This window comes from Prevotella sp. P3-122 (assembly GCF_002251365.1).
Taxonomy (GTDB): Bacteria; Bacteroidota; Bacteroidia; order Bacteroidales; family Bacteroidaceae; genus Prevotella.
In genome coordinates this window covers 57,672-115,342 of sequence record NZ_NPJH01000049.1, presented here as the reverse complement: position 1 = coordinate 115,342, position 57,671 = coordinate 57,672, and the positions used below count along the sequence as shown (strand labels likewise).

Sequence of the window (57,671 nt, the reverse complement as noted above, 5' to 3'; positions counted from 1 at the left end):
ATGAAGAAGAACATAGAGCAGTTCCAGGCACAGGCCGTGGAGCGTGCCAAGGATAGCCTCATCGAGAAGGCCCGCACCATCAACGGCACCACCGTTATAACCTCCGTTCTGCCCATTTCGGCACAGAGCGCAAAGGACCTCGTATTCAAAATCCGGCAGGCTGTAGGCAGCAACCTGCTCTGCGTCATCGGAAGCGTTGATAACGGCAAGCCCATGCTCAGCGTGATGCTCAGCGATGACATGGTTGCCGACCACGGGCTGAATGCCGGACAAATGGTCCGTGAGGCTGCCAAGCTCATTCAGGGCGGTGGTGGCGGCCAGCCACACTATGCCACTGCAGGAGGCAAGAACGCCGACGGCCTCAGCGCTGCCGTAGACAAGGTTGTGGAACTGGCTAAGCTCTAAGATACAGAAGGAACAGACGCAAGAGCTATTATTACAGAACAACCGCAAGCGATATTATATATGCAAGCCCTCCCGTAACCCGACGGGAGGGCTTGCTGTTTTTTTGAACAGATATTGAGATTGGGGCTGTAACATATTTACCCAACCAGTATTGTTGGAAGTGCGGGCTGAAAGCCCAAAAGCACATAGCCCAGGGTAGAGCGTAGCGACACCCTGGGTATAAGAGGAATATAATCAATGCGCGCTGTAAGCGCAAAAGCGTTATCTGCCCTGCTGTTATCTACGCTTTTGCGCTTACAGCGCGACCATCAACTACGCGAAATAACCCAGGGTGTTACCCTGGGCTATGCGCTTTTGCGCTTTGCCTTTCCTTTCAGCCGGCGACCTTTGGTTCAGCGCGACAATTACCGACATGAACTTCAGAATTAGAATATTCAATTCTTGCACATCAAATTGGACACCCTATCTATTTTGCCATAACAATAAAAATTCAGGATTAAAACATAGGAATTAAAGGATATTTTGTATATTTGCAAAGTAAATACCCATATTTCCACATATGCGCTGCCTGAATTGCCAAAACGAATTCCAGGGCGACTACTGCCCCCATTGCGGACAAAGTGCCGCAACCAGACGCTTCACGATAAAGAATGCATTCTCCTCGACCCTCGAGGTCTGGGGCATGGGCAACCGTAGTCTGCCGCGCACGCTGTGGCACCTGTTCCGCCGTCCAGGCATCATGATAGGTGAGTATATCGACGGCAAGCGCATACCGTTCTTTCCTCCCGTGAAGATGCTGTTTGTACTCTGCGTGTTCTATGCCCTGCTGCAGCCTGTCATGGAGCGTCGCAAGGATCCCGTGCAGAAAGACATACAGACAGAGATAAACGCACACGGGCAAAAGACACAGGCCATTGGGAAGGATGCCAGCGAGGAAGAGAGGGAGAAATTGCGCATGGAGAACACTGCCCTGACGGTAGTTGGCTTCGTCAAGGACAGCATGGAATGGCTGCAAGCCCACAAGGCCGTACAGCTGCTCTGCCTGCACAGCTTCTTCATGGTCTTTGCCTGCTGGCTGTTCCGTAAGTCGCCCCTTCGTCCATGCACCAACCTCGCCGAGAACTTCTATGCCCAGGTGTACATGAGCTGCCAGCTTACGGCCATGTCCATACCCTACGCACTGATATTCGCCCCCAAAGGCTCTACATTCGACTTCTATCCTCTACCCTCCGAGCTGATGCTCATAGTACTCGTATGGGACTTCAAACAGCTCTTCGGCTTCGGATGGCGTACCACAATAAAGAAAACCATTCTACTAACAATACTGTCCATGACCGCCCTGTGCGCCATCGTGGGTATAATAGTGGCTGTAGCCACCCTGCTTGCGGGGACAACGGGCGAATGACACGGACATAAAAACAAAAAAAACATGACTATTAGAAACATTCTCTTAGGAGCCGTCATGGCAGCATCGACAAGCGCCATGGCACAGCAGTCGTGGACGGCCGACAACGGCAACGGAACGTTCACCAACCCACTGTTCTATGATGAGTTCTCTGACCCCGACATCCTGCGTGTGGGTGACGATTACTACCTTGCCGGTACTACCATGCACACCGTGCCTGGAGTAAATATCCTACATTCCAAAGACCTCGTCAACTGGGAGCAGGTTAGCTACTGCTTCGACCGTTTTGACTTCGATGACCCAGCCTTCTCACTAACCGGAGGTAAGGAAATCTACGGCCAGGGCGTGTGGGCACCATGCATACGCTACAACAACGGCAAGTTCTACGTCTTCACCAATGTCAACGGAAAGGGACTACAGGCATTCATAGCCGAGGACATCCGTGGCCCATGGAAGCACGTGCGCGTGAAGGGCAACATCTATGACCTGTCGGTACTCTTCGATGACGACGGCAAGATATACGCCATACACGGCTACGGAAGCGTGCGCTGCTGCGAGCTGAAGCCTGACCTGAGCGAGCCTGTACCGGGTACCGACCGCGAGATAATACCCGAGGGAACGGCAGTGGGAGAGGGACACCACATGTACAAGATAGACGGCATGTACTACCTTATCTCTACCGACTACAAGCCCAACGGACGTACCCTGTGCTCACGCTCGAAGAGCATCTGGGGACCATACGAGACCATCACCATAACAGCCGACGAGACCTACGGCTACCATGCCGCCCCAATGACGCAGGTAAGGGGACGCATCGTCGACAATGGAACCCCGATAGCTATCAGCCAGCCAGACCGCGGAGCCACAGCATGCTCTAACGCACACCAGGGAGGCATCGTCTCTACTCCTGACGGACAATGGTGGGCGCTGCTCATGCAGGACTTCCACTCCATAGGCCGTACCGTCGACCTGATGCCCGTGACATGGAAGGACGGATGGCCAATGATAGGACTGGAGGGCAACCTCGGACGAGCTCCGCGCACATGGCTCAAGCCGTCGACGGGAGCCGACGTGCAGCCGCATGCGCCATACAAGCGGAGCGATGACTTCAACGGACGTCAGCTGGAGCGTATATGGCAATGGAACCATAATCCCGATGAGAAGGCATGGAGCCTCAAGGGAGGCCGCCTACGCATAGACGCCATGCCGGCGACACAACTGCTGTGGGCACGCAACACACTCACACAAAGAGCCATCGGACCGGTGTCGCAGGTGAGCGTAGAACTGGACACCCGGCACATGAAGGACGGTGATGTGGCAGGACTGGGCAACATCAACATGCCATGCTCGTGGGCAGGAATAGTGAAGGAAGGCAACAAACTGAAGCTGAGATGGTTCCAGCAGCTCGACAACGACACCATTGACGTAGACTTCACGCCACGCAAGGACGGCAGGATATGGCTGATGCTCGACGGCGACTACGACAACGACCGGGCGCAGTACCGCTACTCGCTCGACGGAGAGACCTACGAACCGCTCGGCAACATGATGACCCTGAGCTACCAGCTCATCACATTCCAAGGCTCTCGCCCGTCTCTATTTGCCTTCAACCACAAGGGACAGCGTGGTGGCTACGCCCTCTTCGACAATTTCAACGTCGTAGAGCCAAAGGCTGACCGCTCTGCAAACATTCCTTACGGCAAGACCATACACATCGTGAACCTTGCCACAGGCAAGCCCGCCGAGGCCACACCACATGGTGTTCTCTACGACGCTCCTAAGGGTACCGACAACCCCCGCACACGGTTCCGCCTCATAGACAAGGGTGAGGGCAAGGTAATAGTGCAATGTGAGGATGGACGCTACCTGATGGTGGCAGGCTACGGTATAGCGGGCGATGTACGCATGACCGCTGACGAGCAGCAGGCCGAGGTGTTCATGTATCAGGACTATCTGGACAACCAGTTCATGCTCATGTCCTTCAGCCGCCACACATACCTGTGCAAGAGTCCGACCACTGGCAGTCCCTACTCAGCCGACTGCAAGGGTCCTGACCCAGCACGCATGAACGGCTCAGTATTCAAATGGGAAGAATAAAGGGAGAGAATTAACAGAACTCACCTAAAGGAAACGCATCCGTCAAATCCTCAGCAGGTATTGACGGATGCGTCGTTTTATTGTGCGCTTGTTCTTATTTCTTGTCGGTATAGTTCCAGCTGCTACCGTCGAAGCAATGGGTGCAGACCTTGCACTTAGGCATGCCAATAGCCTCGATGAGCGTCTCTATCTTGTTGAAGCGCAACGAGGACAGGCCGAGCCTGCGTGCCATCTCGTCGACCATCCGCTGGTATTCAGGTGAGTCAGTCTTTGCATATTTGTCGAGCTTCGCACTGTCGTCGCCCTCGAAATCACGGATAATCTGGCGCGAGAGCAACTCAAGGTCGCTCTTTGAAGAGGTGAAGCCTATGAATGGGCATCCGTAGACAAGCGGCGGGCATGATATGCGCGCATGTACCTCCTTGGCGCCATACTGGAAGAATGTTGCCACGTTGTCACGCAGCTGTGTGCCCCTGACAATGGAGTCGTCGCAGAACACCACCCGCTGGTCCTTGAGTATGGCATGGTTGGGTATCAGCTTCATCTTTGCCACCAGGTTGCGTCTGTTCTGGTTTCCCGGTGTGAAGCTTCTGGGCCATGTGGGCGTATACTTGAGCACAGCCCTCTTATATGGTATCTGGTGTCCCTCGGCATATCCCAGTGCTGTTCCCACTCCCGAGTCGGGGATACCGCATACCAGGTCGGCCTCGGTATCATCCTCTTGTCCCATCTGCTTTCCGCATCGCTCCCTGACATCCTCAACGTTGATGCCCTCGTAGTCGCTTGCGGGAAAGCCATAGTAAACCCACAGGAAAGAACAAATCTGCTCTTTATGGTATGGTTCCTTTAGTACCTCGATGCCCTCTGTGGTAATCCTTACAATCTCGCCAGGCCCGAGGTCCCTTACGCGCTTGTAACCCAGATTGGGAAAGCTCGACGTCTCGCTCGAGAATGCGTATCCCTCTCCATCCTCACGCTCTCCTATGACTATAGGTGTACGTCCGAGCATGTCGCGTGCGGCAATGATGCCGTTCTCTGTAAGGATGAGCATCGAGCATGAGCCGCTGATGCGCTCGTAGACCTTTGTGATGCCGTCTACGAAATCCTCGCCCATGTTGATTGTCAAGGCCACCAACTCTGTCTGGTTGATGTTGTTTGCCGACATCTCGCTCAGATGCATCCTCTTGGCCAGCAGCTCGTCGGCTATGTCCCTGAGGTTGTTGATTTTCGCAACCGTGACCACGGCGTACCTTCCCAGATGCGAGTTGACAATTATCGGCTGCGGGTCGGTATCGGAGATTACTCCCAGTCCGGCGTTGCCGATAAAGCTGTCAAGCTCGTCCTCGAACTTCGACCGGAAATAGTTTCTCTCCAAGCTGTGAATAGACCTTGAGAATCCTCGCTCGGTGTCGAATGTCACCATTCCCGCGCGCTTGGTTCCCAGATGCGAGTTGTAGTCTGTGCCGTAAAACAGGTCGTTTACGCAACTCTTCTTGGTAATAGTGCCGAAAAAGCCTCCCATGTGTGTATGTTGAATGAATGTTATACGCTATTCTGTCAGCGATGACCAATAGTGTCCTGATGCAACTAACCATCGCTTGTAACGTAGCTTGCGGGTGCAAAAGTACAAAAAAGAAATGGAATATGAGCATGGTTGGGCGAAAATCTCGTCACGAAAGTTTTGCGGAACATCATGGTCTCAATCGTATATATTATTGTAAAAGGGCTGCAAGCCATACTTACAATCCACCAACAGGCATCATACAACACAACTGTAAAATAACAAAATAATCATGAAACGACTATTCTTACAAATTGCATCGTTCCTCGCCATAAGCACCGCGGCATCAGCGGCCGACAGCACCATGGTGAGGTTTGACTTCGCCTCGACTGCCGACCAGTCGGGAACCTACGAGACCACCCTCCAGCAGGGAGCGCAAATAATCGAGTATGCGGGACGAAACGTGCTGAGCCTCGGCAACAACGACGGCTACCTCGACTTCGGCACCAAGTTGGGCGAGCTGATAGGAAGCCTCGGAAAGTTCACCATAACAATGAACGTCTACATACCCGAGACTACCGACATCTCGGGCAACGGTAACTTCATCTGGTGCTTCGCCAACTCATCGTCAACCGGCTACATGTTCTTCAACGCCAAGGAGTCACGCTACGCCATCACCCAAACCAGCTATTCGGCCGAGCAGGGGTTCAGCATGGCCAAACCATTCGAGAAAGGACGATGGATGAACTTAGCGGTTGTACTGAGACAGAGGAGCACAGGCCAGTACTACTGCCAGATATTCCTCGACGGAAGCCTCAAGACGGCAAGCTCCATCAATTCGTCATTCGCCCTGTCACCAAAGGACATCGGCAATACCGTCATGAACTATCTTGGCAAGAGCTGCTACAACGGCGACGCATACCTCAAGGGCGCAATGTATGACGATGTGCGCATATACAACTACGACATAAGCGCAAGACAAATCCTGGACAGCATACGCAACGGAAACGCGGCAACCATACAAGCCCTCAACAGATATGCCGACTCCATCTCCATAGCTGAGAAGATAAAGGAGGCAAAGATAGACCTGGCCACTGAGAACCTGATAGCCGACATCGAGCTGCCCGATACATACGGCGACTTTGCCGACATAATATGGACAACATCCAACGCTAACGTCATAACAGACGAAGGACACATCACTCGCCCGGCATACGGAAAACCAGCTGCTACGGCAACCCTTACCGCAACCATCACGTCGAAGGCCACTGACTACCTGCCCGCAGGAGCCATCACGGAGACACGCACGTTCCAGGTAAGCGTGCTGCCCGACTTCTCCGATGCGGAGACCATAGCCTACGACCTCGAGCACCTTGTCATCGGCGGACACCCCAACAACCTCTACGACCAGCTCGTACTGCCTACCGTGGGCACACTCGGATCTGTCATAAAATGGACATCGTCAGACACGGAATGGCTCTCTAACACAGGCAAAGTCATCAGACAGCCGGAGGGACAGAAGAAGCAGGTAACCCTGACGGCAACCTTGCTCAGGGGTGAGGAACGTGTCACCAAGGAATTTCCCGTGACCATACACGAACGAGAGCCATACACCCACTATCTGTTTGTTTACTTCCCGTCAAACAGTAACGAGAACCTATACTACGCCATCTCGCAGGACGGCTACAACTACACACCACTCAACAACGGACAGCCATTCTTCACAGCCGAAGGCAATACCGTAATGGGAGGACTCCGCGACCCGCACATCCTGCGCGGAGAGGACGGGAAGTTCTACATGGCCGTTACGGACATGAAGTCGGCACTCGGATGGTCGAGCAACCGCGGACTCGTGCTTATGAAGTCTGACGACCTCATCAACTGGACATGCCACACCGTACACTTCCCGACAAAATACGCGGGCACCAATTTCGCCAACGTTACACGAGTATGGGCACCAGAGACTATCTACGACCACCAGGCAGGCAAGTACATGGTATACTTCTCGCTGCTCACCAACGACGGGACGATAGCCTACGACAAGGACTTCTATTGCTATGCCAACGACGACTTCTCCGACCTTGAGGGCATGCCTACATACCTCTATGACCGAGGCTCGGCAACCATCGACATGGATATCGTCTACAACGAGAGCGACTCGCTCTATCACGGCTTCTTCAAGAACGAGAGCCTCGGAGGTATATGCAAGGTGACGGCACGCACGCTGACAGCACCAGAGGGACAGCCGCTCGGATCGCAATGGTCCGCACCATCGCCAACCCTGCAGCAGACCAACGTGGCCGTTGAGGGTGCAGGAGTGTTCAAGTTCATCAATCAGGACAAGTGGTGTCTGATGTACGACTGCTACACAAGCGGTTATTACCAGTTCTGCTCATCGGACGACCTTACCAACTTCAACTGGGAGAAGAACACTACCACCTCAGGAGCATTCACCCCGCGCCACGGTACTGTGCTCCCCATCACAGCCGAAGAGGCCAAGGCGCTGCTCGAGGCTCTTCCCGTTGACGGGCTGACACCAACCATAACAGGAGCTGCCAATCCAAGCGTCAAGCAGGAGAACTTCTCCGTCAAATCCGACGGCACGATATTCATCCCGGTTGAGCGCGGAGCCGACGTCACAAGCCTCGACCCCATGTTCGTACCCTCGCCAGGTGCCATCATAACGCCACAGGGACCACAGGACTTCAGCAAGGGGCCGGTAGAGTATGCAGCCACTATGGGACATCAGACCAAGACCTACAGCGTGACCGTGGAGGAAAACGGAAACCCCATCATACCCGGATTTCATGCCGACCCCGAAGTACTGCTGTCACAGAAGACAGGCCGCTTCTACGTATACCCGACATCCGACGGATATAGCGGATGGGGAGGCTATACGTTCGACGTGTTCTCGTCACCCGACCTCGTACACTTCACCAACGAGGGCACTATCCTCAACCTCTCGGCAGGAGGCGACGCACCATGGGCAAGCGGCAACGCATGGGCACCATGTATAGAGGAGAAATGGATGGACGGCAAGTGGAAATACTATTTCTTCTTCAGCGCACACAACCCCACGCTGAACAAGAAAACTCTTGGCGTAGCAGTGGCAGAGAACCCCACAGGACCTTTCAAGGCATCAGCCAAACCGCTCTTCACCACCACGTCGGGCGGACAGATGATTGACTCCGACGTCTTCACCGACCCCGTGAGCGGACAGACATACCTATATTATGGCAACGGGCAACTTCACTACCGCCTGCTCTCCGACGACATGCTCTCTGTAGGTGCTACGGAATATACCATTACCCCAGAGGGAGGCACACTCAATGACTATGCCTTCCGCGAGGGAGTGTACGTGTTCTACCGCAACGGAAAGTACTATTTCCTCTGGAGCGTCGACGACACCGGCTCGCCAAATTATCACGTGGCCTACGGAACAAGCACCTCGCCAACTGGCCCCATCAGCGTGGCACAGCAGCCAATAGTAATAGCACAGGACCCTGACAACCAAATCTACGGCACAGCACACAACTCCATCGTCAACATCCCCGGTTCCGACGAGTGGTATATCGTTTACCACCGTATCAACAAGAAATACCTCAGCAACGGCCCCGGCTACCACCGCGAGGTCTGCGCCGACAAGCTCACGTTCAACGCCGACGGCACTATAGCACGCATTACCCCAACACGACGGGGTATAGACCCAGTGGACACATCGGAGCTTATCGACAGCACTACGTCCGTGAGAGGGATAACCGCACACGACGGCAAAGTGGCAAGAGTGAGATATTTCACACCAACGGGAGCGTCTGTCAACGGCAGCCAGCCCAAGACACCCGGCCTGTATATCCGACAGGAGATTATGGAAGACGGTAAGGCACGCAGCATGAAAATGCTCATGAAATAAACAACACTGAGCCTGGGGCAAGTAGGCGCACACGCACTTAGCCTCAGGCTCTGTTCATAAAGGTTAATCTCTGTTAACAGAAAACAAATAACACCTGCCCGCACTCGTTATTCCGAATAAAATGCTTAATTTTGCAGCCGCAAAAAAGGTTCCGTAGCTCAGTTGGATTAGAGCAACAGCCTTCTAAGCTGTGGGTCTTGGGTTCGAACCCCAACGGAATCACGTTGCTTTATCATAAATTGAAAAGGACTTCCTTTCCGGAGGTCCTTTTTTTGATGTCTGCATATTCACAAATATGTATAAAATGTTTTATTATCTTTGAAATCTTTTCGTAACACGAAATTATATTTGTACCTTTGCTATTGAAGTTTAGGCATTACGCCATATTATTTATCAAACTAAAAATACTTATAAACATTATGAAAAGACTATCTGTTTTATTATTTTGCCTGTTCGCCATGCTGGTGAACATTGCCTGTGCCGACAACAATAAGGTGATACAGGTGTCACAACTACCTAAGGATGCACAGAGTTTCATTACCACGAATCTCAGCTCGGCAAAGGTTGCGCTCGTGACATCAGAGACAGAAGGTGTGTCGAAATCATACAAAGTGATATTCGACAACGGCAACAGCGTCACCTTCAACAGCAAGGGACAATGGACTGACGTAGACTGCGAGGGCTCTGAGGTTCCCGTAGCTGTCGTACCCGCACAAATCATGAAATACGTAAAGGCCACCTATCCCAGCTGCCGTATTGAGGAAATAGAAAAAGACCGCAGGGGTTACGAGGTTAAACTTTCAAATAAGCTTGAACTCACGTTCGACAAGAAACTCAATATTGTGGATATAGACAAGTAATACAGAGCCTCACCCCTCTACAATTGAGAAAGGGGTGAGGCTATTTTTTCACAACTTCCCCTGTTCTCCGAGATAGCTGTCCTTAAAACCAAGGAAATAGAGGACGCCATCGAGTCCTATTGTGTTGATGCTCTGCTTAGCGTTGGCAACCACACGCGGCTTGGCATGGAAGGCAATGCCGAGTCCGGCCTCTCCGAGCATCTTCAGGTCGTTGGCGCCATCGCCCACGGCAATAGTCTGTGCGAGATGCACCCTTTCCACCTGTGCAATGAGCCTGAGCAGTTCCGCCTTTCTGTTGCCGTCGACAATCTCGCCTATGTATCGTCCCGTGAGCTTGCCGTCGTCTCCCACCTCCAATTCGTTGGCATACACATAGTCTATGCCGTACTTGCGTTGCAGGAACTCGCCAAAATAGGTAAATCCTCCGCTGAGTATAGCAATCTTATACCCGTATCTCTTCAGAACGGACATCAGCCTGTCCACACCCTCCGTGATAGGCATGGTGTTGGCGATATCCTCCATGACACTTGCGTCAAGTCCCTTCAGCAAAGCCACCCTGCGTGTGAAGCTCTCCTTGAAGTCTATCTCGCCCCGCATGGCGCTCTCCGTAATAGCCCTTACCTCAGCACCCACTCCGGCCCTTTCGGCAAGCTCGTCGATACATTCTGTCTGTATGAGCGTGGAATCCATATCGAAGCATATCAGTCGGCGCATGCGGCGGTACATGTCGTCTTTCTGGAACGAGAAGTCTATCTCCATCTCCGATGATATGTGCATAAGCTCCTTCTGCATAGCCTCGCGGTCCTCGGGTGTTCCTCGTAGCGAGAACTCTATACAGGCCCGCAGATTGCGCTCGGGGTGCATGATGCTCATACGTCCGGTGAGGCGGCGTATGGAGTCAATGTTCAGTCCCTGACGTGCAATAACCTTTGCCGCGGCCTCAATCTGCCGTGCTGACAGCGTCCGCCCGATAAGCGTAAGGATGTAGCGGTTCTTTCCCTGCAGGCTTACCCAGTTCTCGTATTCCTCATCGGGAACGGGCGAGAAGCCGATGTTGACACCCAGCTCCGTAGCCTTGAAGAGCAGTTCCTTCATGACCTGTCCTGATGCCTGCTCACTGATGCGGATAAGTATGCCGAGCGAGAGCGTGGAGTGGATGTCGGCCTGTCCGATGTCCAGTATCTTGGCATCCTTGCGCGCAAGTATCTCCATAACTGAGGCTGTAAGACCGGGACGGTCCTTGCCAGTAATTCTGATTAGTATCTGTTCCTCTTTATTGGTGTTGTTGTCCATGGGTGATGATTTTTTTGCAAAAGTACATCATTTTGCCTTATTGGGCAAATATATCTGTTGAAAGTTTCATTCATTCCGCTTTCTCGATTGACGGACCATGCGATGCCGACTAAATACCGCATCTACAAGAGCCAGGGCGTCGTAGGCATGAGTGGAAGTTCTACGCTCGTGCATACCACTGCGATACTATCGGACAGGAGGAGATGGTCTTGCACATAATGAATCCTCCTCGCACCGGGCACGAAGGCTGCGGGCACGAGGAGGTAGAAATGGAGAAAAAGATTTTGCAAACAAGGTGTTACCTTACGATTATCTTACTCCGGCTGTTGCCTGCGACAACAATGTAGATGCCAGGAGTAGACAACGTCGGCTGCTGGCCTTCGGCAACGAGGGTGCCGTCGGGAGCATATACGGAAAGCGTGCCTGCTGTGGCAACGAGAGTTCTGCCATTGAGACGGAAGGCTGCCTTGCCGGTGGCAGAGGCTGGATTGATGCCTACTATTTCTATCGGGCTGTAGATATAGTTTGTGGTAGAGCGTGAATACTGCACCAAGCCGTTTCCTGTCTCATCCATGTAGTCACAGTAATGGACACTGGTAAGGAGCTGCTCGCTGTTGTACTCATAGGAAAATTCCCTTTTGCTGGCATGATAACTTTTCTTCTCGCCTTCGGTCCCCACCGTTTCATAGTAACAGGTCTGAGACACGAGGTTGCGGTTGTTATCGCATGTCTCCACGATGATGTCGGTATATTTGTAGCTACTGCCGTATTTCGGATTGTTTTCGGTACGTGTGTAGGTTGATGTAAGCGTGTTGCCCTCAATAGCATAGGTAGTGTTATCGCCATACAGCAGGCTCCACGCATCGTTCAGCCATACGTATGTGTTATTATACATTCTATTCAGGCTATATTCATCATCGTCGTCCTCGGGGAAGAAATATTCGTCGTGACATTCGAGAGGGTCGGGAATAGGATTGACCGGGAAATAGGGCCTGTCGACTGCGAACTCCTCGCGCTTCTCTTTTCCAACCCATTTGCCGTCTTGCTTGTCATAGACTTCGTAGAGACTGTAGCCATCCGTACTCTTTCTTACCACCTTACTGGTCTCCACGATGTTGCCGTCGGCATCAAGCTCACGATAGATGGTGGTTACAGTGCCGTCGGGGGCCACGTTCTCGGAAGGATTAACGTTGGCACCGGAATAGACAAACTGTCCGGTTACGGTGTCATAATAATAATACACATGCTTGCCGTTGGCATAAATCTCATCCTTGTAGCCACTCATAGCGTCACCATAGATATTGTAATTGATATACCAGTCGGAGAGTGTGCCGTTGGCATCGATGCTTATGCCAGAGAATTGTGTCTTGTAGAGTTTGTCGTCGAGCAGCTCATATTCTGCTTCAGTATATCCGTTGTCAGTGTAGGTATAGAGCGTGCGTTCCGCAAGCTGGTTGTCGGCATTGTATTCATCGCTTCTGATGACCCGTCCCTTGTTGTCGAACTCAGCTTCGATGTGTCCAGCAGCGTCACCTATCTTTATCACTCCCGTGACAATAGTCCATGTGCCGTTCTTCAGTTCGTAGGTTGCGAGGTCACCCATTGTGGCAGAAGTCCTCTCGTCGTTGGCTACCACCTTCAGTTGGCGTGTCAGGTTGCCGTTCTTGTCGTAATAGGTATAGTAGAATGTCTCTGAATTATTATTTCCGTTCCACTCGTCTTGCTCCAATACATATCCTCCGTCTGCAAACTCATATACGTAGCCAACATTCTCACCGTTGCTGTCGTACATCCATGTCTCAACATCATAGTCAGGGTCGGAGCCTCCGTAATAATTGCAATATGTTTCTTTCATAAAACCCTGGGCTGTCCATTCCTTGCTGACAGATTTTTCAAGCGTCCATGACTGGGTGTCGGTATCGTATGAGTATTCCTTCTTATATCGGTTGCCGCTGCCAGGTATCAACGGTTCGTCGTAGTTGTTGGAATATTCTTCCTTGGTGGTGTACGTCCAGTTTTCGTAACCCCACGCAGTACCTATCTCCTGCGTTACTTTGGAGGTGTAGCCTGCCTGCGGGGCATTGTCGGTATAAAGGTATTTCACACCTTCCTGGCTGCTGAAGCTTCCGTCTTCATTGTATTCAGCAGCCCTGTACCAGCCTGCTTCTCTTCCGTCACTGGTAAAGTAGTATTCTTCGATGCTGGAGAGTTCGTCGTAGGCCTTTGTATCGTAGTTGTAGCTGTAGGTTTTGACGATGTATGTAGTCTCCTCAACAGTCAACTCAACGAAACTAGAATTATAATGATTCTCGTACTCCACGTAAGCCTGTAGCGGAGCGAACCACTTGCGGATAAGTATCTCTTCAACTCTTGTCGGTTCCCATGTGTCGTACTCGACATGCTTCACCAGCACGCCCTTAGGGTCGTGTGCATAGTCGTATTCTTTTTCTTCGGTGAGCACAAGGTTGTAGTTTTCTGTGTCATCGATACCCTCGTAGCATTTGATGGCGAGCACCCTGCCTTCGGCATCGAGGGTGCGCTCTTCCTTACTCTCTATTCGTGTCGATTCGTTCTCTACCCTGCTGACGGTCTTCTTCGTCCATCTGCCGCCAATGCCATACTCATAGTCATAGACCTCTTTGTAGGTGCCGTAGTCAACAGTCTGGAAATGCCCGTACTTGTCGTATGTCACCACGCCAGTCTGACGATTGGTGTAGACATCGGGATACAGGTTCTCGTAAACCTCTTCCCATCCGGTGAGCAAGGTTTTATTCACCATCTGCTCCGCCTTACGGGGTGCCGTGGTCTGCTGTCCTGGCTTGACAATCCTGATGTTGCAGCGATTGGGCATGGACTGACGCATCCTCAACGGTTTCTGCTTCGGCGCATGGAGCTGACGGCTATTGCCGTACATCTGTCTAATGCCGACGCCTGGCACAGGCATCTTGAGCCTGCGGTTACTCTGTTGTGCAGCAGCATCGATGATGCATAATGCGAACATCAAGGAAATGTAAAGTAGTCTTCTCATATAAAATAGAATTGGTTGGTAAATAATATCAAAGGACACTTTCTGGAAATACTAAAGAATACCCTGCCTATAGGCATTGCCTATAAGTTCGGCAATATTGCGCGACTCTGTCTTCTTGAGCAACTGCCTGCGGTGGAATTCTACTGTGTTAGGGGATATGAAGAGCTGTTCGGCGATAGCCTTGCTGTTATACCCTCTCGATAGCAGGTCGAGCACCTCAAGTTCACGCTCGGTGATGTTCTCCCATTTTGTATCTTTCTTCATTTAGACTGTTATATCTGTTATGCCCATCATGAAAGAGATGGTTACCTTACAAAGTTAGGGATAATAAGAAGATATAACAAATTATGATATATAAAAAGAAGATGCAGAAAGACAAAACTATTGTTTTCCGTAGGGGAGAACCTATGGTTTTGCGTAGTCCCATCCAAGCTCTTTTGCCCGCATCACCATCTCGGCCGCATTGGCAACGCCAAGCTTCAACATGATGCGGCGGCGATGGAACTCCACTGTATTGGCAGAGACCCCAAGCCGGCTGGCAGCAACTTTAGTAGACAAGCCGGCAGCCGTCATCTCCAGTACCTGCAGCTCACGGTCGCTAAGCCGTTCGGGCATGGTGTTTGCCACGGAGAGCATGGTACAGAAAGACGGACTGTAGAAACCTTTGCCTGAGGCAAGGGCTTTGACGGCCTTGACCAGTTCCTCTGGCGAGTCGCCCTTCATTACCACCGCATCAGGCTCGCAGTCGAGGATGTCGTGTACCGTCCAAGGCTCCTCGTGCATGGTATAGATGGCCACCCTTGCAGCGGGCTGCCGCTCATGCAGGTACTCAGCCAAGGCTAAGCCGCTGTCGCCACCAAGTTCCAGGTCGGCAATCATTATGTCAACCATGCTGCCATCAATAATCTCACGTGCCCTTGCCGCAGTTGTGGCTGAGGCAAAGGAAGTGTTTGGCAACGACGCCAGAAGGGTCCTCATTCCTTCCAGCACAATGGGATGGTCATCAACAAGAAGTATCGTCATATATATCAGATTTCATATCAGGGACGGAATTGTCCTGCCACGCATCTTAAAAGTCATTCTGACAACATACTCTCCATGTTCTGCAGACGTTGTCAGCTCTGCCCCTATGGTGTGTGCGCGCTTGCGCATCGTCTCAACACCAATGCCCGTTAGGGATTGCTTACCGGATGGTGCATCGGCTATTCTGTTGACAACAGAGACTGTGACCACACCGCAGTCACATGCGAGCGACACCTTGACTGAAGGTACGTCGCCACCATATCTGACAGCGTTGCCTACGGCTTCCTGGATGATACGGTAAGCCTCGTATGCCACCTGTTGGGGTAGGGCACGCCAGTCGCATGCCTCGTCGGCAGACAGTTCTATACTGCACCTGTCATCACTGGCTACCATCGCGACATACGACCTTACGGCATCAACAAGCGTGACATCAACAAACCGCGGAGGCATGAGGGCATGGGAAAGATGACGTGCGTCCTTCAGTATGTTCCCGAGAAGTTCTACACCCCGCTTGCTGTCTGTGGATAGCAACATAGTTGCAGCAAAGATGTCGTTGCAGACTCCGTCGTGCAGCTCACGGGCTATGCGCTCACGCTCGTTCTCCAGTCCCTGTATGTAGGTACGCCTCTCCTGCAATTCGGCCTTCTGAGCAGACATCTTCCTACGATAGAGCAGGATGCAGACCATGGCGACAAGGAGCATCACCATGGCTACAAGGCCGATTATCAGTTTGTCGGTCTCTGCCTTCTCACGCTTCATCTGCTCAAGAGCCACTTCCTTCTCCAGGGTCTTATATTTCATGCTGAACTCGCTCAGGCTCCTGTCTATGTCGCTCTGCTTGACAGAGTCGAGCATGGCATATGCCCCGCACATAAGGTCGAAGGCTTCTGCCTTGCGTCCCATGGCAGCCAGACATCTCGCCTTCTCGCTCATCAGCCTCTCCGCAGGCATCAGGTGGCTGGTTGCTGAAAGGCTGTCGAGCAAGGACAGCTGATCCTTGTACCGGCCTTCCTTGCCGAGCATATAGGCCTTGATCTCCAGTATTCCGAGTGTGCCTGCACTAAGAGAGCTGATGTCACGGATGGCCTTTTCTGCATATGGCATGAACTGTCGCAAGGCGTTCACATCGTCAAGCACGGCATACGATTTGAGCATGACGGAGAGATACTTCAACGTCAAAGGATTGTAGTCTTCTCTGATGACATCATTCCATAGCGGCAACATCACATCGAGAGCCTTTCTGTATTGCTTCTGCCTGAGATATACGCCACCGATGTTTGCCCTTGCCGACAGTCGCTCTATGGTGTCGTTGGTGGCAACAGCCGCTTGCTCTGCCTTACGGGCATACTCGAGAGCCTCAGCGAAATGGTTGTACTCACTATACAACACCGAGATGCAGTTGTTGAGGTATATCTCATATTCTGCATTGTGTTCTCTAACAGCCATCTCTAACCCCTTCTTGTATTCACAGACAGCAGAGTCGAGCTTTCCCTCACGCCGGTAAGCGATGCCCAACGTGCCATGCAGGTTCATTATGGCCTCGGTGTCACCAATCTTATCGGCAAGGCGCAATGCCTCAGTACCCGTTCTGACAGCATCTGCCGTGCGCCCCATGTCTTGAAGGGCAACAGCCTTCTCACACATAAGCCAGCAACGGGTGGTGTCTGCGCCTCCTATGGCAAGCGCACTGTCAGCAAGCAGCAGGGCCGTCTGCTTATCGCCGCTGGAATTATAGTTCCAAACCTCTTCGAGCAAAGCGTATGCTTTGTCTGCTCCAGTATTCCTTTTCTCCCCGCCGCAAGAAATCAATAGTGCGAGGAAGAGGATGAGAAATATCCGTATCATGTATGTGTCTTTATGTTTTTCAAAACATCACCTTACTTTCATTCTCACCCATAGGCAACGGGGAATGAGTTGCCAGAAGAAGACGAGAAGACGATAAAGCCAATTGACTGTTATCACGGAGCGTTTGCGCTCTACCGCTCTGACTATGCAGGCAGCCACCTCTGCGGCATCGAGCTGCATGGGGAAACGGCTGCCTTCTATCAGGGGTGTCTTGACAAAGCCGGGCCTGATGTCCGTGATGTGTATGTTGCGTATGCCCTTGATGGCGGTCAGCTGGCAGAGGCTCTCAAGATAATGACTTGTGAAGCGTTTCGATGCGGAATAGGCGGGTGCGGCACCAAGCCCTTTTGTACGTGCTATTGAGCTTATTACAGCTATTTGGCCATCTGTCTCAGGATGCGTCTCGAAATATCTGAAAGCCTCTCCCACCAACCGGGCCATACCGAGACAGTTGGTGCTTATGGTGCTAAGTTCCCGCTCCGCATCGAGCTGCGTATTCTGATATCCTATTCCCGAGCTGTGGAAATAGAGGCTTATGCCGCCCATCTTGTCAATAAGTCTGCGCAGAGACTCCGCGGCATGCGGAGCCGTGACATCTATCACCTCATAGGCCACTATACCATCCGTTTTTGCGGTCATGGCAGCCAGTATGCTCTCTCTTCTGCCTGCCACGGCCACTCTCCATCCATGCTGAGCCAGCACCTTGGCCACCTCGTAGCCTATGCCAGAGGTGGCGCCCATGACTATTGCCGACTTGTTGTTTCCCAAATCCATCTGTCAAAAGTTTCTGTCGTGGCAAAGATACACATTTTTTCGTGTTCCTGCAAAAGAAACTATGATACATCTTATTATAATACCGTGAGTTCGACGAATATACTTTAGAATAAAGTAAGCTGTCTGTCATTTGAAATATCAACGGTCTGTACTCGTATGGATGGTTTCTTTGGGAAGTAGCAGTATGCAGCTATACCTCCCAGAAGGTTGACTACAAAATTGTCAAAACTTCTATGTCTGGAATGCTCAACTTGAGCAATGTTCTTCAGTTCGTCATTCACTGTCTCTATTATAGCCCTCTTCCTGAGAAGCAGTTTGTCGGATACGGACATCAATGCTCCCTTCATGTTAGTCCTTCCGGGGGATATACTTGAAGGCGACGGTCTTGAGTTTGCCACTATAGGATTCGTACTGCAAGGTGATGGTGATGAGTTCATCGCTCTCGTTGAAGGCCTCGGGCAGACGGAACCCCACGAGTCCGTCGGCAACAATCTTGCCCTCGTCGCCCATGTTGTCGTGATAGAGCTGCAGCAGATAGGGCCGGTTGGCATCCGTACGATGGACGAGATTGATGGTATGGGCTTTTTTCAGGTCTCCCCAATAGCCGCGAAAGCGGAGGTTTATATAGCCGTCTTCGGCCACGGTCTCCCAGCTGTTCACCACCTCGATAGGCTCGTCGCCATAGGTTTCTTTGTTGGCCTCTTCTCCCAGATCTCGGGCCACAGGCTTGGTGAGGATGCTGTCCATCCAAAGCACCTTCACACGGGTCAGCTCTCCCTCAGTCTGCTGCCCATCAGCAGCCGTGAAGCCAATGAGGGCTCGCTTCTCTTTGGTGCCGAAGGGTGAGGTGACCATGTTGGAGGCCATGATCTGTACGGAGTCGTTGAGCTGCATCACGAAGGAGCTGTTGTCTGCATTGGGTTTCACGGTCACCACTGCATAGGTGGTGGGTACATAGTCATCGTTGTCGTCATCGCACGACTGGAGTGAGAAACTGGTCATCGCCAGAAGGGCGACAGTCATCAGTGCAAAAATCTTTTTCATTGTTCGTTGTTCTGATTAAAATAATTTGGTTTCACCCTTACAAACAACAAAGATAGCAAATCTTGCACATACAACCCGTTAAAAAAAGAAAAAACATATCACAAACTGCCTTTTCATGCCTCGCCCACCCATTTATTCATACCAGCCCATCGTATGACAACATTTTCTTATTATTCATACGAAAAAACTGGCAACGAAAGACGGATATACGAATTTTTACCCCATTGATACGAATTTTGCACCTCTTCTTCTCACAAAAAAGCACTATTTTTGCATCGTCAAACTTGACACTAACTAATTATATCAATAACTAACCTAATTTAGAGGACGAAAAATGAAAGAATTCTATCAACTACGAACAAAGCAGATTGTGCTTTCGTCGTTCGCCGCTTCTCTGATGGGATGGACTTGTCCAGTAATGGCTAATGCTGCCTATGCGGATGGCATAACCATGACCCAACAGAATGGTATTGTGAAGGGTGTCGTGAAAGATGCCAAAGGAGAACCAATCATTGGCGCCACCATCAAAGTGAAAAACGCTACTAACGCAACCGTGACCGACCTCAACGGCAACTTCACGCTCAGCAACGTCAGCCACGGCACATTACTCATTTCCTATGTGGGCTACCTTAATAAAGAGGTGGAATTCCGTAGCGGACAAACACTCAACATCACACTGGCCGAAGATACCAAAGCACTGGAAGAGGTGGTGGTGGTAGGTTACGGCACACAGAAGAAAGCCAACCTCACCGGATCGGTGGCTGCCGTCAACTTCAACGACGTGGCTAATATTCCGGTAGCCAATACATCGACCATGCTCCAAGGGCGGTTACCTGGCGTTGTATTGCAGACCAATGGTGCTCAGGCCGGACATGACGACCCGGAAATCCGTGTGCGTGGTGTAGGCACTCTCGGAAGCGGCTCGAAAAACAACCCGATGGTGCTCATCGATGGTATCGAGAGTAGTATCTCACAGATGTCGGAACTTGCCGCCGATGATATCGAGAGTGTATCCGTACTGAAGGATGCCGCATCGGCTGCCATCTATGGTGTGCGTGCTGCCAATGGTGTCATCCTGGTCACTACCAAGCGTGGAGCTGACCAGAAACCCTCCATCACTTATTCCGGAAGCGTCGCCATCCAAGAAGCTACCGTTCTGCCCGACTTCGTCAACTCATACGAGTGGGCCAAGATGTACAACGAATGCCAACCCGGCAAGGCTTATACTGACGACATGCTGCAGATAATCAAGGACGGCAGCGACCCTGACCATTTTGCCAACACCAACTGGGCCAAAGAGATGTTCCGCACTGCCATCATGCACCAGCATCATCTCTCGGTGAGTGGTGGCAATCAGACTACCCGATACATGATTTCCGCCCAGTTTATGGACCAAGACGGCATCCTGAAGAATACCGGAAACAGACGATATAACTTCCGCTCCAACATCGATACCAAACTGGGAATCGTGAAACTTGGACTGAATCTTGCCGGCAGCCGACAGGATGTGGAAGAGCCCGTAACCAGCGTCACTGGCGAAGGTCTGATGCGCTACCTCACCTGGTTCACACGCCCCACAGTACCCGTGACTTATGCCAACGGATATTACGGATGCGTGGACGGAAACAGCAATATCGGTGCCTCGGTGTTCAAAAACCCCATTGAGGATTTGAATTACGGACGCAAGACCAACCAGCACCACCGCTTCGATGGCAAGGTGTTTGCAGAGGTGGACATCATCAAGGGACTTACCTTCCGCAGTAGCCTTGCCTACAAGTATTATAATAATGAGGTGTCGACCTACAGCCCCCGCTCTGCTGCCAAATATAACGCTGAAGGCGAGATTCTTAACCCCGCAGGCACACAACACCCTCGCAGACTACAGTTGGATCGAGAAGAGTTACATCAACGAGAATATCCTCACCTATAACAACAAGTGGGGCGAGCACAATCTGAGCGTACTCGTTGGTCACTCTATCCAGGAAAACAGATGGGACATGACAAATATCAGCAAACAAGGTTTCCCAACTGACAATATTTACGAAATGGACGGCGGATCGCAAAACGACCAAGTGTCTGGTTCGGCTGAGGAGACCCGCCTACAGTCCTTCTTCGGACGCATCAACTACAACTATGGAGACCGCTATATGGCTGAGTTCAACATCCGTCGTGACGGCAGTTCCCGTCTGCCCAGCTCAAACCGTTATGCCACCTTCCCCTCCTTCTCGGCAGCATGGATCATCTCCAATGAGGCCTTTATGCAGAACATCAAGTGGCTCAGTTCCCTGAAACTGCGCGGCAGTTGGGGTAAGTTGGGAAACCAGGAAATAGGCAACTATGCATACACCGAAACACTCTCTGCACAAGGTAGTTACTTCTTTGGTGACAACAAGTATATCGGAATGAAAACATCAAAGATTGCCAACGGGAACATCAAGTGGGAGACAACTACCATCACCGACTTCGGATTTGATGCCTCCTTCTGGGGCGGACGTATCTCTGTGGTGTTCGACTGGTATAACAAGGAGACCAGCGACATCCTCCTGCAACTGCCCATGCCCAGCATCTTCCTCGGATCACTTGCCGCTCCTTACCAGAATGCAGGCAAGGTGAGAAACCGCGGTTGGGAACTGGCCGGCAACTACCAAGACCGACAGGGCGACTGGCAATGGCAGGCCGGATTCTCGCTGGCTGGTGTGAGCAACAAGATTATAGACATGAACGGACAGGAGAGCATCAGCGGATCGACCATCAACAGGGAAGGCTATGCCATCGGCTCCTACTATGCCCTGAAAGCTATAGGCCTCTACCGCACGGAGGACGACCTGAAACGCACCAACTCAGAGGGGAAGATCATCACACAGAACGGACAGGCTCCCGTACTCGGCGACATCATGTATGAGGACTTCAACGATGACGGCAACATCAACGACGAAGACCGCCAGATTATCGGTAACCCCTTCCCAAAACTGCAATATTCATTCACCCTCGGCGCTTCTTGGAAAGACTTCGACCTGACCACTTTCTGGCAGGGTGTATCTGGACTTGACCGCTTCAACTGGGATGAGACCACCATCTCTAACGGTGGTAACAAGACCAGCCGCTGGCTCGACCGCTACTCGGCAACCAACACCAATGCCTCTATGCCCCGCATGGGTGGCGAATATAACAATACCTACTCTTCATTCTGGCTCACCTCGGGAGACTACCTGCGTCTGAAGAGTCTGGAACTGGGCTACACCTTCCGCAACAATGCCACACTGGCCAAAATCGGCGTTCAGAGCCTGCGACTCTATCTGGCAGGATCTAACCTGCTCACCTTCACCTCACTCGATGATTACGACCCAGAGAAGAGCGGGACAGACACCCGAAACGATGTTCACCCGAACATCCGTTCCTACTCATTCGGTATCAATGTCAAATTCTAACTATTAACATCTTATACGATTATGAAACTATCCAACAAATATATCGGTATATTTCTCCTGTCAGGAGCCATGACCATGAGCAGTTGCTCCGACAGTTGGCTTCAGGAAGATTCACTCACAGAATCGTCTTCCGCTACATTCTGGCAGACTGCTGATGACGCCATGATGGGACTCGTGGCCTGCTATGACGGTCTGCAGACTGAACAACTCTACAACGGCGGACCTTGGAACATGGGTCCCATCAACTTCGACTGCATGTCGGACAATGGCGGACACTTTAACTGGAGCGGCTGGATGGAAGGCTATGACATCGCCAACGGTACCCACAACGCCTCATCGTGGGCGGTAGGCTCTTTCTGGAGCGACAACTACGAAGTCATCAAACGCTGCAACCTGCTGATCGCCAACATCGACCGCGTAAACATGAGCGATGCCATGAGAGCCCAATACAAAGCCGAGGCACTCACACTCAGAGCGCTCATGTACATCAATCTCACCATGACCTACAACGACGTACCTTATATCACCGAACCGCTCACTCTCGACAAGGCAGAGATGGGCAGCACCAAACGAGCCGACATCGTGGCCAGCGAGATGGAACTGCTGAAAGGATGTGTCAACGATCTGCCAGTCAAGGCTGACCTCGGCCGCGTCACCCGCGGAGCCTGTTATGCCGTGCTCGGACGAATGGCTCTTTACAATGAGAAATGGGACGAGGCCATCGCTGCCTACAAAGCCATTCTTGAACTGGGCTACTCGCTCGAAGGCGACTATGCCCGGCTGTTTACCCAGGCTGGACAGACCTCACCTGAGATTGTTTTCTCCGTTCGTTTTGAAGGTCCGGGACTAAGCGAGGGTGCCTGTTTCAACGCTCATTGGAACACTCCTCTGGAGGCCATGAACGGTACGCTCAATTTGGCCGATGAATACTATAACCTCGATGGATCCAAACCTGCCGACAAGAACTATGGCGTAATGAACGACGGAAAACTCGACCTCTGGCAGCCCAATGCCGACCACTGGACGGGTCGCGATCCTCGTCTCTATGCCACCCTCTTCGTACCAGGCATGACCTGGAACGGCAAAGGAGGTTCCACTGCCTGGTATGGCGGAGCCGCCGCCTCGATGTCGACGGTCTATGTGATGAAATACTTCGACCCCTCTGATACCGGCAACTCCTGGGATAATGGTCAGGACTTCTACGTAGTGCGCTATGCCGAGGTGCTGCTGTCACTCGCTGAGGCTCTTGTAGAGAAGGGCGGATATACAGAGAGCGAAGTGCTCGGGCTGGTCGACATGGTGCGTACGCGTGCCGGCATGCCTCGTGTAGAGGATGTGGAGGGAAGCGGTCTCTCCCAGTCCAGCCTGATGGACATCATCCGGCATGAACGTCGCGTGGAACTCGCCTTCGAGGGTCTGCGTCTGTTCGACCTCTACCGCTGGCGCATTCTCGACAAGGCCGTACAAGCCATTGAAAACGAACGCACCACCTATGGTCTGGCCTACGAGAAACGTATCTTCAACGGTGAGCGCGACTATGTATGGCCTATCCCGCTGGGCGAGCTTGACAGCAACAAGAAATTGGAGCAGAACGCACTTTGGAAATAAGCGACCAGTTGGGAACAATCAAGAGCATAGAAAGTTTTGAAATACCTGATGAGATGAAAAAATCCAATTTAATCATCATCACCTTATTCATTGCATCTTGTTCGCAGGCTCACGATGACAAGCTGTCGCCGGGGCCTGCGAACCCAGAGCAGGCTACGGCCCAACAGGCTGTTACCTATTATATAGACGCTCAGACAGGTAACGACAACAACAACGGAACATCCGATAAGACCCCCTGGCAGTCACTTGCACGAGCCAACCAACTGACACTGAAGGCCGGCGACCGGCTGCTGTTCAAGCGTGGATCCACCTTTCACGGGGTACTGGAAATATGTGGCCATGGCCAGAGCGGCAAACCGATAGAGGTGGGTGCCTATGGCAAGGGCGAAAGACCGAAGATTGTAGGCTACGACGAGTCGGATTATGCCGTGCGAATTCTCAACTCTGAGTATCTCACACTCCGCGACCTGGAGATTGTGAATACGGGCAAGGAACGCAAAGCCCGACGCACGGGACTGATGGTGGCCTGCTCCGACTACGGTCTCTCACGCTGCATCACCATCGACGGTCTGTTTATCCATGATGTCAACGGATCGCTCGTCAAAGAAGAGGGAGGAGGGTCGGCTCTGTTCATCGTCAACCGAGGCAAGACCATCGCCTCACGCTTCGACAGTCTTACCATCTCCAACTGCCACATCAAGGACTGCGCCCGCAACGCCATGATTTGGAGCGGCTACTACAACCGCCACGACTGGTTGCCAAACACGCACGTGGTTGTGAGGGGCAATCTGATTGAGGGTGTACCAGGAGACGGTATCGTGCCGATAGGCTGCGACGGAACGCTCATCGAGTATAACGTCATGCGCAACTGTCCCGACATGCTGCCCATGACCGAGGCAGCTGCCGGCATCTGGCCATGGAGCTGTGACAATACAATCATCCAGTTCAACGAAGTCTCTGACCACAAGGCTCCATGGGATGCCCAAGGATACGACTGCGACTACAACTGCCGCAATACGCTCATCCAGTACAACTACAGCCACGACAACTATGGCGGTATGGTGCTCATATGCGACTCAGGCAACGAACGCAACTACTCCATCGGCAACCAGGGAAGCCGCGTACGCTATAACATAAGCATCGGCGACGGCATGCGGTCCAAGGAGACCCGGCAGGGTATGTTCTCGCCCAATATCCATATAGCAGGACGAGTGGAAGACACCCAGGTAGACCACAACATCATCCACTCCAACCCCAAGACAGTAGGGAATGCCGACCGCACCATGGTTTGCAGTGACTCGTGGGACGGCTATGCTGACAACACATCGTTCACCGCCAACATCTTCTATACGGCCGAAACGAGCCGATTTGAAATGACCAGTTCCACGAATAATCTCTTCAGCGGCAACTGGTATCTCGGCAACTATTCCTCACTGCCTGGGGATAAGGCAGGCCGCACGGTAAGTCATTACTATCAGCAACAGGTGATAGACAAGGATGCCAAAGGCTATGCCGGACTATTACAACTCATGGACCGCAAAAACATTTGCGGACAGGATTGCCATTTCGTCAACAAGGAGAAAATAGAACGATTCTTCTCCCTGATGGACTGAAAAATGATACAAAAGGACTGAAATGCAAAAAAAATGATTACCTTCGCATCGCCAAATGCCACTAACCACAGTATATGCGTCTCTTCGTGACTTCTCTTCTGCGCTTGCAGGCAATCATACTCTTCTTTGTGCTGACATCGGCAACGGTGTCGGCACAAAAATATTTCCGCTCCTGGAACAAGGCCTCAGGACTCTGTGACAACAGCATCTGCTGTATCAAACAAGACAAGCACGGATTCCTCTGGATTGGATCCTTCAACGGCCTAAGCCGCTATGACGGCTACCAGTTTGAGTCGTTCTATCACGACGCAAACAACCCCCAATCAATCGCCAACCGGGTGGTGCGGACACTCTGCCCCACTGATGACGGTATCTGGATTGGTACCGACAGTGGTATCGACTTCTACTCCTTTGACGACGGTTTATTCCATCACATGCCAACAACAGACAGCCAGGGCAGAACTATCCCCTTCGTGAGGCGTGTCAACCATATCGTGGAGACACAACATGCCCTCTTCGTTGCCGATGACAATGGAACCCTCTACAAATACGACCGGGAGAAGGAACGCCTATGTACGGTCAAACAGCATAGCAAACGGTATGATGCCGTGACGGTCTATCGTGACAACCTTCTGGCCGTGGCCAGTGCTGACGGCATCCGGCTGCTCGACAGCGATGGAGAGACGCTCATTGACTTCCTGCCCCAAAAGCTTCGCACAACCTTGCTGGCCAACATCTACTACAGCAAAAACAAGAACACACTCTTCGTAGGCTATGGCATCGGATATAAAAGCCATGCCTTCAAAATAGAGAACAACCGCATCAAACCCTCCAACGAGTATTCGCCCGAAGGACTGATGGCTACCGTTGACTATGGATCCTACACCGTTTTTGGCATCGACGGAGGAGGGGTTGTGTTCGATAGCGGACAATCACGCATCGTCTTCAATCCCTACAACAGCAACATCTCTGGAGATGCGGTCTACGCGCTTTTTGTCGACCAGCAGCAGAACCTCTGGATAGGCACCTACCGCATGGGGATGAGCCTCTACAGCGAACAGTTCAGATGGTTCAGCATCCTGAGCCGCACTAACCACCAGCTATCCTACGACATCGTCACTGCTGTCATTCCCACGCAGGAGAAGCTTTATCTAGGACTCGACGGCGGAGGTTTTGAAATTCACGACCGCAAGACAGGACAGAAGACTACCTATACGACAGCCAACAGCCAATTGCCAGGAAACAACATCACGTCGATGACCGACGATGGCGACAACATCTGGATGACCGTCTACACCAAAGGACTCGTGAGATTCAACAAAGCCTCCCACTCCTTCACCACCTATCGCATGCCCCAACGGAGCCATGAGTCACAAAACCTATGGACCCTCAAGGACGACGGACAGGGGAACCTCTGGATAGGAAGCTCCGACCTCTTCGTCTTCAATAAACGCCATGAGACGATCAGCCAGTTCAATATCGACAACGCTTACTGCATGGGCATCGCCATGGACAGCCGGTATATCTGGCTGGCATGCCGCTTTCAGGGACTGATAAAGATTAATCGTAAGAACGGAAAGATTGAAAAGCGCTACAACACCCAATCAACGGATATCCGACTGCCCGACAACAACACCCGCTTCCTCTATCTGGGGCAAAACGGCAACATATGGTTCACCATCGAGCATGTAGGCTTCTTCCGCATGAACGAGAGACAGGGAACGCTGACCTCCTATGGTGCCGAACAGGGACTGAACGAAACAAACGTCACCTCTATGCGCGAAGATCAGCATGGGAATGTGGTCGCAGGAACATACGATGGTCTGTTTCTGATGACAGCAGGAACGGAAAAGTTCGTGCGTCTCAACGTGGATGAGGGGGCATCGGAATTTACCTACAACTGCAATGCTGAACTGGCTGGTACCACCTACTTCGGCACCACCAAGGGACTCGTCTACTTCGACATCTCCAAAATCAGGCTGCCACAAGGCACCAACGAGGTGTTCTTCCAGTCGCTCGAACTGCTCAACAGCAAAAAGACTTACAATCTCTATACCACCGGCAACCAGGAACAAAGGCTAAGCCACAACGAAAACTTCTTCACCATCAGGTTCTCCACGCCCGATTTCGTCAGTTCCAACCGTATCATCTACTCCTGTCTACTGGAAGGCTTCGACACCCATTGGCGTGAGGTGACCGTGGGCGCAATCCAATACACCAAGGTACCGCCCGGCCATTATACCCTCAAGGTGAAGTCGACAAGCGACGGTGTCAACTGGTCGAAAACACGCACGCTCCTGATTGTCATCACCCCACCCTGGTATCTCAGCTGGTGGGTCAAGCTGTGCTATCTGATCCTGGCTGTGACCATCTGTTGGATAGCCGTGAGGATATGGATGAACAACCTGGCCGTGAGACACCGGATGCAGATAGCCGAGGTGGAGAAACAATCGGAAAAGCGACTGAACGAGGCGAAGACCAACTTCTATACGAGCATCGTGCACGAACTGCGCACTCCCGTTTTCCTCATCATGGCACAGATAGAGGAGATTCTCGAAGGGGGAACCGACCCCGTGAAGGCTCCCCGAGTCTATATGAATGACATGCTGAGAAACGCCAAACGACTCAACTCTCTCGTAAGTCGCGTAGTGGACTTCAGGAAGGTGGGAGCAGAAAACCTCCGGCTGAGCCTCAAACGTCAGGATGTAGTGGAGTTTTGCAGGACGCTGAACGACAACTATACGGACATGTTCGGCCAAAAGAATATCGAGTACCGCTTCGAAGCCTCGCATGACGAGATTTTGCTCGACTTCGATAGCTTCAAACTTGAGCTCATCATCTCCAATCTGATTACCAACGCCTTCAAATATACCAAGAAAGGGGGAAAGGTGAGCTTCGGCATCGAAGAGAGCAACGACCGGGTCATCTTCCACATATCTGACACAGGCATCGGTATTGACGAGAAATTCCGCGACACCATCTTCGAAAGTTTCTTCCGTTCGGAACGGGGCAAGAAGCAAAGTGAGGGAGACGGACTTGGCCTTTCTTACGTCAAAAACCTGGTGGAGCTGCACGGCGGAAGAATCAGCGTGGAATCGGAGATGGGCAAGGGATCGACCTTCTCATTTTACATTCCGAGACACCAAGATTCGGAACGGATGGCTCCAGCCAAAACGATACTTGCCAATAAGACAACCAGAAACAACCCAACAGCCATACACTCGGTTCTGATTGTCGATGATGAACCCGAAACAGTGGAACTGCTGGAGCGAGGACTCTGCAGAGAATACCGCATCGAAAAGGCATACAATGGCGAGGAAGGCATCACCAAAGCGCTGGAGACCCTGCCCGACATCATCATCTGCGACCTGTCCATGCCTAAGATGGACGGGCAGCGGATGCTGGTTGGACTACGTACCCAAACATCACTGCAACGAACCAAGATTATCGTGTTCACGGCCAATACAGCCGAAGACGAGATGATGCAGGCCTTTGACAATGGTGCAGATGCCTATCTCACCAAACCTATCTCGCTACAACTGTTGCGCAAACGTATGGCCAAACTACTGCAGGTGCAGTCGGACACACCGGTACAACCCAAAACCTCTGCCGACTCCTCTCCTGCCCCCATCAAACAATACAGCAAGGAAGAGCAACTATTCATCCTCCGTTGCCGTACTGTCATCGATGAACACATCAAGAATCCTGACTTCAACGCCGAATTCTTTGCCGACCAGATGGCTATGAGCCACTCTTCCCTTTACAAGAAACTGAAACTTATCACCAACATGTCGCTCATCGAGTTTATCAACGACTACCGCATTTACAAGGCATCACAGATGTTCCGCAACGGGGAGACAAACGTGAAATCGGTGGCAGAGGAATGTGGCATCAGCGATGTAAAAAACTTTAGGAAACTATTCAAAAAGCATACCAATGTCACCCCCAAGGAGTATATCTCCAGCCTGTAACACCATGACCGATTAGCTCCAGTCAAGAATTATCGTTGTCGCAATTACATGCCGGAATCACGACCTTATCCTCGGTAAATCTCAAAAATATTGCTAAATATGGAATAATTGTCCCTTCATTTTCTTATTTCACTACATTTTACATCGTCCCCTATGCATGGCTGCAGATTGTCCGGACCATGAGCACGGCTGACTACCAGCGGATGAAGAAGTGTGCCACCGTCAGCATTTTCCGCCACAAAGACAGCAACTTCGCTCTCTCCGAAGCCGTCAACGCCCTCTGCAACAATGAGCTCTTCGACCATCTGCTCCCCCTTCTGAAATCACCGTCATCATATGGAATGACGGATATTTTCCCAAACAAACTTCTCCTTAGTCTGAGAAACGAGAGGGTGTTGATTTCACTGCTGAAAAATCTCAACGACTACTGGTTGGGCGAACTCGCCGAAAATTACAGCGTAGACCTGCACCTCTTCTGTCTGACAGAGCAAAACATCCAAGCCATATACGAGATTGTCATCGATACCCCCCGTGCGTCGACCCAGATAAAAAACTACATGAGAGAGAACATAGGCGTCTATCATGAGTTTATGGGCAAAGGCAACCTCAAGGAGGGCAAACGGCTGGCCCAGAGCAACAGCCAGCTCCTGCTTTGCTATGAAGCGGTGGAGCAATTACAGCAGGGCGCCCATGACTATTGCCGACTTGTTGTTTTCCAAATCCATCTGTCAAAAGTTTCTGTCGTGGCAAAGATACACATTTTTTCGTGTTCCTGCAAAAGAAACAATGATACATCTTATTTTAACATGTGTGCTTCGCATCATACTTCTTTGTCTCGCTGTACTGGTAGCCGAATAATCTGCACATCATGCCACAATTGTTTAGTTTAATATCTTGCATGCCTTGCACCAACTGTATCATTTTGTTTTTCCGTGGCTTATTGACTGAAGCGTTTCGTATCCAATTATCTTCGATAGCGCATAAAAATTATCCACGCAATATATATAAAATAGGTGATAACACGCAAGGCTGCATATCTTTAGGTGGCTATTTGTTAACTGCTGTTAAACTTTGGTTTTTGTCTACCAAAACGTATCTTTTCTTAAATATTTCGTGTATCTTTGTTGCCGAAATTAGATTTTAAACAAATTAATGTTTCATTAACTCAAATAAAGTAATAGTCTATGCGTGAGAAAAGACTTCTATCCCTGATTGCCGCTTCCGCATTCTGTGCTCTCACCATGAACGCCCAGACCAACCTGGCCGTTCAGTTGAAGAGTGGCACCACGCAGAAGTTTGACATCAGCAGCATCAACAAGATGCTGGTCAGTTCCCAGTCACTCGCTGTTTATACCACTGACGTGAAAGCCTTCGCCATTTCGGACATCCAGAGTCTGAAGTTTGTGCAAGTGGCTACCGGCATCAGTGCCGTGAACGGCAACGGACTGGCCGTGAACCGTCAAGGCGACCATCTGACCATTACGGGCGCCAAACCCGATGACCAAGTTTCCGTTTACAGCGTCAACGGACAGACAGTAGGCCACTTTCGGGCTACCGAAGAGGGCACACTCAACTTAAGCGGCCTCAGAAGAGGTGTGTATATCATGAAAATCAACAACAAAACCATCAAAATCTCCAAGTAATGAAAAAATTCTTTTTACTCATCGTATGCGCCCTCATGGGCATATCTTCATATGCACAGCAGGAACCCAACCGTCTGATTGTGCGTGACAACATGGGACAGGCTCATCCCTTCCATGTAAACCGTATCGACAGTATCGCCTTTGCCACCGTTGAAGGTACGGTAGCCGCCGAAATCAGCGTGGAGGATGTAACCATCAAGGATGAAGCCAAGGGTACAAAGGACATGGTGAAACTGGCCATCACACGTACACCAGCCTGCGCCGCCTTCCAGATTATGTGTGTGAAGAAGGCGAACGCCGACCGCATCACCACCGACGAGTATGCTGAGTACACTTTCAAATACAGCGACTCCAAAACAATGTATTATCAGGACTTCACCGCTGCCGAGATGACTGGCTTCGACTTTGCCTTCACTCCAAATACGGACTATACCATCGTGACGCTGGGCTACGACCAGTATGGCACCGCCTGCGAGATGAGAAAGGCTGACTTCCACACGCCGAATATCGCCCTTGTGGGTACTCCCGTCGTAAAGGGTGAGGTGACCGATCTCACCACCTCGACCATCGAAGTGAAATTCACCAAGACAGCCGATGTCAAGGGTTTTGCCGCCTGCTGTTTCAAAGAAGGCGAGGCTCAGAAGCAGTTTGAGATGTTCGGCGCATGGATGGGCTTAACCAGCATTGGCGACATGGTCAAAGCATGGGGTTTCCAAAGTGTATCTGACACCACCTTTGTCTGGACCGACATGACCCCTGGAACCAAATACGAGATTTACACCGTATGCTGGGACATCAATGGTACCATGGCCGACGTGGACAGCATCCCTGTAACTACAAAGCAACGTGGCGGCGAAGGTTTGGCTGAGGTGAGCATCACCATCGGAGGCTCTAAATACTATGAGGAATGGGATGCCTTCACTCAGAGGATTATTTTCACCCCCAATGAGAACGTGTCGGTTTATCATGCCTGTATAGTTACAGACAGTCTGTGCCAGGCCGACCCCAATTTTGTTGAGACCTATCTGAAAGATCAAGCGAAAGAAGGATCTTACGAATGGGATTTGTACGATGTAGACGACTATGAATGGGAGTTGTATCCCAATGCCAAGTTCGTGGCTGCTGCCGTAGCCAAGAATGTCAATGGCGAGTGGGGACCAGTGGTAACCAAGGCATTCACCACTCCCGAGGTGGCCGACGAGATTGTTCCTGCCAGCGACGCTGCTATGTACGCTCCCGCTAAGGCCAGCACGAAGATGGACCTGAAGCGCGGCATTGCTCCCCGCATCAAGAAGAACGCTCCTGCCACCCAAATTCCCGGATGCTCTCCCTACATCCACGTGAAGAGAGCGAAGAAGGGTCTGGAACTCATCGCCCGATAACGGCTGCGGGAACACTCCCGACGGAGCCCAACCTGTGTCATGATTCCTCAGGTATTCCAATCAAAGAAATTGAACCGAAACGAGGACGTGACTGACTGGTGTGTCTCCGAAAAGTCGGACAACAAATCAATTATTAATTATTCTACCCTTTATAGTAGTGAGCCCGGTATTGTGCCGGGCTCATTTCTTTATGCTTCAATTTTAGGAGTGTACTATATAATAGGGTGTCCATTTTGGGTACAACAAACTGGACCCCCTAATTATTTGGTATTGCAGATAATCTTTGCGACCTTTGCGGCTTGGCGAGAAATATACCACGCCATAAACATCTGCGAGAAAGGACTCTCGCAAAAGAATATAGTCCTTGCGACCTTTGCGGCTTGGCGAGAAATATATCACGCAATAAACATCTGCGAGAAAGGACTCTCGCAAGGGAATATAGTCCTTGCGACCTTTGCGGCTTGGCGAGAAATATACAACGCAATAAGCAATAAACATCTGCGAGAAAGAACTCTCGCAAAGGCGCAAAGAGCGCAAGAAAATGGGGTCATCCGACATTTCGAGTGATTATCATTTGTAGCAGTGTGCTCTGTATTTATTACCTTCATTGCCGATAAGGTTACAAATCTTGTCTGTGGCGTTTTCATATTTGCGTTCATGCTATATCTCGAGTGACAATATATTGTTGCGTGGTCTATGCATATATATATCATTGCCGATAAGGTTAATAACCTTACGCCTGCAAGGTTAATAACCTTAAGGCCGTAAGGTTATTAACCTTATCAGGGATGCAAACGTATTCATCTCCTATGGCAAACGGTTTCACCCACTTCTTTTAATAATATACTTCTGTAATAATATATTATTATGCGTCACTCCATATTTCTGATGAACCAAAATTATTTCTTATGTTGCTGATTAATTGCTGGGAATTGCTGTTCCAACAAAAACCTTGCTGTTCCATAATAATTTCTTAGTAATAAGGAGTCATTTCTTTTGAAAGCAAAATACATTCGTTAGTTTGAGTATTGTATCCATAGCGTTCGCCATAGAGGCTCTCACTGCCAAAGTTAATCAGGAGCCCAATGGGTTTCTTCGTCAATCGAAGGTAGTTGAAAAGTTGGAAACGGTGTTCCGGTCTGATTACTTCTGTAGATTTCAGTTCTAAAACTATGTCATTTTCAACAAGAATATCCATACGGTATTTCTTTTCTAACTTTATGCCTTTGTAATAGCATACTACCTCCTGCTCAGGTTCTGCTTGTAATCCTATATCAGTCAGTTCTATTGTAAGTGCTTCATTGTATATTTGTTCAAGCAAACCACTGCCAAGTTCCCGATGGACCGCCATGGCTGCACCGATGATGCGATATGTTATATCTTTATATTTCTTGTATTCCATTATATTATGTATTAACAGCTACATTCATAGTATATAACTAAAAAAAACAAACAAATATTTTTTAATTGCTGTTATATTGCCGGGAATTGCCGTTCAACAAAAAACCAATGGGTGCCCTATATATTTATCCCATATTCCTCAATCTTACGATAGAGTGTGGTCAGACCAATCTTGAGCAGCCGGGCAGTCTCTGTCTTGTTGCCATGCGTATGGTGAAGCACCTTGATGATGTGGTTGCGCTCCACACTCTTCAGGTCAAAGGAGTCATCGGCAGCCGTGGATGTGTCGCCCGTAAGCATGTCTATGGGCAGGTCATGACAGGTAATTTCGTCTTCGCATACGATGAGAGCATGCTCGATGGCATTCATCATCTCACGCACATTGCCCGGCCACGGATAGGCAAGGAAGATGTTTTTGGCTTCGGTGGATAGCGACGGAGCGGTACGACCTATTTGCCTTGCATATTGCCCAATGAAATGCTGGGCGAGCAAAAGGATGTCATCACGACGTTGGCACAATGGAGGCAGAAGGATGCGGAACACGGAAAGTCGGAAGTAGAGGTCCTCGCGGAATCGTCCATTGGCTATTTCTTCTTTCAGATTGCGGTTGGTAGCCGAAAGGATACGCACATCAACGTGGGTGGTCTTAGTGTCACCCACCTTAACAAACTCTCCCGTCTCAAGCACGCGCAACAGCTTTGACTGCAGCTCCAGCGCCATCTCTCCTATCTCGTCGAGGAAGAGGGTGCCGTGGTTGGCTTCCTCCAATAGTCCCTTTTTATCTTTTACTGCGCCAGTGAATGCTCCTGCTTTATAACCAAAAAGCTCGCTTTCGAGCAACTCGCGGCTGAAAGCCGAACAGTTGAGCGCAAGGAAAGCCTCACTGCGCCGCCCGCTTGCACTATGTATGGCCTGAGCAAAGACCTCCTTGCCTGTACCGGTCTCGCCATTGATGAGCACAGAGACATCAGTGGCAGCCACCTTGCGAGCCTGACTGACAACATCGGAGAGAGCAGATGATTTTCCCACTATATTGTCGAAGGTGAACGAATTGGCTCTCACCTCCTTTTTCTTGCCTTGCTGTTTCTGTTCTGTAACAACGGCATCCATAGCACGGCTCACGATAGGGATAATCTTACGGTTGTCATCGCCTTTTACGATATAGTCGAAGGCTCCATTCTTGATGGCTTGCACTCCGTCAGGGATATTGCCATGAGCTGTGAGGAGGATTATCTTGGCATCAGGAGCCAGTTGCTGCAGTTCCTGCACCATATCCACACCATTGCCGTCGGGCAGGAACACATCACACAACACCACCTGCACCACCTGCTTCTTCAGTGTATATAATGCCGTGGCACGGTCTTTTGCTTTCAGCACCTCATATCCTTCCAGTTCCAGTATGCGTGAGAGTAGCATACGGATGGTTGGTTCGTCGTCGATAATAAGTATCTTGTTCATAGTTCTTTCTATATGTTATTTACACTGGCAATGTAACAACAAACTTACTGCCCTTGCCTAATTCACTTTCAACGGTAAGCGTGCCATTATGCGCCTCAACAAAGTCACGCGAGATGGAGAGTCCCAGTCCGCTGCCCTGTATCTTGGTGCCAGGCACTCGGAAGTATCGCTCGAAGATACTGTCATGATACCGCGGGTCGATGCCACGTCCGAAATCACGCACAAACATTGTGACGTAATGTTTGTCATGTTGTTCGGCACCTATGATGACGCGTCCATTTTCAGGAGAATAGCGTATGGCATTGCTCAACAGATTGGTGAGTACCCAAGCTATCTTCTCGCTATCTACATACAGCTTGCTTATTTTCTCCTTCGGGTATTCAACCTCTATGTTGATATGGAATTTGTCGGCCTGCACCTGATTGGCCTTGATGGCATAGTCGATGAGTTCGATAGGCCTTGTTATATGAGGCTTCAGCTGCAGCGCCCCGCTCTCCACCTGTGTCATGTTGAGTAGCTCTCCCGTAATGCTGAGCAGTCTTTCTCCATTCTCACGTATGCTGTCCGACAGTTCCTTCTGCTCTGTATTGAGTCCGCCCACACGGTTGTCGGCAAGCAACTGCTGACTCATCAATATGGCCGAGATAGGTGTCTTCAATTCGTGAGATATGGTGGAGATGAATGTGGTCTTTGCCACATCGAGCTTGTGAAATTCCGTGATGTTCTTCAGCATAATCACCGTACCGCTCTCCTTCACGTCACCCGCACTGTCTGTCATCTTCACAGGCAGATATTTCACTTGGAAATAACTCTCCTTGTTGTCGGCATATATCTTAAGCGGTTGATTCTTATCTTCTGATTTCTTCTCGTCGCCCTCCTGTTCCTTATCTCCTTCCATCCCTACAAGCAATCGGCGCAGCAGGTCGTTGCGCAAGGCTGTCTCCTGTGCCGACTTGCCGATTACCTCCTCGCGTTTCAGGTTGAGAATGTCAAGCGCCTCGTTATTGATGAAGTATAGCGTCAGGTTACGGTCGATGCAAATGATAGGCTCATCGATAGAGTCGATGATGGTTTCGATGTATTGCTTCGACACGCGCAGTTTCGACAGCGACGAGTTGTGGTAATCACGCAGTCGGTGCGCCATACGGTTGAAGTTCGACGACAGCTGCTCCATCTCACGGCTGCCAATGAGATTCAATTCGGTGTCGTAGTTATGATTGGCAATCTCGTTGATGCCTTTAGTAAGTTCCTGAAACGGGCGGGTGACTGTTTTTGGCAGCTTTACCAGCATCCACACACCGATGGCTATGCTCAATGCTCCAAAAACGAGTAGCAAGGTGAGTGCCCTCGTCAGACCATAGTCTGCCATCGGAGAAGTAGGCTCTGTAGCCGTCAATATCTGCAGACTGAAGACTGAAAGAGCCACCAGTGCGACAATCAGCGATACAAGCACGCCAACGGACAGTGTAAGTTTTTCCTTGATATTCATAATCTTCTTGTTTTTATAATTATTATGCCGAGCGCCCACTATCTTATGAAACGATAATCAAATCCACGCTCATTTCTTTTAATTCAGATAACAATTTCCGATAGCTCCCCACCCTGAACAGCAGGCGGGGCATGGAGAGAGACGGATGTCCCATACATAACACCGAAGCTTGCTGCTCGCGACAGAAATCGGCAATTGTCAGGGCTATATTGTCGGAAACCACCTTATGAACCCTTCCCCCGAGCTCCACCACGAGTTGCAGATGACCCATCAAATGGCGTTGGGTGTCAAGAGGTATGCAGTCGTTATCCTCGTTGGCAGTCTGCACATAAAGTGCTACCAGTTCGGCATTATACGTGTCGGCCATACGGGCAGCCTTTCGTATGATGTGTTGCTGCGTCTCGTTATTACTGCTTACACACACCACCAGACGTGCCATCCCCTTCACGCCTTGTTCCCTGTGCTTCACTTCATAATCCACCTTCTTCCCCACTCTGAAGGCAACTTCCCTAAGTGCCAGTTCCCTCAACTGCAGGATATTTCCGGGATTAAAGAAATTGTCGAGTGCTGTCTGTATCTTCTCCTTGGCATATATCTTGCCAGCTTTCAGACGTTCCACCAACTCCTCGGCGGCGAGATCGATATTCACCACCTCGTCGGCCTCACGAAGCACACTGTCGGGGATGCGTTCCTTCACATCTACACCCACCATCTTGCGCACCTCATCGTTCAGGCTCTCGATGTGCTGGATGTTGACTGCCGAAATCACGTTGATACCAGCTTCGAGCAGTTCCATCACGTCTTGCCATCGTTTGGCGTGGCGGCAACCTTCCACATTGGTGTGGGCAAGCTCATCCACTATCACTATTTCAGGATGCACTTGCAATATGGCGTCAAGGTCCATCTCCTCTATCTCCTTGCCCTTGTAGAACACTCGTTTGCGCGGGATGACAGGCAGTCCTTTCAGAGCCTTCACCGTGTCGGGCCTGCCATGAGTCTCCACAAATCCTATTTGCACGTCTGTGCCCTGCCGGAGCATCTCGCGGGCATCCTGAAGCATACGGTAGGTCTTGCCCACTCCGGCAATCATTCCTATATATATCTTAAACCGTCCACGGTGCGACCGCCGTATCAGGTCAAGAAAATTCTGCGTGTTCTCTTCCATCTAAAAAAACGTTTGTTGTGATACATTTATTGTATAATATGTTGTCTGCCTATGACCAGCTTCCCTTCCACGTAGACCGATAGAATATTAGTAGGAAACCGAATATCTCAAGTCGGCCGATGAGCATCAGAGAAGAGAGTATCCATTTGGCAGCATCGGGCAGTGCTGCCCAAGAGAAGGCCGGTCCGAAACTGCCTAATCCCGGGCCTACATTGCCCATTGCCGAGATCACGGTGCTCATCGCCTCGGTAAAGTCCACGCCGAATGCCATCAACAGTGTCCAGCCTATAAAGGCGACCGACAGATAGGCAGCAAAGAATACCAGGACCGTTGTCACCAACTTATTGTCAAACGGGAACCCTGCTCTTACCGGCAGAACAGCACGCGGATGGAGTATCTGCCGGAACTGGTTGCGTATGCAATTGGCGATGATTATGAGCCTTAGGTTCTTTACTCCTCCACTTGTGGAGCCGGTACATCCACCCGACAACATGGCGAATATCAGCAGCATCCATGTGAACGGTGGCCACAGGTTGTAGTCATCGGTGGCAAAACCGCATGAGGTATGACAGGTGGCCACCTGAAACAGCGACTTGCGGAACGCCTCCTCTACACCATAGCCGTTATTCAGGAAGAGTACCACCGAGATAACGAGCGTTAGCAGACCAACGGAGCAGGCAAACCATTTCAATTCTGTATTTTTCCGAAGTTGTTTCCATTTGCTCTTGCAGGCAACAATATAGAGCGAGAAATTGATGGCGGAAAGCAACATGAACAGCGATACCACATATTCTATATATGGAGAGTGCCAATAGGCTATGCTTGCCTGCTTGGTAGAGAAGCCTCCTGTGGCAGTGGTGGTCATCGAATGGCACACGGCATCAAACAGTCCCATGCCGCCCGCCATCAGCAGTGCGCTCTCTACAGCTGTCAACAATATATACACCATAAAGATATACCGCGCCATCACACGAGTCTTGGGACAAAGCTTATTATGGGTCACGCCCGTTGCCTCCGACAGGTAGAGCATCTGACTGCTCGCTCCGAAACCAGGCAAAAGGACTATGGTGAAACATACAATTCCCAAACCGCCTATCCATTGCGTCAGACTACGCCAGAACAATATACCATGGGGCATGCTTTCTATATTGTCCAATATGGTGGCTCCTGTAGTTGTGAAGCCTGACATGGTCTCAAAGAAAGCGTCGGTGATATTTGGGATGAATCCTCCCCATAGGTAGGGAACCATTCCGAAAACCGAGAAAAACACCCAGGAAAGAGCCACCACTATATACCCCTCGTTGCGCGACATGGCACACTTCTTTCTACGGCCATATATCAACAGTATGGCACTCACTGACAGACATACGGCAAAAGAAATGACAAACGACATCAAATCTCTTTCGCCATATATCATGGACACGCAGCAGCATGCCAACAGCAGCATGGATTCAAATGCCAACAACAGGCCTGTCAGATGGGCGATAAACCGATAGCTGACTTCTTTTTCCATATTGGGGCTCACCCCATATTGCTTAAGATTCATATCCGGCTATATTTTTTTCCTTATCACACCTGCAAAAGATGAGCCAAAAAGCCAAGCGCAGGGGCAAGTGATAGACTATCAACAAGATAGTGTTATAGTCGGAAATACAACAATCCTTAAGACCTTTTCATTTTGGGAAGGTAAGCCTTTCAATATGGTAAACAGGACAGGATTTTCACAACAACATCCACAATGCCTAATTAAGAAAAAGGAGGAATGTATTCCGCGTGTCGTTTTTTTTTTGTAAGTTTGCAACATGAATATAGGAGAGATAAAAGACAAACGTATCGCCGTGCTGCTATCTGGAGGCGTCGACAGCAGTGTTGTGGTTCATGAGCTGGCAAGAATGGGGCTGCACCCTGACTGCTTCTACATAAAGATTGGACCGGAGGAGAAGGAGGAATGGGACTGCTCAAGCGAGGAGGACCTGGAGATGGCTACTGCCGTGGCACACAGGTACGGATGCAAGTTGCAGGTGGTGGACTGCCACAAGGAATATTGGACAAAGGTGACAAGCTACACCATGGAGAAGGTTAAGGCTGGCTTCACGCCCAATCCCGACGTGATGTGCAACAGGCTCGTGAAGTTTGGTGCCTTCGACGAGAAGATGGGGCACAATTACGACCTCATAGCAACAGGACACTACGCACAGACAGAGTGGATAGACGGCAGGAAATGGCTTACTACAAGCCCTGACCCAGTGAAAGACCAGACCGACTTCCTCGCCCAGATATACGACTGGCAGCTGCGCAAGGCCATATTCCCCATAGGACACTACATGAAGGAGGAAGTAAGGGAGATTGCAGAGCGCGAACATCTTGTCAACGCAAAGCGCAAGGACAGCCAGGGCATCTGCTTCCTCGGACAGATAAACTACAACGAGTATATAAGACGATATCTGGGAGAGAAGCCTGGATTGGTCATAGAACTTGAAACGGGAAAAAACATCGGAGAGCACCGCGGGCTGTGGTTCCACACCATAGGACAGCGCAAGGGACTGGGCTTCGGCGGAGGTCCGTGGTTTGTGGTGAAGAAAGATGTAGAGAACAACATTCTGTATGTAAGCCACGGCTACGACCCGGAGACGGCATACAGGAAGGAGTTCAGAATACACGATTTCCACTTCCTCACGACAGAGGTCAACGAGCCGCGTGTCACGTTCAAGATAAGGCATACGCCCGAATGGCACCATGCGACAGTGGAGAAAGCAGCAGACGGCGAGTACATCATTCACTCAGACGAGAAAATCCATGGGGTGGCACCAGGCCAGTTCTGCGTTGTCTATGACGAGCAACATCACCGATGCTACGGCAGCGGAGAAATTTGCCTTTGATGACAGCATTTAATTTAAATTGCTTTTTTAAGCTTAAAGAATGATAAGCCGTGCGGCATGTTTTGGCAATATCACTACCTTTGTCAACATGTTACCGACAAAGCACATAATATTACCAACATGCGGCGATGACTGCTCCCTGATGCGCAGCCTGCTGATGCTCACCATACTCGTCACCTATGGCTGTGCGGAGTCGCTGGCTCAAAGAAAGATTGTGGTATGCGACATAGAGACCAAGATTCCATTGCGGGGTGTGGCAGTCGTCGTGCCAAGCCTCTATACCGACACCACAGACTATCAGGGCATATGCCACCTGCCGGCCTCGTTCACCGAGGCTACATTCACCAGAGCAGGCTACCTCGGCTACACCATGCAAGAGGCAACAGCCGTCGACACCCTAATGCTGCTGCCAGCCATGAACTCCCTTACGGAAGTGACGATATGGGGCAAGGACCGCAGGACCGAGAGTATAATGATGTTCTCGGAAGCTGCCAAGGCGGCAGCAGCACAAATGCCGAGACAGAGCAGCGGTGCATCGTTCGATTTCGCCAACATGCTCGACAGAAGGGGACGCAGGGACAAGGCTCATCTGAAGAAAGCCAAGGAGGTGCTGAGGGAATGGGATGCCAAGAAGTGAAAGCCCAAAGCCCTGAACATGAAGAAATGAATTCCCCCAGACTATCCGGGCTATCTGGCAATAACAAAACCTATAAACCATAACAAAAAACTACCTATTTATGAAAAGCAAGAAGGAACTGCTTGCAGCTGTTGCCATAGCCCTGGCAACAGTTGTTCCACAACAGGCCACAGCCCAGCTGGGCACCATGTCCTATTCTGTCATGCCATACAACAAATGGCACCAGAACGAGGGATGGGGCGTATCATTGTGCTGGTGGGCAAACATGTGCGGTAACTGGAGCGACAGCAAGATTGACCAACTGGTAACATGGCTCGTCAGCCCGGAAGGACTAAACTGCAACATATTCAGATACAACATACCCGGAGGCGACGACCCCAACAACGCCAACTGCACACTGCACCACATGGACAGCGGCAAGGGACGCAGGGCTGAGATGGAAGGCTTCAAGACAAGCTCTTCGGACAGCTACGACTGGACGCGCGATGCAGCACAGCGCAAAATTATGCTGAAGATTAAGGAAATGAGACCCGATGCCATCTTCGAGGCTTTCAGCAACACCCCACCCTACTATATGACCTACAGCGGATGCTGCGCGGGAAACACAGACGCAAACAAGGACAACCTAAAGCCGGAATACTACGAGGAGTTCGCCCACTACCTCGTTGACGTATGCAAGCACTACAAGGACGAATACGGCATAGAGTTCAAGACCCTCGAGCCGTTCAACGAGCCAAACACCAACTACTGGTATGCAGGAGGCTCGCAGGAAGGATGCCATTTCGACATTGCCTCACAGACAGCATTCCTAAAGGTGCTAAGCCCCATACTCAAGGAGTCGGGACTGAACACCGTAATCTCGGCATCCGACGAGACAAATGTTGACATGTCGGTCAGCGAGTTCAACTCCTATCTTTCCGACGGTACTGTGATGCCGATGCTTGGACAATGGAACACCCACTCCTACTCTGGCTCCATAGTATCGAAAAGCCGCATAGGTTCTCTGGCCAGAGCCAACAACCTGCCACTGTGGCAGAGCGAGACTGGCGACGGCGGCTCAGGACTGGCCGGCAATCTGAAACTGGCAAAGAGGCTCATTGAGGACATAAGGTACATGCACCCCGCAGCATGGGTAGACTGGCAGTATGTGGAAGAGTGGAACGACCAGTGGTGTACGGTAAAGGGCGACTTTGCCGCACAGACCATGGAGCGTGTCAAGAACTACTACGTAAGGGAGCAGGTGACGCAGCACATCAAGAAGGGCTACTCATTCGTAACAAGTCTGTCAGACAGCACGCTGGCTGCCGTCAACAGCAAGTGTGACACCCTGGTGCTCGTGGCTATCAACACCACAGGCAACAACGTCAAGCACAATGTAGACATATCCGGCTACAAAATCAACGGAGAACCTATCGTATACCGCACAACGACATCGGAAAGCCATAAGGCTATTACCAACGGATGCTCATACGGCGGAAGCATCGCAGCATTCAACATGCCTCCGGTATCTATCATGACCATCATCATGCCCATAAGCCCACTGACAAGTGGAGTGGGTAGCGGAATAAGCACGGGAACACCATATATTATCATACCGCAATACAACTGGCAGGCTGCTCTCACCGACGACAACGGAACTGTGAAGATTGCCAACATGGAAAAGAGTGCTGAGGGCTCAGCCCTGCTGAAGAAGTCGCAGACGTGGTATTTCAAGCGGAAGTCCAACGGCATATACACCATACAAAGCGGTGAGGGTAAGCTGATAACAGGCTCTACGGGGTATCAGGTCACGACGAGCAAGACTGCCGCCGACACGGGACAGACATTCTCCATTGAGTCTGTTGACGGCATCTACAGCAAGATTATGAGTGCAGACTTTGAGGGGAAATGCCTTGACCTGGAAAGCGAGAAATACAGCGCAGACACCAATGTGGGACTGTGGGACTACGGAACGCTGGTCACCGCAGGACACCGCCACTGGTATCTGGTGCCTGTAATAGAAAACCCTATTGACAACGCCATCAGGACCGCCGGTCTGGAAGACAACAGCGGAGAAGAGAGATACTACTCGCTACAAGGCATAAGATTGCAAGCACCATCAAAGGGTCTCAACATAGTAGTATCGGGCAACAACAAAGCAAGAAAGGTTTTGTACTAAAGAAATTGTCACCAGACATTGTAAAAATCTACTGAACACCCACCCCCTTTTTCAAGGCGTCTGCAATCTCGCTCTCGTCAAGAGTGAAGACATGGTTGCAGATGCCTATGGAGGTGGTATTGTCCTTGCCCTTATAGTTGACGGTGGTTGTCGAGAACAGGATATAGTTGTGATACTCCAGCACCTGGTCGAGCATAGGGTCAATCAGGCTGCTTACCAACGAGCCACCTATCATGCTCAGTCCTCTTGACAGCAGGTTGTCATCAGGTACATCCTTCATGACGGCCTTGCAGATATTCTCACGTATAAGTTCCTTGTGGGCCTGACGGTCAGGACAAGTAGCAACAAGCATCATCACCACAACCCCCATAATGCCAAGGCTTATCCACATGAAGACAGCACAACAGCCTCCACGACGCTTGCGTTTTTGCGTATCATGCTGTTCCTGCGGTTGCGGTTCAGCCACCTGCTTTGGTACAGGAGGCGGGACAGGTGCGGCAGTAGCAGTCTGCTGCCTTCCGTAGAGGAATCTCTTCAGCTCGTCAACCTGCCAGGCGGGAGTCCAGTTGTCCATGCCTTCAGCCCATACGAGGGTATCAGAGTTGAGTCCCCTGTCGGCCATCTCGTAGATGCTGAACGGTCCAGCCTGCTCTCCGTTTTCTATTATAAAATATTTCATGCCACAAATATAGTTGTCAGAACAGCAGTTCCTCGTTTTCTGTCTCACATTCCGTGAACCCCATCTGCCGCGCCTTCTCCTGCGGGAAGGTGAAATAGACGGTGTCTGCCTCGGAACACAGCTGATCCTGAGAGTTATATAAAGAGATGTGTATGAAAGCGAGGTTGCGTTTCATTTCCTTGAGCCTTGCCTTAACGGTGACATGTGTCTCCGTGGTGTAGATGGGCTTGCGGTAGCTGATGTCGAGCTTGCTCGTGACGCCCGTTGTCTGCAGCTTGCGGCTAACCACCCAGGCAGCACACTCGTCCATGAGCGTAGCCTGAATCCCTCCATGCAGAGACTCCACCCAGCCCTGATAGTGCTCGGACGGTTTCCAATAGCACACTATGTCTTCACCATCCTCGTAGAACTCCATTTTCAGTCCTATGGGATTATCGGGACTGCATCCGAAACAGTCGTACCCTTCTTTCCCTAACCAGGGGTTGCGAATTTTTCTCATAACAAAACCGTTTTATGGCGGGACAAACAGCCCCCACCTTATCTGAGGACAAAGATAGTACAAATGATTGGGATTGCAAAACAAAAGGCAATTTTGTTTTGCAATCCCAGTACAATTATCCAGACTATGAGGCATCAGAAGTGAGTCATCACCTCAATGACAATCTTATCCCTTTCCGAAACTTTTGGTATGCTTCCCTTGGCGTAGAAGTATTTCTCGTAGTTGATTCTTATGTCGCTGACAAAGGGTTTTGCGAAGCTCAGCGTGATGCCGCCCGTCACACGGCTGCGCTTATAGTCGGTGACCTTGAGTGCTCCATTTGCATCCGCCTTGCCGTCAAGGTACCTTATACCGTCGCTATGGTCGCTCATGAAATCATAGCGTGCCAATGCCGACATCTTGCTGAACGGGCCGCACCTGAACGGTATGTCGTAGCATACGAAACCGTCGAAGGCATGTACGGCATCGAAGGCATCATCTGAATAGTGCTTGTACAGATACTCGGCCTCCGCAACAAACCGCTTGCGATGGAAGTTCACACCTGCGTCATACATCATTATGTCGACATCGCCAGGCTTCACCTTCTGCGCGCTTAGCACGATGTTGGTACCCCATGGCAGCATCAGCTGTCCCTTGGCAGAGAAGTTCACGTTCTTTGTCCAGAAATCCTTCTGGTTGGTAAGTCCTGAGCCGTTGAATATTCCAGCCTGTAATGTCAGCGGCACACCAATATTGACTTTCCATCCTATCTCCGCACCTACATCCCTGACATTACCCACCTGCTTGGCAATGAACGAGCGGTTGGCAAAATATTGCAGATGGGGCGAGCGGTGAGCGTCAATGGTGAACGGCACCCTCATCTGGCCTATGGTGAACTGCCATCCTGTTGCCGGCTTGATACGTGTATATGCGTCGAGCATCTTTATGTTGCCCTCGTCACACAGGTCTATCTCCGCCTTGTAGGAAACAATAGGCGTTACATCGCCCGTGACACTAATCCTGGCGTTCCTGACCTCGAAGCGTCCCTCGCCCTCCTCTGTCTGGTACTCATATTTTCCCCTAATGGTTCCACTAATCTTTGGAGTTGTCGGTCCCTCCTGTGCCATAGCCTGAAAGAAAGTGCATATCAGGCATGCCGTCATGAATAGTTTTCTGTTCATCTGTCTGAATAAATAATTTTGCTGCAAAGATAGCCACACGCTGTTTCCCAGCAGTTACATACATGTGTCATTTCTGTTACAAAATTAAAAATACGCATGACACGTTAAACAACATTAAACTATTGCATGCTATTATTTCTCACGCTATATTAAATAGGTGGGTTCTATTAATTGTTAGGGTGTACAGTTTGATGTACACCCTAACAAATAACTCCAAGGCAGACAGGAAACTCTATGGCAGACACGGCTATGCCATCAGAAAGCCTCACGGTATTTACCCTCGTCCTTATCCTCGAGCATGGACAGGTAGCTCTGGTAGCGGCTCGCAGCTATATAGTGTTCATCAAGAGCCTTCAGCACGGCGCATCCTGGCTCGTGGGTATGGGTGCAGTTGTTGAAGCGGCAGTCGCGTGAGAAACGGAAGATTTCCTTAAAGTAACCCGAAATCTCCTCCGGCTCCATATCGAAGGTTCCGAAGCCCTTGATGCCTGGAGTGTCTATGACATATCCTCCCTGGGGCAGGGAAAGCATCTCGCTGAACGTTGTCGTGTGCATTCCCGTATCGTGTACGCAACTTATCTCTGCCGTACGCTGCGAGGCTCCCGGCACAATGAGGTTGATGAGCGTAGACTTCCCCACTCCACTGTTGCCACTAAGCACCGTAACCTTACCCTCCAGAACCTTACGCAAGGCATCTACGCCATCGCCATTAGCTGCCGATATCTGATAACAGTCATAGCCCACGGTGGTATAGAGGTCTGTCATCATCTGCTGATAGTGCGCCTCCTCGGGAGATAGAATGTCGGTCTTATTGAACACCAGTACGGCAGGCACGGCATAAGCCTCTGCTGAAGCAAGGAAACGGTCGATGAACGTTGTTGAGGTCTGAGGGTGCGCAACCGTCACGACCAGCATTGCCATGTCGACATTGGCAGCAAGGATATGGCTTTGCTTTGAGAGGTTCTGCGACTTGCGGATGATATAGTTTCGGCGGTCCTCAATGGCCGTGATAAAGGCCGTGCCTTCTTGGTTGGTGACGAGCGTCACCCTGTCACCAACAGCAACCGGATTGGTGCTGCGTATTCCCTTCAGTCTGAAGTTGCCCTTTATCTTGCTCTCTATCAGCTGCCCGTCGTCGGTCTTCACCGTATACCAGCTGCCGGTGTTCTTGATTACTAATCCTTGCATGTATGATATTGCGAATTACTGATTGTTGCCTACTAACAGTCAGACGAGTACACAAGTGTCTGTCGGCAACTTGTCTACCCGTCTGCCCATGGTATGACGATATATATAGCGGGCTGACACTTGGTGTCGCAAAACCCACCAAGGGATATCGTTGTCCGTATGACGCCGTCTGCGACTATACGGTCATAATCTCCTTCTGCTTGGCAGCCAGGAGGTCGTCAAGCTTCTTGATGTACTTGTCGTGCAGCTTCTGAAGGTCGCCCTCGGCATCCTTCTCCAAGTCCTCAGACAGACCGTCCTTGATGGCTTTCTTCAGTTTCTCCTTTATCTCCGCGCGCACGTTGCGTACCTCTATTTTCGTCTTCTCGCCAATCTTGTTGCACTGCTTTACAAGGTCGCGGCGCCTCTCCTCCGTAGGCTGTGGTATAGAGAGTCTGATAATCTCTCCGTTGTTCTCGGGAGTGATGCCCACGTCGCTGTCCATGATACCCTTCTCAATGTCCTTGATGGCCTTGCGGTCCCATGGCTTGATGGCTATGGTGCGTGCGTCGGGAACAGAAACTGAGGCTACCTGGTTAAGTGGTACCATCGAGCCGTATGAGTTAACTCTCACGCCGTCGAGAATGGCCACGTTGGCTCTTCCTGCCCTGATGCGTGCCAATTGCTCTTCCAGGAACATGGCCGCCATGTCCATGCGTTCCTCAGCGTCGGTAAGTGTTGCTTTAACGTCTAACATAGTGTATTATTGTTTATTGGTTCATTTGATGCACAAAAATATGAATTAATTTCCATACTCGCAACAGTTTGGAGACATTTTTTTGTTTTACCACCATTACCTGATGTATGGAGCAGCCAGATTGGTGAGCGTTACAAACTCGTCGAGAGAGAGTTGCTCTGGACGCTGCGTCATCAGGGGATGGTCGAAGAAGTCATGTGGCAACGAGGCTGCATCGACAACCTGTCTGAGGCTGACACGCAACATCTTACGGCGCTGGTTGAAGACGGCCTTCACTATCCGCTTGAACATATTCTCGTCGCAGCCAAGCGTGCGGGTATCGTTGCGCGTCATCCTGATGACGGCACTCTTGACCTTTGGAGGAGGATTGAAGACTGTCTCGTCAACAGTAAACAGATATTCCACATCATACCATGCCTGTATCAGAACGGACAGTATGCCGTAGGCCTTGCAGCCGGGCTGCGAGGCTATGCGCAATGCCACCTCCCGCTGTATCATTCCCGTACAGCAGGGAATCAGGTCGCGGTAGTCGAGCATCTTGAAGAATATCTGCGAGGATATGTCGTAGGGATAGTTGCCCGTAAGGACAAACGGCTTGCCACCGAATATATCGGTGAGGTCCATACGCAGGAAGTCATCACCTATGATGTTCTCGCGCAGGGACGGATATGCCTCGTTGAGATAGGCCACCGACTCGGAGTCTATCTCCACGGCTTTCACCAACCGTGGCTTCTCCACCAGAAAGCGCGTGAGCACTCCCATGCCCGGACCAATTTCCAATACAGGGATGTCGGGACAGGCATCGACGGTGTCAGCGATACGCTTGGCTATTCCGAGGTCCGTAAGGAAGTGCTGACCGAGGTTCTTCTTGGGTTTTACTTGTTTCATGCAATGTCCTAATTTAAATAGACAGCGCAAAGATACACTTTTTCTAACGAAAAACCATCAATCGCCAATACTTTTATGTCACACAATGGTATCAATAATGCTATATGGCCATGCCCTGTTCTGTTATTGTAAGCTATATTTTATTTAAGTTTCGCATTGCTCAACTTTAGGAGTTACAAGGAGTTATGAGAAGTTATCGCTCCCTTTGGTCGCTTAGGAAGTTAAAAGACAATAGTAAAAGCCTGGCTTAAACATGCGTCATTTATCTCCCTTTATCTCCCTTTATCTCCCTTTATCTCCTCTTTACTACTTGCTAAAGTTGAGTATATTTACAATTATTGTCGTCTTTCTTCTCATTTCCGGTTGCTAATGTGACCCCATCGTGCTCAAAGTGATGCCAAAAAGAAAAAATAAACTAAAATGTCTGCTACTGTTCACGTTTCTCAACAGAAAGTATTACTTTTGTACGTGAAATGAAAAGAACCATCAACGACATATTGAAACTGGCATGCTCGCTTGCCCTGGGTGGCGGCATACTCTTCTGGATGTACCGCGACTTCGACTTCGGGAGCGTCAGGGAGGTATTGCTTGAGGAGATGAACTGGTGGTGGATGCTGCTCTCGTTTCCCTTCGGCATACTGGCGCAGGCATTCCGCGGATGGCGTTGGAAGCAGAGTCTGGAGCCGTTAGGCGAGCATCCAAGGACCTCGGTTACCATGAACAGCATTTTCCTGTCGTATGCGGCAAGCTTAGTAATACCAAGGATTGGAGAGTTTGCACGATGCGGAGTGCTGAAACGCTTCGAGGGGGTATCGTTCCCCAAGTCATTGGGAACCGTTGTAACAGAGCGCGCCATCGACTCGCTGTTCGTGGCCATACTGGCCGGAACGACAATAGCGCTGCAGGCCAATGTCTTCGACATATTCTTCAGCCGCACGGGCAACAACATCGACAGAATGCTGTACCAGTTCACGACAACAGGATGGGTAGTGACGACTATATGTGCCGTAGCGGCCATAATCCTTGCCCTGTACCTTGCCAAGAGGCTATATATATATAATAAGGTGAAGAAGGCTTTCGAGGACGTGATGCAGGGAGTGATGTCACTGAGGAAAGTCAGCAACATACCGCTCTTTCTTGCCTACACCATAGGCATCTGGGCAAGCTACTTCCTGCACTACTATCTCACCTTCTTCTGCTTTGAGTCTACGGCAGGACTGGGCACGGCATGTGCCATGGTGACATTCGTAGTAGGCTCGATAGCCGTAGTGGTGCCCACACCCAACGGAGCCGGCCCATGGCATTTCGCCGTCAAGACAATGCTTATACTATATGGTGTCAGCGCCAACGACGCACTGTTCTTCGTACTCATCGTACACTCGGTGCAGACACTGCTCGTCATCATGCTCGGCATCTTCGCATGGACTTCTTTGACGTTCACTAAGAAAAGGTTGCCATCACAAGACTGAACATACCAAACAATAACCCGGAGCCGCACGACGGGCCGCAAGGCCAGCCACCGGACTCCATAAAAAACTAAAGCTACCATTATGAGCGAAATCAAGAACCTAAAGCCTGAGTGCATCTGGCGCAACTTCCATGCGCTCACACAAGTGCCACGCCCATCGGGACACTTGGAGAAAGTACAACAATTCCTGCTCGACTTCGCAAAGCAGGCCGGAGTGGAAGCCTTCAAGGACGAGGCCGACAACATCGTCATGCGCAAACCTGCCACGCCAGGCATGGAGAACCGCAAGACCATACTGCTGCAGGCACACATGGACATGGTGCCGCAGAAGTCGCCAGAGAGCACACATGACTTCGAAAACGACCCCATAGAGGCATACGTTGACGGAGAATGGGTAAGGGCCAAGGGCACTACACTTGGCGCAGACGACGGCATCGGCGTGGCTGCCATCATGGCAGTAATGGAGGCTAAGGACCTGAAGCACGGACCCGTAGAGGCTCTCATCACAGCCGATGAGGAGACAGGCATGTTCGGAGCCAACGGACTGCCGGAGAACATCCTCAATGCCGACATCCTGCTGAACCTCGACTCCGAGACCTGGGGCAAGTTTGTCATAGGAAGCGCGGGCGGCATCGACGTTACTGCCGAGATGGAATACAAGGATGCCGAGACCGACCCCGAGGATGCAGCACTCAAGATTACGCTTAAGGGACTGCGCGGAGGGCATTCCGGACTGGAGATACACGAGGGACGCGCCAACGCCAACAAGCTAATGGTACGCTTCCTGCGCGAGGCCATCGTAGACTGCGAGGCAAGACTGGCGTCATGGCACGGAGGAAACATGCGCAATGCCATACCGTTCAAGGCCGAGGCCGTAATAACCATACCAAAAGAGAATGTAGAGGCTACCAAAGAGCTGGTCGAGGAATGGAAGGCACGCTTCGCAGATGAATACAAGACCATCGAGAGCGGAATAGAGTTCTTTGCCGAAGAGGTGGAGACTCCAAAGAATGAGTTGCCGGAGGAAATACAGGACAACATCATCGATGCCATCTACTCCTGCCACGACGGCGTGGTACGCATGATACCCGCATATCCCGACGTGGTAGAGACATCGAGCAACCTCGCCATCATCGACATCGAGAACGGCAAGGCAAGCATACAGATACTGGCACGCTCGTCACGCGAGGACATGAAGGAGTATGTTGTAAACATGCTTGAGAGCTGCTTCAACATGGCGGGCATGGCCGTATCGGTTAGCGGAAGTTACGGCGGTTGGGATCCAAATCCGGACAGCGCCATACTGAACCTGCTGAAGACTATCTACAAGGAGCAGAACGGCGAGGAGGCTTTGGTACAGGTAGACCATGCCGGATTGGAGTGCTCCGTCATACTCGGCAAATATCCAGGCATGGATGTGGTATCGCTCGGACCAACACTCCGCAGCCCGCACACCACCACGGAGCGTTGCCTCATCCACACCGTGGCCCCATTCTGGGAACTTCTCAAGAAAGCCTTGGAGGTTGTTGACGAGAAATAATACTTGGACAAGAAACAATATCACGAGAGGGCGTGTCACTTTGACACGCCCTCTTATTCGTTTGTGTGCTCACAGCGGCTCGTTGCCACCTGCAGGATGCAGCCATCTATCATTTCGCATAAAACTAATGGCCGACTCGAGATAAAAAACGCAAAAAGCCACTTACCGCCGACTAAAATCACAAAATACTTGGCGGTAAGTGTTTTTTTTGCTATTACCTATTCAAATATGCTTCCAAGCACGGTGTCCCTATAGGTGTTGAACATATTGAGCCGGACAGGCACATAGTCTGGTAGTCGGGTGAGGTATTCAAGGTCGAACACAAGCCGTGGCTCATGGTCGTTGCTTGAAGGATGTATCTCCGCCTTAGAGCCAATACGGGCTATACGTATCAGATAAAGGTCGCGCACGCCTTTTCCCTTGATGTAAGGCATGAAATAGTAGAGCTTGTTGAGGGCAACCGTTGACGGGAACGACTTTGCCTTACCTGTATAATAGGTCTTTCTACTGCCACCATCCAAGAAGTAGTCGGTATTGTCCGCTTTTACAAATCCTATCAATAGGTTCTTTGCCAGTTCGAGCTTAAACCTCTTCTTGGGTGCGTTCATCTTTAGCTCGGGTTGGAGACCTGCAAACAAATCGAAGTTAAGGCTGGGCTGGGCGTCCCGCTTTGTGTAGATTGGGCGTGTTGATACTGGCTCATGGTCGTAGACAAAGCGATACAAGCTCCGTCCAATACGTTCGATAACGCCACACACAAGAGCATTCCCCATTAGGAAAGCCCGTCTGCCGTCGCTAACATCAGGATGCAGGGTATGGTTGTCGGGAAACATGTTAAGCCGCTCCAGTTCTATGGGGATTAGCCTACGATAACGCCCTGAGGGGGTCTTTACCACATGCTTGAACCTTGATGCCGCAGGTCCACCTTCTCCAGTGATGATTGTTCTTGAAGGACGGTCGATATAATCAGGAAAAGCCATTCCACCCTCAGAGAACATGTATTTGAATCCCTCCTTAGTGGTACGCTCTATTTTCTTTGCTCCTTTCTCATATTGCCATTTCTCTATATCCTCATCCGCTATAAAGAAATCATCAGGTATCATACTCTCCTCTACCAGATTGTCACCCAACGTCTGCCTTGTCCCGTCATAGTCAGCGATAGTATCTATGGAAAAGACGTGTCGGTTGCACATGACACCGGCCTCACCAAACGGGCTGTCCTTGTGTCCTTTATTGAAGCTTTCTGAAACCATGGCAATGTTGCCCTCTATATCAAATTCGGACTCTGATTGCGGCTTGCCCACAAAAGGGAACGCTTTTGCCATCACTCCGTCATAAAGCACCCACTTGTCCAAGCTTTCCACCTTACTATATACGTATGAGTCCTTGCGGTACCCAACAATGTAAGTTCGTCTGCGCCGTTGCGGCATACCATAGTCAGCAGCATTTATTACTCTCCATTCCACGGTATACCCTAAGTCTGAGAGCGACGCCAGGATAACAGCGAAGTCACGCCCTCTCTGTTTTGCCGGCGACCCCAACAGCCGGTCGACATTCTCGAAGAATACATAGTTTGGTCTCGACTCTCCTTTCTCGTTCAGTATACGATATATCTGCCACCACAGCACACCTTTCTTGCCCTCTATACCACCAGACTTGCTGAGCGTTGAGGCAACAGAATAGTCCTGACAAGGGAAACCTCCTACAAGCAGGTCGTGGTCTGGAATATCTGATGTGGGCACAAGATTGATGTCCTTGTTTGAATGTCCCTTAGAACCAAACCTTGCCCTATACACCAAAGAGGCATCCTGATGTACAGTTGAAGGCTCCCACTGGTTGTTCCATACCGTCTCGAAAGCATCCGATGCACCCTCAAGACCTATACGGAAACCACCGACTCCGGCAAAGAGTTCTACTACCTTGATATGCTGCAACACCTGTCTATTTAACATAACTTCACGCATAATTATTTGCGTATGTAAAATTATTGTTAAATTATTATGTTTTCAAATGAATTAATTAGTCTTAATTTACCTTTGATCTATTTTGATCAAGAAATACAAATAATGATCTAATTAATCTTAATTCGTTATTATTTAGTTACTTTGTAAACTAAAAACAACACATTCTCCTTCAAAAGCGAAATGACAAGTAAACAGAACAACTGCCTAAGGTAGCTGACTATACAACAACGATTATGAGAAAAGCCAAACCTTTTATTAAATGGGTTGGAGGAAAGACACAGCTGATAAGTCAGCTTGACGGTCTTCTACCCTATGATTTTGAGCAATGGGACAACGTGACTTACATAGAGCCATTTGTCGGTGGTGGAGCTATGCTCTTCTATATGCTTCAACGTTATCCAAATATTCGCCAAGCTGTCATCAATGATATAAATACAGACCTTATAACGTGTTATATCACAGTTAGGGACCACCCAGAGGAACTGATATTGTATCTTAGAGACATCCAAGATACTTATTACACATTGCAGACAGAGGAAGGGAAAAAGAACTTTTTCTTAGCAGTCAGGTCTAAATACAACGAGAAAAAGCTTGATCCAATAGAAAACACAACAATGTTTTTCTTTCTGAACAGAACCTGCTTCAACGGACTATACAGGGTAAACAAAAAGGGACTCTTCAACGTTCCTTTTGGCAAATATGTCAATCCCCAAATATTTGATGAGGAAACTATACGAAAGGACAGCCAGTTGCTTCAGCGTGTAGAAATATTAAACTCTGATTTTGAGCAGACATTAGACTATGCCCATGGCAATACATTGTTTTATTTCGACCCCCCTTATCGTCCTTTAAGCGACACTTCCAGTTTCAACGACTATACTAAAGAAGATTTCAATGATGATGCCCAAATCCGCTTAAAAGAATATTGCGACAAAGTACACAGGGCAGGACATAAGTTTATGCTAAGTAATTCTGACTGCAAGGGTAAGAACGAAAAGGACAACTTCTTTGATGACCTGTATGCAGGCTATTGTATAGAACGTGTATGGGCTGCGCGATACATAAACTCTAATCCTGCTAAAAGAGGGAAACTAACTGAGATATTAGTTCACAACTATAAAGAAACAAAGAAAAACTTTTCATACGAAAACGACATGTCCAATCCTCAATTTGTGGCAGAAGACATAACAGAGAAATAATATTATGGAAAAGGATTTTGAATTGTTTTTATCACAACTGCAAGAAACAAACCAATCTTTAGATTTCTTCTGCGATTTTGAAAAGATTTCACAGAATGTAGAGAATATCAAATTAAGCCTTTGCATGCTTAACAGTTTGATGGGTGCACAAGACATGAGAAAAGCTGTTGAAACGATATGGAATCGAGACAAAACTGCTTTTAACGTCATGGACATACTTATCGCAGTGAGAAGTGGAGGCAAGAAGAAGGTGATAAATTCACTTGGCGAATGTATCGTTCTTGATACTCTATTCTCATCTGTTGATGGGGTTATGGAATACCTTGATAACACGGGACTAACAGAAGTATTCCAGCAACAAAAGATAAAAGACCTTGTTGATTATGTGTTTGGAATAGAAACAGGCCTTGACTCTAACGCACGCAAAAACCGTAGCGGACATGTGATGGAAGGTATGGTGGCACGCATCTTTGATAAGAGTGGTATTAAATATCGTCAAGAAGTATATTCGAGTGAATGGCCTGAAATATCAGGAGTACTTGGTGATGATGAGAAGCGTTTTGATTTCGTAATTGAGTCTTCTGGTAAAACGTATCTTATTGAAGTTAACTTTTATAGTGGTGGCGGCTCAAAACTTAATGAGGTTGCTCGTTCCTATTCAGAAATAGCGCCAAAGATAAATTCCGTCCCTGGATTTGAGTTTGTTTGGATTACTGACGGTATCGGATGGAAAAGCGCAAAGAATAAGTTGCAAGAAGCATATAATATTATCCCGAGTATTTATAATTTGACAAACATTACTGATTTTTTGAATAAGATAATATTATGATAAGCAGTAAAGTAATTGAAACATTAACCCCATTATTTGAAATAATCAAAAATGCCAAGGGTAAAACGATTTCACAAATCAAAGACCAGTTATTCATTAATGATAAATGCAAAATGAAGAAAGGTGCTTCTGGTCTTATTATTGAAAATCTACTTGGAATTAAAAATAACAATCGAGACGAGGCTGATATTCCACAAATTGGTTGTGAAGTCAAAATTCTTCCATTACAAATAAATAAGAATGGTGAAGTAAAGGCTAAGGAACCAACGGCAATTCAGATGATAAATTATTGCGAAGTTGCCAAGGAAACATGGGAAACTGCCAAACTGAGAAGTAAGATAAACTTAACTTTTTGGGTTGTGTATCTTGCAAAAGAAAATGGTAAGGCAAAAAAACAAGATGATTATGTCATCGTTGATTATTTCCTTGGGCATCCCAATAATATACAGAATGCGATTTTTAAGTCTGATTGGGAAGAAATACAAGAATATATTATTCGTGGAGATGCCGATAAACTATCTTGTAGTATGGGTATGTATTTAGAACCTAAAACAAAAGGTGCTAATAATAAAGATAAAACAGATGCCCCAGATGGCAAAGGGGGAACTATTCGTGCCCGAAGGCGAGCATTTTATTACAAAAAGAATTTTACAAACACTCAAATTATCCCCAAACTTGATTTGTCTTCTATAAAAAATGATTAGTTCTTATTATACATCTCCGAACAAGGACTTCCTTATCGCCAACGGAGACTCTCTTGAATTGCTCAATGAATTTAAGTTCAAGTTCGACATGATATTTGCTGACCCTCCATATTTTCTTTCAAATGGAGGTATTTCGTTGCAGAGTGGCAAAGTAGTGTGCGTGGATAAGGGAGAATGGGACAAAGGCAAGAGTCACGAGGAAATGATGTCATTCAATATGGAATGGCTACGTCTGTGCAGGGACAAACTCAAAGACAATGGCACAATATGGATTTCCGGCACTTACCACAATATATTCTCTGTTGCCAACTGTCTTACAGAACTGGACTACAGAATACTGAATGTCGTTACATGGCAGAAAACAAATCCACCTGCAAACATTTCATGCCGCTTCTTCACCTACTCCACTGAGTTCATTATTTGGGCAAGGAAATGTGAGAAAGTGCCTCACAAGTTCAACTACGATCTTATGAAGCGGTTGAATGATGACAAGCAAATGACAGACGTCTGGCGACTTCCTGCTATTGGCCGGTGGGAAAAAGCATGTGGGAAACATCCTACTCAAAAGCCTCTGTCGCTGCTAACACGGATTATTCTTGCTTCTACCAACGAGGGCGACTGGGTACTCGACCCCTTTAGCGGCAGTTCAACAACAGGCATTGCAGCAAACCTTTGTGGACGGAGATTTGCAGGAATAGAGAATGAAGAAGAGTATTGCAGAATGTCTGTCGCACGACGCATGATGCTGGATGATGCCAACGAACGTGTCAATTTGAAGCGCCACATTGCAGACTTGAGAA

Annotated in this window: 40 protein-coding genes, 1 tRNA gene and 2 pseudogenes (2 of these 43 cut by a window edge); 22 read left to right on the top strand and 21 right to left on the bottom strand. The window is 49.9% G+C overall.

Features of this window, described 5'->3' with window-relative positions; genetic code table 11:
• From alaS to CIL02_RS09320, 3 genes are all read left to right on the top strand, one after another.
• Positions 1 to 405, top strand: the end of a protein-coding gene (gene alaS, locus CIL02_RS09330; protein ID WP_094401049.1) for an alanine--tRNA ligase. 2,220 nt of this gene lie to the left of the window's left edge; only the last 405 of its 2,625 coding nucleotides appear in the window; its start codon lies beyond the left edge, outside the window; the stop codon is at positions 403 to 405.
• Between the two features lie 559 nt (positions 406 to 964).
• A complete protein-coding gene (locus CIL02_RS09325; RefSeq protein ID WP_094401051.1) occupies positions 965 to 1,810 on the top strand; it encodes a DUF3667 domain-containing protein in 846 nt (281 codons plus the stop codon).
• 24 nt (positions 1,811 to 1,834) lie between these two features.
• Positions 1,835 to 3,907, top strand: coding sequence for a glycoside hydrolase 43 family protein (locus CIL02_RS09320; protein WP_094401053.1), 2,073 nt, complete (start codon positions 1,835 to 1,837; stop codon positions 3,905 to 3,907).
• Between the two features lie 94 nt (positions 3,908 to 4,001).
• On the opposite strand, the gene CIL02_RS09315 is transcribed toward CIL02_RS09320, so the two are convergent.
• Positions 4,002 to 5,429 (bottom strand): amidophosphoribosyltransferase, encoded by a 1,428-nt coding sequence (locus CIL02_RS09315; protein ID WP_094401055.1) that lies wholly within the window; start codon positions 5,427 to 5,429, stop codon positions 4,002 to 4,004.
• A 271-nt stretch (positions 5,430 to 5,700) separates the two neighbouring features.
• On the opposite strand from CIL02_RS09315, the gene CIL02_RS09310 reads away from it, so the two are divergent.
• From CIL02_RS09310 to CIL02_RS09300, 3 genes are all read left to right on the top strand, one after another.
• Positions 5,701 to 9,318, top strand: coding sequence for a family 43 glycosylhydrolase (locus CIL02_RS09310; RefSeq protein WP_094401057.1), 3,618 nt, complete (start codon positions 5,701 to 5,703; stop codon positions 9,316 to 9,318).
• 147 nt (positions 9,319 to 9,465) lie between these two features.
• Positions 9,466 to 9,540 (top strand) — tRNA-Arg (locus tag CIL02_RS09305).
• 197 nt (positions 9,541 to 9,737) lie between these two features.
• Positions 9,738 to 10,178 (top strand): PepSY-like domain-containing protein, encoded by a 441-nt coding sequence (locus CIL02_RS09300; RefSeq protein WP_094401059.1) that lies wholly within the window; start codon positions 9,738 to 9,740, stop codon positions 10,176 to 10,178.
• Positions 10,179 to 10,226: 48 nt separating this feature from the next.
• Here CIL02_RS09300 and serB read toward each other — a convergent pair whose 3' ends face one another.
• The 8 genes and pseudogenes from serB to CIL02_RS09260 form a co-directional block, all read right to left on the bottom strand.
• On the bottom strand, positions 10,227 to 11,471 hold the full coding sequence (gene serB / locus CIL02_RS09295; RefSeq protein WP_094401061.1) for a phosphoserine phosphatase SerB: 1,245 nt from the start codon (positions 11,469 to 11,471) through the stop codon (positions 10,227 to 10,229).
• A 298-nt stretch (positions 11,472 to 11,769) separates the two neighbouring features.
• Positions 11,770 to 14,499 (bottom strand): hypothetical protein, encoded by a 2,730-nt coding sequence (locus CIL02_RS09290; RefSeq protein ID WP_141210188.1) that lies wholly within the window; start codon positions 14,497 to 14,499, stop codon positions 11,770 to 11,772.
• Positions 14,500 to 14,550: 51 nt separating this feature from the next.
• Positions 14,551 to 14,763: a response regulator transcription factor gene (locus tag CIL02_RS09285; RefSeq protein WP_094401064.1), complete on the bottom strand. Its 213-nt coding sequence runs from the start codon at positions 14,761 to 14,763 to the stop codon at positions 14,551 to 14,553.
• 141 nt (positions 14,764 to 14,904) lie between these two features.
• The gene (locus tag CIL02_RS09280) at positions 14,905 to 15,522 is read right to left on the bottom strand and encodes a response regulator transcription factor (protein ID WP_094401066.1); all 618 of its coding nucleotides are present in this window, start codon (positions 15,520 to 15,522) and stop codon (positions 14,905 to 14,907) included.
• Positions 15,523 to 15,534: 12 nt separating this feature from the next.
• Positions 15,535 to 17,367: a tetratricopeptide repeat-containing sensor histidine kinase gene (locus tag CIL02_RS09275; RefSeq protein ID WP_094401068.1), complete on the bottom strand. Its 1,833-nt coding sequence runs from the start codon at positions 17,365 to 17,367 to the stop codon at positions 15,535 to 15,537.
• Between the two features lie 27 nt (positions 17,368 to 17,394).
• Positions 17,395 to 18,141, bottom strand: coding sequence for an SDR family oxidoreductase (locus tag CIL02_RS09270; RefSeq protein WP_094401070.1), 747 nt, complete (start codon positions 18,139 to 18,141; stop codon positions 17,395 to 17,397).
• A 104-nt stretch (positions 18,142 to 18,245) separates the two neighbouring features.
• Positions 18,246 to 18,497, bottom strand: a pseudogene (locus CIL02_RS09265) (transposase); the annotation flags it as partial.
• The gene (locus tag CIL02_RS09260; RefSeq protein ID WP_256387558.1) at positions 18,490 to 19,143 is read right to left on the bottom strand and encodes a NigD-like protein; all 654 of its coding nucleotides are present in this window, start codon (positions 19,141 to 19,143) and stop codon (positions 18,490 to 18,492) included. The gene CIL02_RS09260 and the pseudogene CIL02_RS09265, both read right to left, overlap by 8 nt.
• A gap of 460 nt (positions 19,144 to 19,603) precedes the next feature.
• Between CIL02_RS09260 and CIL02_RS16965 the strand changes: the two are divergent.
• The 7 genes and pseudogenes from CIL02_RS16965 to CIL02_RS09225 all read left to right on the top strand — a co-directional run bounded on the left by CIL02_RS16965 (position 19,604) and on the right by CIL02_RS09225 (position 32,830).
• Positions 19,604 to 22,613 (top strand): annotated as a pseudogene (locus CIL02_RS16965) (SusC/RagA family TonB-linked outer membrane protein).
• 21 nt (positions 22,614 to 22,634) lie between these two features.
• Positions 22,635 to 24,221 carry a RagB/SusD family nutrient uptake outer membrane protein gene (locus CIL02_RS09250; RefSeq protein ID WP_094401074.1) on the top strand — a complete coding sequence of 529 codons (1,587 nt, stop codon included), beginning with the start codon at positions 22,635 to 22,637 and terminating at the stop codon, positions 24,219 to 24,221.
• A 53-nt stretch (positions 24,222 to 24,274) separates the two neighbouring features.
• Positions 24,275 to 25,834 (top strand): right-handed parallel beta-helix repeat-containing protein, encoded by a 1,560-nt coding sequence (locus tag CIL02_RS09245; protein ID WP_094401141.1) that lies wholly within the window; start codon positions 24,275 to 24,277, stop codon positions 25,832 to 25,834.
• 74 nt (positions 25,835 to 25,908) lie between these two features.
• The gene (locus CIL02_RS09240; protein WP_094401076.1) at positions 25,909 to 29,805 is read left to right on the top strand and encodes a hybrid sensor histidine kinase/response regulator transcription factor; all 3,897 of its coding nucleotides are present in this window, start codon (positions 25,909 to 25,911) and stop codon (positions 29,803 to 29,805) included.
• A gap of 179 nt (positions 29,806 to 29,984) precedes the next feature.
• Positions 29,985 to 30,695 carry a hypothetical protein gene (locus tag CIL02_RS16340; RefSeq protein ID WP_094401078.1) on the top strand — a complete coding sequence of 237 codons (711 nt, stop codon included), beginning with the start codon at positions 29,985 to 29,987 and terminating at the stop codon, positions 30,693 to 30,695.
• A gap of 294 nt (positions 30,696 to 30,989) precedes the next feature.
• Positions 30,990 to 31,448, top strand: coding sequence for a T9SS type A sorting domain-containing protein (locus tag CIL02_RS09230; protein WP_094401080.1), 459 nt, complete (start codon positions 30,990 to 30,992; stop codon positions 31,446 to 31,448).
• On the top strand, positions 31,448 to 32,830 hold the full coding sequence (locus CIL02_RS09225; protein WP_094401082.1) for a hypothetical protein: 1,383 nt from the start codon (positions 31,448 to 31,450) through the stop codon (positions 32,828 to 32,830). Before CIL02_RS09230 ends, CIL02_RS09225 begins: the two co-directional genes overlap by 1 nt.
• Positions 32,831 to 33,803: 973 nt before the next feature.
• Here the strand turns inward: CIL02_RS09225 and CIL02_RS09215 are convergent.
• The 5 genes from CIL02_RS09215 to CIL02_RS09195 form a co-directional block, all read right to left on the bottom strand.
• Positions 33,804 to 34,232 carry a GxxExxY protein gene (locus CIL02_RS09215; RefSeq protein WP_094401135.1) on the bottom strand — a complete coding sequence of 143 codons (429 nt, stop codon included), beginning with the start codon at positions 34,230 to 34,232 and terminating at the stop codon, positions 33,804 to 33,806.
• 116 nt (positions 34,233 to 34,348) lie between these two features.
• On the bottom strand, positions 34,349 to 35,689 hold the full coding sequence (locus CIL02_RS09210; protein WP_094401133.1) for a sigma-54 dependent transcriptional regulator: 1,341 nt from the start codon (positions 35,687 to 35,689) through the stop codon (positions 34,349 to 34,351).
• 19 nt (positions 35,690 to 35,708) lie between these two features.
• Positions 35,709 to 37,178, bottom strand: coding sequence for an ATP-binding protein (locus CIL02_RS09205; RefSeq protein ID WP_094401131.1), 1,470 nt, complete (start codon positions 37,176 to 37,178; stop codon positions 35,709 to 35,711).
• A 43-nt stretch (positions 37,179 to 37,221) separates the two neighbouring features.
• A complete protein-coding gene (locus tag CIL02_RS09200; RefSeq protein WP_094401129.1) occupies positions 37,222 to 38,343 on the bottom strand; it encodes a universal stress protein in 1,122 nt (373 codons plus the stop codon).
• A gap of 49 nt (positions 38,344 to 38,392) precedes the next feature.
• Positions 38,393 to 39,889, bottom strand: a complete 1,497-nt coding sequence (locus tag CIL02_RS09195) for a TrkH family potassium uptake protein (RefSeq protein ID WP_094401127.1) — start codon at positions 39,887 to 39,889, stop codon at positions 38,393 to 38,395.
• 256 nt (positions 39,890 to 40,145) lie between these two features.
• Between CIL02_RS09195 and mnmA the strand changes: the two genes are divergently transcribed.
• The 3 genes from mnmA to CIL02_RS09180 all read left to right on the top strand — a co-directional run bounded on the left by mnmA (position 40,146) and on the right by CIL02_RS09180 (position 44,017).
• The gene (gene mnmA / locus CIL02_RS09190; protein ID WP_094401125.1) at positions 40,146 to 41,222 is read left to right on the top strand and encodes a tRNA 2-thiouridine(34) synthase MnmA; all 1,077 of its coding nucleotides are present in this window, start codon (positions 40,146 to 40,148) and stop codon (positions 41,220 to 41,222) included.
• An 88-nt stretch (positions 41,223 to 41,310) separates the two neighbouring features.
• The gene (locus tag CIL02_RS09185; protein WP_141210191.1) at positions 41,311 to 41,859 is read left to right on the top strand and encodes a hypothetical protein; all 549 of its coding nucleotides are present in this window, start codon (positions 41,311 to 41,313) and stop codon (positions 41,857 to 41,859) included.
• A 100-nt stretch (positions 41,860 to 41,959) separates the two neighbouring features.
• Positions 41,960 to 44,017 carry a glycoside hydrolase gene (locus CIL02_RS09180; protein ID WP_094401122.1) on the top strand — a complete coding sequence of 686 codons (2,058 nt, stop codon included), beginning with the start codon at positions 41,960 to 41,962 and terminating at the stop codon, positions 44,015 to 44,017.
• A gap of 28 nt (positions 44,018 to 44,045) precedes the next feature.
• Here the strand turns inward: CIL02_RS09180 and CIL02_RS09175 are convergent, their stop codons facing one another.
• The 6 genes from CIL02_RS09175 to rsmA form a co-directional block, all read right to left on the bottom strand.
• Positions 44,046 to 44,696: a GYF domain-containing protein gene (locus CIL02_RS09175; RefSeq protein WP_094401120.1), complete on the bottom strand. Its 651-nt coding sequence runs from the start codon at positions 44,694 to 44,696 to the stop codon at positions 44,046 to 44,048.
• Between the two features lie 16 nt (positions 44,697 to 44,712).
• Positions 44,713 to 45,195, bottom strand: coding sequence for a PaaI family thioesterase (locus CIL02_RS09170; protein WP_094401118.1), 483 nt, complete (start codon positions 45,193 to 45,195; stop codon positions 44,713 to 44,715).
• 134 nt (positions 45,196 to 45,329) lie between these two features.
• On the bottom strand, positions 45,330 to 46,301 hold the full coding sequence (locus CIL02_RS09165; RefSeq protein ID WP_240513614.1) for a porin: 972 nt from the start codon (positions 46,299 to 46,301) through the stop codon (positions 45,330 to 45,332).
• 309 nt (positions 46,302 to 46,610) lie between these two features.
• The gene (rsgA, locus tag CIL02_RS09160) at positions 46,611 to 47,543 is read right to left on the bottom strand and encodes a ribosome small subunit-dependent GTPase A (RefSeq protein WP_094401114.1); all 933 of its coding nucleotides are present in this window, start codon (positions 47,541 to 47,543) and stop codon (positions 46,611 to 46,613) included.
• 175 nt (positions 47,544 to 47,718) lie between these two features.
• On the bottom strand, positions 47,719 to 48,279 hold the full coding sequence (frr, locus tag CIL02_RS09155) for a ribosome recycling factor (protein WP_094401112.1): 561 nt from the start codon (positions 48,277 to 48,279) through the stop codon (positions 47,719 to 47,721).
• A 96-nt stretch (positions 48,280 to 48,375) separates the two neighbouring features.
• The gene (gene rsmA / locus CIL02_RS09150; RefSeq protein WP_094401110.1) at positions 48,376 to 49,167 is read right to left on the bottom strand and encodes a 16S rRNA (adenine(1518)-N(6)/adenine(1519)-N(6))-dimethyltransferase RsmA; all 792 of its coding nucleotides are present in this window, start codon (positions 49,165 to 49,167) and stop codon (positions 48,376 to 48,378) included.
• Between the two features lie 473 nt (positions 49,168 to 49,640).
• On the opposite strand from rsmA, the gene CIL02_RS09145 reads away from it, so the two are divergent.
• Both CIL02_RS09145 and CIL02_RS09140 read left to right on the top strand, forming a co-directional pair.
• Positions 49,641 to 50,636: a lysylphosphatidylglycerol synthase transmembrane domain-containing protein gene (locus CIL02_RS09145; protein ID WP_094401108.1), complete on the top strand. Its 996-nt coding sequence runs from the start codon at positions 49,641 to 49,643 to the stop codon at positions 50,634 to 50,636.
• Positions 50,637 to 50,717: 81 nt separating this feature from the next.
• On the top strand, positions 50,718 to 52,175 hold the full coding sequence (locus tag CIL02_RS09140; protein ID WP_094401106.1) for an aminoacyl-histidine dipeptidase: 1,458 nt from the start codon (positions 50,718 to 50,720) through the stop codon (positions 52,173 to 52,175).
• 218 nt (positions 52,176 to 52,393) lie between these two features.
• Here the strand turns inward: CIL02_RS09140 and dcm are convergent, their stop codons facing one another.
• On the bottom strand, positions 52,394 to 54,127 hold the full coding sequence (gene dcm / locus CIL02_RS09135; RefSeq protein WP_170935057.1) for a DNA (cytosine-5-)-methyltransferase: 1,734 nt from the start codon (positions 54,125 to 54,127) through the stop codon (positions 52,394 to 52,396).
• A gap of 245 nt (positions 54,128 to 54,372) precedes the next feature.
• Between dcm and CIL02_RS09130 the strand changes: the two genes are divergently transcribed.
• The 4 genes in view from CIL02_RS09130 to CIL02_RS09115 are tightly spaced (at most 4 nt apart) and all read left to right on the top strand, a layout consistent with a single transcriptional unit that may run on beyond the window.
• On the top strand, positions 54,373 to 55,338 hold the full coding sequence (locus CIL02_RS09130; protein ID WP_094401104.1) for a DNA adenine methylase: 966 nt from the start codon (positions 54,373 to 54,375) through the stop codon (positions 55,336 to 55,338).
• Between the two features lie 4 nt (positions 55,339 to 55,342).
• Positions 55,343 to 56,167 (top strand): type II restriction endonuclease, encoded by an 825-nt coding sequence (locus CIL02_RS09125; protein ID WP_094401102.1) that lies wholly within the window; start codon positions 55,343 to 55,345, stop codon positions 56,165 to 56,167.
• On the top strand, positions 56,164 to 56,871 hold the full coding sequence (locus CIL02_RS09120; protein ID WP_094401100.1) for a MutH/Sau3AI family endonuclease: 708 nt from the start codon (positions 56,164 to 56,166) through the stop codon (positions 56,869 to 56,871). The genes CIL02_RS09125 and CIL02_RS09120 overlap by 4 nt, the downstream gene beginning before the upstream one ends.
• A protein-coding gene (locus tag CIL02_RS09115; RefSeq protein WP_170935056.1) for a site-specific DNA-methyltransferase crosses the window boundary here: on the top strand, positions 56,864 to 57,671 show its 5' portion. Its footprint extends 74 nt past the window's final position; 808 of the gene's 882 nt are visible here — the first part of the coding sequence; the start codon lies at positions 56,864 to 56,866; its stop codon lies off the right edge, out of view. The genes CIL02_RS09120 and CIL02_RS09115 overlap by 8 nt, the downstream gene beginning before the upstream one ends.

What these genes read in the sequence shown, in the direction of transcription:
- CIL02_RS09325 (WP_094401051.1), top strand. Translation starts at nt 965, where the DNA reads ATGCGCTGCCTGAATTGCCAAAACGAATTCCAGGGCGACTACTGCCCC.
- CIL02_RS09320 (WP_094401053.1), top strand. Translation starts at nt 1,835, where the DNA reads ATGACTATTAGAAACATTCTCTTAGGAGCCGTCATGGCAGCATCGACA.
- CIL02_RS09315 (WP_094401055.1), bottom strand. Translation starts at nt 5,429, where the DNA reads ATGGGAGGCTTTTTCGGCACTATTACCAAGAAGAGTTGCGTAAACGAC.
- CIL02_RS09310 (WP_094401057.1), top strand. Translation starts at nt 5,701, where the DNA reads ATGAAACGACTATTCTTACAAATTGCATCGTTCCTCGCCATAAGCACC.
- CIL02_RS09300 (WP_094401059.1), top strand. Translation starts at nt 9,738, where the DNA reads ATGAAAAGACTATCTGTTTTATTATTTTGCCTGTTCGCCATGCTGGTG.
- serB (WP_094401061.1), bottom strand. Translation starts at nt 11,471, where the DNA reads ATGGACAACAACACCAATAAAGAGGAACAGATACTAATCAGAATTACT.
- CIL02_RS09290 (WP_141210188.1), bottom strand. Translation starts at nt 14,499, where the DNA reads ATGAGAAGACTACTTTACATTTCCTTGATGTTCGCATTATGCATCATC.
- CIL02_RS09285 (WP_094401064.1), bottom strand. Translation starts at nt 14,763, where the DNA reads ATGAAGAAAGATACAAAATGGGAGAACATCACCGAGCGTGAACTTGAG.
- CIL02_RS09280 (WP_094401066.1), bottom strand. Translation starts at nt 15,522, where the DNA reads ATGACGATACTTCTTGTTGATGACCATCCCATTGTGCTGGAAGGAATG.
- CIL02_RS09275 (WP_094401068.1), bottom strand. Translation starts at nt 17,367, where the DNA reads ATGATACGGATATTTCTCATCCTCTTCCTCGCACTATTGATTTCTTGC.
- CIL02_RS09270 (WP_094401070.1), bottom strand. Translation starts at nt 18,141, where the DNA reads ATGGATTTGGGAAACAACAAGTCGGCAATAGTCATGGGCGCCACCTCT.
- CIL02_RS09260 (WP_256387558.1), bottom strand. Translation starts at nt 19,143, where the DNA reads ATGACCAGTTTCTCACTCCAGTCGTGCGATGACGACAACGATGACTAT.
- CIL02_RS09250 (WP_094401074.1), top strand. Translation starts at nt 22,635, where the DNA reads ATGAAACTATCCAACAAATATATCGGTATATTTCTCCTGTCAGGAGCC.
- CIL02_RS09245 (WP_094401141.1), top strand. Translation starts at nt 24,275, where the DNA reads ATGAAAAAATCCAATTTAATCATCATCACCTTATTCATTGCATCTTGT.
- CIL02_RS09240 (WP_094401076.1), top strand. Translation starts at nt 25,909, where the DNA reads ATGCGTCTCTTCGTGACTTCTCTTCTGCGCTTGCAGGCAATCATACTC.
- CIL02_RS16340 (WP_094401078.1), top strand. Translation starts at nt 29,985, where the DNA reads ATGAGCACGGCTGACTACCAGCGGATGAAGAAGTGTGCCACCGTCAGC.
- CIL02_RS09230 (WP_094401080.1), top strand. Translation starts at nt 30,990, where the DNA reads ATGCGTGAGAAAAGACTTCTATCCCTGATTGCCGCTTCCGCATTCTGT.
- CIL02_RS09225 (WP_094401082.1), top strand. Translation starts at nt 31,448, where the DNA reads ATGAAAAAATTCTTTTTACTCATCGTATGCGCCCTCATGGGCATATCT.
- CIL02_RS09215 (WP_094401135.1), bottom strand. Translation starts at nt 34,232, where the DNA reads ATGGAATACAAGAAATATAAAGATATAACATATCGCATCATCGGTGCA.
- CIL02_RS09210 (WP_094401133.1), bottom strand. Translation starts at nt 35,689, where the DNA reads ATGAACAAGATACTTATTATCGACGACGAACCAACCATCCGTATGCTA.
- CIL02_RS09205 (WP_094401131.1), bottom strand. Translation starts at nt 37,178, where the DNA reads ATGAATATCAAGGAAAAACTTACACTGTCCGTTGGCGTGCTTGTATCG.
- CIL02_RS09200 (WP_094401129.1), bottom strand. Translation starts at nt 38,343, where the DNA reads ATGGAAGAGAACACGCAGAATTTTCTTGACCTGATACGGCGGTCGCAC.
- CIL02_RS09195 (WP_094401127.1), bottom strand. Translation starts at nt 39,889, where the DNA reads ATGAATCTTAAGCAATATGGGGTGAGCCCCAATATGGAAAAAGAAGTC.
- mnmA (WP_094401125.1), top strand. Translation starts at nt 40,146, where the DNA reads ATGAATATAGGAGAGATAAAAGACAAACGTATCGCCGTGCTGCTATCT.
- CIL02_RS09185 (WP_141210191.1), top strand. Translation starts at nt 41,311, where the DNA reads ATGTTACCGACAAAGCACATAATATTACCAACATGCGGCGATGACTGC.
- CIL02_RS09180 (WP_094401122.1), top strand. Translation starts at nt 41,960, where the DNA reads ATGAAAAGCAAGAAGGAACTGCTTGCAGCTGTTGCCATAGCCCTGGCA.
- CIL02_RS09175 (WP_094401120.1), bottom strand. Translation starts at nt 44,696, where the DNA reads ATGAAATATTTTATAATAGAAAACGGAGAGCAGGCTGGACCGTTCAGC.
- CIL02_RS09170 (WP_094401118.1), bottom strand. Translation starts at nt 45,195, where the DNA reads ATGAGAAAAATTCGCAACCCCTGGTTAGGGAAAGAAGGGTACGACTGT.
- CIL02_RS09165 (WP_240513614.1), bottom strand. Translation starts at nt 46,301, where the DNA reads ATGGCACAGGAGGGACCGACAACTCCAAAGATTAGTGGAACCATTAGG.
- rsgA (WP_094401114.1), bottom strand. Translation starts at nt 47,543, where the DNA reads ATGCAAGGATTAGTAATCAAGAACACCGGCAGCTGGTATACGGTGAAG.
- frr (WP_094401112.1), bottom strand. Translation starts at nt 48,279, where the DNA reads ATGTTAGACGTTAAAGCAACACTTACCGACGCTGAGGAACGCATGGAC.
- rsmA (WP_094401110.1), bottom strand. Translation starts at nt 49,167, where the DNA reads ATGAAACAAGTAAAACCCAAGAAGAACCTCGGTCAGCACTTCCTTACG.
- CIL02_RS09145 (WP_094401108.1), top strand. Translation starts at nt 49,641, where the DNA reads ATGAAAAGAACCATCAACGACATATTGAAACTGGCATGCTCGCTTGCC.
- CIL02_RS09140 (WP_094401106.1), top strand. Translation starts at nt 50,718, where the DNA reads ATGAGCGAAATCAAGAACCTAAAGCCTGAGTGCATCTGGCGCAACTTC.
- dcm (WP_170935057.1), bottom strand. Translation starts at nt 54,127, where the DNA reads ATGTTAAATAGACAGGTGTTGCAGCATATCAAGGTAGTAGAACTCTTT.
- CIL02_RS09130 (WP_094401104.1), top strand. Translation starts at nt 54,373, where the DNA reads ATGAGAAAAGCCAAACCTTTTATTAAATGGGTTGGAGGAAAGACACAG.
- CIL02_RS09125 (WP_094401102.1), top strand. Translation starts at nt 55,343, where the DNA reads ATGGAAAAGGATTTTGAATTGTTTTTATCACAACTGCAAGAAACAAAC.
- CIL02_RS09120 (WP_094401100.1), top strand. Translation starts at nt 56,164, where the DNA reads ATGATAAGCAGTAAAGTAATTGAAACATTAACCCCATTATTTGAAATA.